A 57,671-nucleotide genomic window follows, 5' to 3' on the forward strand; every position below is an offset into this window, starting at 1 on the left:
TGAAGACGCCGGAGTGGAGGCAGACGAGGGTGAGCCAGGCCGCTTCGTGAGGACGGAAGCCGAACTCGCGCAGCGCGGCGTCGCGGCCGGCCAGGTGCGGGACGTCCGGGGGCTTGAGGGCCATTGTCAGAAGTCCGCGACCTGATCGCACGGCATGGACATCCTCCTCACCTGCCCGCTACCGGACCAGGAACGCTCCCCAAGCCTCCATGACCTCGCGCCGGCGCTCCAGCACGTCGCTGCGGGCGTAGCACTGCTCGACCTGGCTCCCCACCGCGTGGGCCAGGGCCTGTTCGGCCAACTCCCGGTCGATTCCCTCGTCCGAGCACCACGACCGGAACGAACTGCGGAACCCGTGCGGGCTGCAATCGATCTTGAGGTCTTTCAGCAGCCGGCCGAACACGGCCGCCCCGACCATCTTCCCCTGGATGCCGGGAAAGACGAGCCCTTTGCCCCGGCCGCGCAGCCGTTCCGCCCGATCAAGGACCACAAGGGCGGCGCTGGAGAGGGGAACCCGGTGCTCCCTGCGCGACTTCAACCGCGAGGCGGGGACGGTCCAGGTGGCCGACTCCAGGTCGATCTCCCGCCACCTGGCTCCGCGAACCTCACCGCTGCGAGCCGCCGTCAGCGCCAGGAAGCGAAGCGCCAGCCGCGTCCCGATCCATGCCCCGGACGCCTGCACCTTGACCAGCACTCCTTCCCGCTCTCAATTCAGAGAAGTGTCAGAGAACGCAGGGACTTGTGGCACATGACGGTGAGCGACTGTCCCCCAATGTGGTCCTTGTTCGCCAGACGACCCGTTCAAGAGCGTGACCGGTTCGGTATGAGGCTGCTGTGCGGGTGGTGGGCAACCCGAAGTACAACTTGCGGATCGACTTCCGAGGTGGCGCTCCGTCACCGCCCTGGCGAAGACTCGGAACCCTGCCGCGCGCAGAGGAGGCTGTTACGCTACGTGGCTCCATCTCCGAGCCGGAGCCTTCAGGGGCGACAGACCATGAGACAGCCCTCGGAATGCTCCACTCCAAGAGTAGGCCGAGTCAGCCGAAGGACGTTTGACCGCCTCGCCAACGGAACCATGCCACACGAATCTCCTCGCAGATATCGGAGTGGAACCGCGCTTCTCGGCGCCGGCGCTCTCTCGCTCCTTCTGCCCGCCGCTACCGGCCCGAGCGCCGCCCAGAACGTGCGCCCTGACCAACCGCTCTCCACCGCAGAGATCGCGCGCCGTGTCACTGACAGTGTCGTCACCATCCACACCGCAAGCGGTCACGGTTCCGGCGTGATCGTCGATTCGACCGGCATCGTTGTCACCAACCTCCATGTCATCGAGAACGAGACGGATCTGGAAGTCGTCCTGGCGAACGGCGACATCTACGACGACATCGCCGTCGTGGACGTTGATGAGCGGCGAGACCTGGTCGTGCTCAAGCTCAAGGCCTACAACCTCGTGCCGGCGGCCATGGGGGACTCAGACGACATTCGGGTCGGCGACAGCGTCGTCCTTGTGGGTTCACCAGAGGGCTTCGACTCCACCGTCAGCGAAGGCGTCATCAGCGCCATGCGCGACACCGGAGCAGGCTACAGCGTCATCCAGACAAGTGCCCCCGCCTCCCCCGGCAGCAGCGGTGGCGGCATGTTCAATGCCTACGCGGAGCTTATCGGCATCGTCACATCTCAAGCACGCGAGGGCCAGAACCTGAACTTCGCCGTCCCCTTCAACTACGCTCGCGGTCTGCTCTCCACGGAGCCGACGATGACCCTCTCCGACTTGACCGAGCGGTTGAGCACCTCGGCCGACGCGAGTTCCCGGGTTGCGGAGCCGACATCCTCCTCTACTGGTATCAGTTCTGCTGACGCCGATCGGTTCAACGACCTCATGCAGGCGATCTCAGCCGACGAGGACCTACACGAGTTCGTGGAGTTTCGAGACGCCGGCGATGGCCTGTGGCTGTTCTTCTACAAGGACGGAGACCACGTTGCAGAAGTTCCTGGTTATGTGGAGCTCCTGGAAGACGGTTTTGATCGAGCCATGGTAGTGCTTCACACTCAGCAGCTTTCAAGCCCAGGATCTCCTTGGACGTCCAGACAGGTCGTGTCTCTGCTCCAGCTCAGCTTCAACTGGAACTTCGCCAAGCTCGTAGCAGACTCTGATGGTTCGCTGCGAACCATGCTCGAGCTTGAGCTCCGTACGACCGACGAACACTCTCTCATCCTTGGCGCCTACTCCGTCGGTGAGGCGGCTGATGATGTCGCCGGGATGATGAACGCGCCCGAGCCCTCCGGCTCGAGCACCATGGCCTCTGCGCTGACAGAGGCACCTGCTGCACAGACGGCATCGGTGGATCTCCTGGACCACGCAGTGCGCTTCGATCCGCGCGAGTGGTCGGAGATCCCTGCGTTGAACGACGACGTGCTCCTGCAGTTGGAGCACTCGTCGAAGGAAGTCTGGATGTCTCTGATAACCGAACGAGGGGAGATTCCGGTAGAGGCAATGGTGCAACTGTTTCGCCAGAATCTGGTCGTTGCGGGATTGCAGGACGTGGAGGGCATTCGAAGCGGCAAGCGCCTCGTAGGCGGGATTGAACTTGGGTACTCAGAAGTCCTCGCCACAGCCGAGGGGGTACCGGTCATCTACCTTGCCCATTTCTTCAGCAGCGAGCGCGGCACGATTCAGATCGTAGGCTGGACTCCGCGAAACCTCTACACCGAGCATAAGACGACGATCGAGCGCTTCGTCGCTGGTTTTCACCTGCCCTGAGAGTCCCCCAGCCAGTCAAGTTGGTTGGTTGAAAGGGTCGGCCCGGGCGTTGGAGATGCCAGGGCGACGCCTTGGCTCAGTCTCCTCTCGTACCGCCCCGTAGTGTCGTTCGTATGGCTGCTCGGAAGTCACCAGGGGCTGGTCCCCGGCTTCTCGGCCAGTCACCCAGTAAGGCGGAGCCGGCGCTCGATCGGCTGATAGGGATCCATCACGCGGCTCATGTAGATCAGCTTCCCCTGGATGCCGGGGAAGACCAGACCTCGACTCCGGCCACGCAGTCTTACCTGCCCAACGGACCGGCGCTTCACGTAGTCTCAAGAGCACCATGGGTACGCACCTCATCGGGCGCCGGTCTCTTGGAGCGAGTGGGTGTGTCGTTGCCTTGATGGCCATGACCGAGTTCGCGGCCGCCCAACTCTCTGTTCCCGGCCCTTGCGAGCCGGATGCCGAGACTCTCTGCCTGCACGGCGGCCGGTACGAGCTGCAAGCGGATTGGCGGACCGGCGACGGCAACAGCGGCTCGGCGAAGGTGGTGCCGAAGGGGACCAGGGATTCCGGCCTGTTCCGGTTCTTCGACGCCGAGAACTGGGAGGTTCTGATCAAGGTACTGGACGGCTGCGTGGTCAACGGCCATCACTGGGTGTATGGCGCTTCGACGACGGACCTGGGCTACGAGATCCGCGTCAGGGACACGGCGACTGACGATGTCAAGGTGTACCGGAACGAGCCCGGCCGGCCAGCACCCGCGATTACGGACGGCAAGGCGTTCCCTGGCGCCTGCGCGGCAGGTGTGTCGCCGCCGCTCGCTTTCCCCGATTGGAGGTTTCAGGGCACGCCGGGCGAGGAACTGGCGCCTGTTCGGCTGGTCGGCGGATCGGACTCGGGCTGTGTTCCCAACGGCACGTCGCTGTGCCTGGCGGATAGCCGCTTCGAGGTGGCCGTCGACTGGTCGACGGCCGGCGGGGCCGAGGGTCCCGCGAACACAGTGCCGGGCGGGACGAATAACTCGGGGCTCTTCTACTTCTTCGATCCGAACAACTGGGAGATGCTGATCAAGGTGCTGGACGGTTGCGCGATCAACGGCCACCACTGGGTGTACTCGGCGGCCGCCACGGACCTGGGGCTCGACATCACGGTGACGGACGCTGCGACGGGCGCGGCCTGGACGTTTGAGAAGCCGCCGGGGCCGCCGGCGCCGGCGATCACGGAGAGCAAGGCGTTCCCCGACAGTTGCGACGTGAGGCCGCTGCCGGAACTGGTGTCGCCCGGGTCGATTGCCGTCGAGTGGGACGTGTGGGAGGCCGAAATCGCGCACGAGAGTCTCGGCGATGTTCCGTTCGCGGACGACTTCGACGGCGACGGCGACGACGATGTGCTGATCGTGCCCGAAGCCGCACCGGAGGGTGCCGACCCGTCGGACACGAGGACCGGTCTCATCCTCGTCAACAACGGGGACTTCACCTTTGAGGTCGCCGCCGGGGACCGACCCCGCGGAGTGCATCCCTCACATGTCCTCATGGCGGACTTCGACGGAGATGGCAGGAACGACTTCTTCATCGCCGACCACGGCTACGACTTTCCGCCTTTCCCCGGCTGGCACAACCAGTTGCTGCTGTGGACCGCGGGCGGCTACGTGGACGCCACCGACCGGCTGCCGACCGACCCGGACGGCTTCACCCACCGCGCCGCCGTCGGCGACATCGACGGCGATGGCGACGTGGACATCCTGGTGGCCAACGCCTTCTCGCATTCCCTGCACCCGGCGCCGTACTTCCTGATGAACGATGGCAAGGGTCACTTCGTCCGGGATCAGAGGAGGTTGCCGCAGAGTTGGGACGGCGCGCCCTGGGCGGTTCAACTGGCGGATCTCGACGGCGACGGTCACCCGGACCTGGTCGCCGGACCCAGGGGAGACACGGCGGGAGAGTCCTTCGTGCATTGGGGGTCTGTCGAGGGTGTCTACGGGGACGGCAGGGCAACGGCGCTGCGGGAAGCGGCCTTCCTGTCCGCCTTTGGCGGTGGACACGTGGTTTCCACTGCGGTCGGCGACGTAACCGGAGATGGGCGGCCTGACATTCTCCTGGGCGGCTACGACCTTGCTCTTCAGGGGAGGGGCGTGCAACTGCTCGTGAACCATGGTGGGCGCGTCTTCGTCGACGAGACGTCGCGCCGCCTCGGCGCAAGCGCCTGGTCGGCGAGGGAAGCCGCGCATACGGCGTATCGCTTCCTGGACTTCAACCGTGACGGCGCGGTTGACATCGTTCCCCAGTTGTTCTGGAGCGGCGACGGGAGCCCGAACGTGCTGGCTTGGCTGAACGACGGGACGGGACACTACGTGCCCCTGAAGACCACCGAGTTCGACGACGCCGACGCCCTGGCGCTCTTCGAGTTGGGCAGAACGGTCCAGGCCGGCGGCGGGTTCAAGACGATCGTGTTCCACGGCGAGGGTGGCTCGTTCGTACGCGCACAGGCGGGAGTCGTGGTCGAGGGTGCCGTGATACGCCCGGAGGATTGATGGACCAGAGGTGTTGCCTTCCGATCCACATCCGACATGGCTCCTCCGTATCAGCGGCCCTCCGAGCCTTCCCGCAGGGATCAATCTGGACGTGAGCGACCCTCCCGGCGGCCTGAAACAGGCCGGCACATGGGAGCTCACGTCCCAACCCGAATCGCCTGGTACGACCCGGTCACCGCGCTCGTGGGGCGCTTTCCCCGAGCGGCGACCGAGAAACGCATTGCGTTTCAAGGACATTCGGGCGATGTCCTCAGAAGAGGACGATGTAACATTCGGAGAGTCGAAAACGGCACAAAGGGGGTGCTGTCCTTGTCCGTTTCTGGTGCGGATCCTGGAGCGACCCGGAGTTACGCGGCGACCACCGAGCCCACTAGCCCATCCTGCGGGCCGCATGGGTCGAGAGCTGCTGAATGCTTTGAGGGCGCCTGAGCGTTGGGATAGTCCTACGGGGCTCCGGGTTCGATTCCCGGCAGGTGCCCACTCACCCCCGAGAGGCCTGCGGCGCGAGGCCGCGAGCGTGATGCGTCGAGTAGCCGTCGATCGCAGGGCCGGACGTACCGCCGGCGGCCTCCGGAGCCCCTCGCTGGCGGAGCCGGATCAGGACGCGGCGAGCGGCATGGAAGCCGCCCCACTGCTCGAGCGCGGCGGGGTCGGCCGAGAGGAGCGCCGCCCTGACGGCGACCACCGTTTGCCACTCCTCCGGGGTCAGCGGCCGGACCGGAGGGCTGGCCCAGGCGGCGACCCTGCGGGAGAGCTGGTGCTGCTTCGGCACGGTGCGCGTCACGACGGCGACGTGGACCTTGGTTCCGAAGACGCGAAGCCACGGCCAGAGGTGGCGATGGCCGCCGGCCCAACTGCGCAGTTCCGTGTCCGTGTGGCGGCCGGGATCGGCGTAGACGAAGGTAGCCGACCGAAGGTCGGCGGCGATCGGCAGCCTGAGCGGGAAGTAGCGCCGGGTGCGCTTGGCCGCGCCGCCGTAGATGCGGCTGGGGTAGTGGTTGCGGGGGATGCCGCGCGCTTCGAAGTGGGCGACCTTCTCCGCCTCGGTGGCGAGCCAGGGGAGGCGAGGGTGGCGGACGACGTGATCGAGAGAGAGGAGGCGGCGGAAGAGGACCACGTCCTCCTCCGGTTTCCGGCGATGCCGGGTGTCTTCGACGCCGAGAGCGCTGTAGAGAGAACGGCTGTGCACGTGGGTGTATCGCAGCCTGGTGCCGACGCCGGGGACGGGGTGCTCGCGCGCGAAGCCGCGTTCGGTCAGAGCGCGGAGGAAGCGTGAGGTCTTCTTGCGGTGACACCGGTGGTGTCCGGTGAACTGGGTCCGGGTGAAGACGCCGGAGTGGAGGCAGACGAGGGTGAGCCAGGCCGCTTCGTGAGGACGGAAGCCGAACTCGCGGAGGGCGGCGTCGCGGCCGGCCAGGTGCGGGACGTCCGGGAGCTTGAGGGCCATTGTCAGCCGGCCGCGACCTGGTCGGCCTGAATGCAGGTGATGAGGATGCCCATGGCGCGCGTGTTCGTCCGTTACCGGACCAGGAACGCTCCCCATGCCTCCATGACCTCGCGGCGGCGCTCCAGCACGTCGCTGCGGGCGTAGCACTGCTCGACCTGGCTCCCGACCGCGTGGGCCAGGGCCTGTTCCGCCAACTCCCGGTCGATCCCCTCGTCCGAACACCACGACCGGAACGAGCTGCGGAAGCCGTGAGGGCTGCAATCGATCTTGAGGTCTCTCAACAGCCGTCCGAACACCGCCGCCCCGACCATCTTCCCCTGGATGCCGGGAAACACCAGACCTCCACCCCGGCCACGCAACCGGTCCGCCCGATCAAGGACCACAAGGGCGGCGGTGGAGAGGGGAACCCGGTGCTCCTTGCGGGACTTCATGCGCGAGGCAGGAACGGTCCATGTGGCCGACTCCAGATCGATCTCCCGCCACCTGGCTCCCCGAACCTCGCCTCTCCGCGCCGCCGTCAGCGCCAGGAAGCGCATCGCCAGCCGCGTCCCGATCCATGCCCCGGACGCCTGCACCTTGGCCAGCGCCTCGCGCAGGTCCTCTGCCGGCAGGTAGCGATGGTGCTTCCGCTTTCTCCGGCCGGCCGGCAACACCGCCGCAAGTGTGCTCGTCGGGTCGTCGGCCCGATAGCCGGCCGCCACGCTCCAAGCCATAACGCCCGCCATCCTCTGCCTCAGCCGCCGTCCGGTCGGCCGCTGACGGCGCCACAGGGGCACCAGGACCCGCATCAGGTCGGCGGTCTGGATCTCGTCGACCGGCAGGTCCCCAAGACCCGGGAACGCATGCTGCTCCAGCAGCCGCCGGACGTGCTTCGCGTGCTCCTCTCCCCAGTCGGGAGACTGGATCTCGAGGTACAGCGTCGCGGCCTCCCTGAAGGTCGGGGCATCGGTGGCGACGGGCGCCCTGGGATCGCCTCCCAGTCGAGCGGTTCTCGTATGCTCGAAGGCGACCTCCCGAGCCTCTTTCAGCGATCGGAACCTTGTCGAGCCCATGCCGACCTCGATCCGCTTCCCCTTGACGACGCCTCTCCAGACCCATCGGCCCTTGCCGGCGGCGGTGACTCTGACCATGAGCCCGTCACGGTCGTACTTCTTGAAGGGCTTGCCTGTGGGTCTGATGGCGTCAACTTGTCGTTGGGTGAGTGGCATGGCGGGATGGTAGCAGAGACCCCCGTATCGGATTCCCTCACGATGTCCCCCAATCCTGCCTCTACAGCCACACGCTGTCACCCGCTCCCAGTACCTGAGATAACGCTTCGCGAACCCTCACAAGTTACCGTATTCATTGGAGTTTTTTGCCATTTCTCGACTCTCTCCTGCGCTCTTTGGACCTCATGGGATATCGCCCGATCAGAGAGCACTCCACTACGCTCGCTTCGGTCAGGCGTCGGTTGCTGGGAAGGCGTCGGCCGTCGCTCGCTTCGAGTCCGCTGGGACCCCTCCCCCTGAGCCCCGGCACGGGCTGGACGGCGTCGGGATGTCCCTGCGAGGATCTACTCGAGGGAGCGAGCGCGCTCGTGGAGGATCGGGTAAGCCTCGGAGCGGGAGAGGTTGTCGTCGAGGAGGAGAGTGAAGGACTCGCTCCAGGCTGCCTCGGCATCGTCGCTTGTCGTCTCGACGTAGGTCAGCGATGAACCGGTTTCCCAGACGACGACCGCGCCGTTGCCGTTGGGCGAGACGAAGATCGTCGGCTGTCCGGTCCCGATCGTAGGCGCTGCCCGTTCCGACTTCACCTGTAGGCGGGCGAGGTGCTGGACGTAGCCGTTGTCGAGCGGTTGGGCCGCCGCGAGTAGAACGTGACCTTCTGCAGTCGCGGTTTCTTCCAGGAGATCGCCTTCTTGAGATCGGGCACCGACGAGCACGAGGTGAATGCGGGCTGCGCTGGAAACCCCATTGAGTCCACCCTCGGCGCAGAGACTCTCTGCGCGTCGGATCAGCATCTGCTTGGTGTCATGCGCCAGTGGCGTTAGAGCCCGACTACGAATCCGTCGGCCGACGAGTACGAGGTGGATGCGCGCGGCCTCCGCGACGGATGTGAGCGCGTTCTCCTCTTCGTCCTCGATCTTCTGGCAGAGGTTCGAGGAGTTCAGGTGATCCGCAAGACTGTCGGCGAGTTCGGCGAGTTCGACTGCTGGAGTGGAGAGTTCCAGTTGGACGAAGGCTCCGCTGTCGCTGTCGGCGAAACCGATGACAACTGCGTTGGCCTCTGAGGCGGCGTCAACAGTCGGCGCCTTGAGCAGACGTGCCGGCACCTCACTATCGAAGGGTTGGTCGATCAACTCCTGCGACACGTAGTCGTTGAGCCGGTGAACGCGACGCCACGTCGAGGCCAGTTCTCCGTCGATCAGTACCACGGGCGCGTACATGACCTTGTCGCCGTCGGTGGTGTCTTCGGACCAGACGACGTGTAGGACCGTGCGCGTGTTCGGTTGGTCGGAACTTCCTGCTGCTAGTTCAAACCGGTCGTGAGTGACGGCAAGGCGCGGTGCCGACTTGTTGCTGTAGATGTTGCCGGAGACCTCGATCGTGTCGGACCACTCGCTGCCGTTGAAAGAGGCCAGGTTGATCCGGGTAAGGGTCGAGTCACTGTTGCTAGACCACACGACGTAGAGCTGGCCGGTAGAGGCGTCGAAGGACAGGGACGGCGTCCTGTCGCTGTCGTCCGCTTCGCTGCCGGGAACCAGGTAGTGCTCGACAGTTCCGGACCCCCGACGAGCTTCAAGACGGAGGACTTCGGCGTCTGCGGAGGCCTCGGCGCCGTCGGGGAAGAGCTCTCCATAGGTGCCGACGGTGACCAGATAGATGTCTCCGCTCTTCCCGAGGACCGGAGCACTTGACGCGGCGTGTAGGGCGCCGGCGCCGAGCAGCAGGGCGATCAGCCCCACGAGGGCGGCGCGATCTGCCCGTTTGCCCGTTGAGAACCTGGGGAGGATGCTCTTCATCATGCCCTCAGATTCACCACCTGGCGCAGATCCAGGGACATCAGCACGGTTGAGAGCCCGGTGTGCTCAGGATAGAAGCGCCGTTCCAGCTTGCAGAAGAATCCCCTGGCCGCTTCGTTGTCGTGCTCCTGCATCGCCACCTGGCCCAGCAGGTAGAGGCAGTTCTTGACTACGGCTAGGTCTTGGTACTTCTCGGCCAACTCAAGTGCACGGATACCGTGTTGTCTTGCCAACCTCGGACGCTTCAACTCAAGGTAGGCGAAACACAGGTCCTGATGCGGCAGCATCGTGTACTGAATGGCCCCTCCGTGCCGGAAGGTCCGCATGCTCCGATAGAGCAACCGAAGGGCTTCGCGCATTGTGGCGCTGCGCAGTTGCTTGGCTGCGGTCGCTCGGGACAGCAGGCAATAGCCCAGATTCCCTTCGGCGATCGCGGTCCACATTGGCGGAGCTTCTCTCGTGTAGCGGAGGGCCGTGCGATAGCACTCAGCAGCTTCAGCTTCCCGACCCTCGGCCGCCAGGAGGTTGCCCAGGAGATTCTGGGCCATACCAGCTAGTCCCTCACGCTCCACGTAGTCCGCACGATCACGGAACAATCGAGCGTAGAACAGTGCCTTCTTGATCTGCCCCTCCAACTCATGTGCGCGCGCCAAGGTGTAGGCGGCCAGACAGGAGTTGTTGTCGACGGTTGTTCCGAGCAGGATCCGTCGCAGCTCCGGCATGACTTCAGCGCCGTTGCCGAGTTCGGTTTCGGCCGCGCCCCAACCGCACAGCGCCTCATCGGCCAGGTCGGCTTCACCCGCTGCCGTGGCGGCTTGCGCAGCCTGTCGATAGACAACGGCGGCTTCCCGGTACGAGCCCTTCGCAACTAGTTCCCGCCCACGGTCCCGGAGCGTCTCGAAGTCTTCGGTCACCTCGACCGCGCACGGCTCCACACCGGGCGCGGGAACGCCCTCGGGGATGTACGTCGCCTCAGGCGACGACTGGAAGGGAACAACCGTCGCAGTCATTAGGACGTCGAGTCTACACGAAGGAGACGGGGAATGGAGGGGTCCTAAACGTCGAGGCCGACCTGGCGCATCAGGTCCAACGCGTTGCTGCGAGTGACGGTGCCCTCGCGCAGGCGGTAGTCGAACAGGATCTTCCCATCCACCAGGTCGTCTCTGAAGTGGACGTTGCGCAGTGACGGCCCGGGCGAGTCGTCGGCGATCCGCGCCAGGGCGAGATCGTGGGTGGTCACGAGTCCGACCGCGCCGCGATCAACCAGGCTGCGGACCAGGGCCTCGGCGCCGACTCTCCGGTCGTGGGAGTTCGTGCCGTGGAGAATCTCGTCGAGCAGGAACAGCACCGGCGTCTCCTGTTCGGTGAGGTCGAGAACCGACTTGAGCTTCCTGATCTCGGCGTAGAACCTGGAGTGGCCTTCGGCGAGTGAGTCCCTTAGTTGGATGGACGATCCGATGGCCAGCGGTGAGAGGACCAGCGAGCTCGCGCGCACCGGTGCACCGGCAAGCGCCAGGACGACGTTCGTCCCGACCGTCCTGAGAAGCGTGCTCTTGCCGGACATGTTCGAGCCGCTGACGATCAGGCACTGGGCTGGCGACCCCGGTTTCCTGGAGCAGGCTTCCAGTACGACATCGTTCGCCACACAGTCCTTCGGAGGCAGCAGGGGATGCCCGAGTTGTCGAGCGGCTAGCAGCGGGCGCCGCTTCCCGGCCGGCTCGACCAGCGTGGGGAAGATGTGGTTCGGGTGCTCGAACGCATGGGAGGCGAGGCTGGCCAGGGCCTCGACGCTGGAGAGCACGTCGAGCCAGACGGCCACGCGGTGCCCGTGGCGTCGGCGCCAGGCGTCGATGGCGTAGGCGAGTTGGGGCGTCCACAGCAGCAGCAGGCCGAAGGGCACGAACAGGGCGTTCCGCATGGAGTCGAGCAGATCCACGAGACGGCGTAGCCGTGTGGCGTTCCGGGAGGCGGTGTTTCCATCGCCACCCCGCAACCGCTCCTGCAGTTCGACCATGAGGTCGCTTTCGAACGGCTCGCGCTCGATGACCTCCAGCAGGGCCGCAACCAGATTGAGGTCACGGCTCGCTCGCGTCACGCCACCTGTGGCAGCCGCGATAGCACGACGCTTTGCGATCATCCAGAGGACTTCCAGCACCGCCACGGCCAGAAACGGCGACGGCCCCCAGCTCCAGATCATCCAGCCGGTTGCGGTGAGAAGGTTGGCGGCGGCCGCTGCCGTCAGCAGGACGCGCATCAGGAACTCGCGCCCGCCGGCGCCGGGCAGGGCAGGCCTCCCCTCCCCCGCCGCCCAGGTTCGCAGGGCCCCTGGATCGATGTTGGTGCGCGCGAGCCGCCCATGTACTGCCAGACGCTCGCGGAAGTCGAGTCGAGGCGCCAGTTCGCGCACAGCCTCCTGCCGCTTGCGTACAGCGTCGGGTCGCGCGGGCTCCAGCAGCCAGGACGCGAGGAGTTCGTCACCGCCTCGGGTGCGGGCGCGGCTCAACATCTGGAACAGCGAGTCGGGACCGAACAGGTCGAGGTCCGCGGCGTACACGTGCTCGGCGTGTTCGTCGGCAAAGCGCGAGCCGGGCCGTCCGCCGGCCCGCCAGTCGCCGTCGAGCCGGTTGAGAATCTGATGGTAGAAGGCTTGCGCACGCTTCAGCCGTTCGGCCCGTCTCAGAACCCGCTCGTGAAGGACGACGAGAACCAGAAAGAGCAGCGCCGGGACCGCCGCCCAGATCAGGGGGAAGAGCCTTGCCTGGACCGACAGCCAGACCAGCACGGCTGCCGCAAGCACGGTGGCCAGCCGCGACCACGAAACGGCCTTCTCGAACCGCCTCGTTCGCCGCAATAGGGCGCCGCGCCGCTCGGCTCGGCGTTCGCAAGTCGGGCGCGGGTTGTCCACGACCCTGCTGGTCAGGTCAGTGCCGGATAGACGATCGACTTGAGCTGGCCGCGGAAGTTGAACGTGCCCGACATCCAGAACTGGACCATGAAGATGACGATCAGGTCCTCCCTCGGGTCGATCCAGAAGGCGGTGCTCGCGGCGCCGCCCCAGCCGTACTCACCGACCGAGCCGATCGCCTGAGCGACCGCCAGATCCAGGGTGACCGAGACGCCGAGACCGAAGCCCATCCCCTCGTAAGTCGTCTCGCTGAAGGTGCCGACCGCCAGGTCGGTCAGATCGCTGCCGCTCGGCAGGTGGTTCATCGTCATGAGTTCCACCGTCTTGCGGCCGAGGATGCGCGTGTTCTCCAGCGTGCCGCCGCCCAGCATCATCTGGCAGAAGCGGTAGTAGTCGTGCATCGTCGACACGAGTCCGCCGCCACCCGAGAAGAAGCTGACCTCGCTTGTGTAGTGGCTGGTCAGGGGATCGTCGAACAGGACCAGCTTCTTGTTCCGGTCCCGCCGGTAGTTCGCGGCGAAGCGGTCGACCTTGTCCGCGGGCACCGTGAAGCCGGTGTCGACCATGCCCAGGGGCCCGGTGATGTGCTCCTGCAGGTACTCGTCGAACGGCTGGCCGGAGAAGACCTCGACAAGGTAGGCGAGCACATCGGTGGCGACCGAGTAGTTCCAGGCGTCGCCGGGCGAGAACTCGAGCGGCAATTCCGCGAGTTGCTCGATCATCTGCCGCAGGCTGCCGCCGATCGGCGGGCCGCCGACGCCGAGCTTGCGGTACGCGGCATCGACGTTCGTGCGCTCCATGAAGCCGTAGGTCAGCCCCGACTGGTGCGTGAACAGGTCGCGGATCGTCATCGGGCGATCGACCGGTCGGGTGAGGAAGTTCGGGTGGTTCCCGCTCTCGAAGACTCTGAGATCCCGCCACTCGGGGATGAACTTCTGGACCGGGTCGTCTAGCTGGAAGTGGCCCTGTTCGTAGAGCTGCAGCAGGGCGACCGAGGTGATCGGCTTGGTCATCGAGTAGATGCGGAAGATCGTGTCGGTCCGCATGGCGCGGCCGCGCTCGCGGTCCATCAGACCCTGCGCCGAGAGGTAGGCCGGCTTGCCGCCCCGGGCGACCAGGGTGAGGCAGCCCGCAATCTTCTCCGGCTCCAGATAGCGGCGCCGCAGATGATCGTCGATACGCGCCAACTGCGCGGCGTTCAGGCCAACCTCCTCGGGGCGCGCGAGGTCGAGTTCGGGGGGTGCTGAAACCAGGACGGGTCGGGCCGGCATGGAGGATCCTTTGATTGGCTGGTCGGTCGACTGCTTACGGCGCGGCGATCTTTGCAGATGGCGGAACGGGCGTGGCGCATACAATCGCGCAGCCGTGGCCCAAGCCCAAGCCCAGGAGCCGTTGGCCTCGACCTGCCTCGAGGTCAACGGTGTCACGCTCTCGTTCGGCGGCGTACACGCCCTGGACGATGTCGCCCTGGACGTGCGCCACGGCGAGGTGTTCGCGATCATCGGGCCGAACGGCGCGGGAAAGACGTCCCTCCTCAACTCGATCAGCGGTCTCTACCGGCCGCAACAGGGCTCGATTACCTACACGCCAACGCCGGAAGCGGCGCCGGTCTCGCTCGTCGGCCGCGCGCCCCACAAGGTGGCCCAGGTCGGCATCGCCCGATCGTTCCAGAACATCGAGCTCTTCCGCGGCATGACGGTGCTCGAGAATCTGATGCTGGGGCGGCACATCCACATGCGCGGCAACGTCCTCAGTTGTGGCGTCTACTGGGGTCCACAGCGCCGCGAGGAGATCCGGCATCGGGCCGCGGTGGAGGACGTGATCGACTTCCTCGAGATCGAGAACCTGCGCCACCAGGCGGTCGGCACCCTCGCCTACGGTCTGCAGAAACGGGTGGAGCTCGCCCGCGCGCTGGCGCTCGATCCCAAGCTTCTTCTGCTCGACGAACCCATGGCGGGGATGAACGTGGAGGAGAAGGAGGACATGGCCCGCTTCGTCCTCGACGTGAACGAGGAGTGGGGCGTGACGACCGTCCTGATCGAGCACGACATGGGAGTCGTCATGGACCTCTCGGATCGCGTCGCGGTGCTCGACTTCGGCCGATCGATTGCCTGCGGTACGCCGGACGAGGTGCGCGCCGATCCCGCCGTGATTCACGCGTATCTGGGGGACGCCGAATGACCGCGCTGGCGGAACTGCCGGAAGACGCGGACACGATGCCCAAGCTGCTGCTCCGGAATGCCCGGGAGCGCGGCGGCGAAGCGGCGCTCCGTGAGAAGGAGTTCGGCATCTGGCAGAGCTTCACCTGGGCGCAGTACGCCGAGCGGGTCAGGAACTTCGCCCGCGGACTGGTCGAACTCGGACTCGAGCGGGACGACATCGTCGCCGTGCTGGGGGACAACCGGCCCGAGTGGCTGATTGCCCAGCTCGCGTCCCAGGCGGTCGGCGCCCGCTCCCTGGGCGTCTACCAGGACTCCGTGGCGAGCGAAGTGCAGTACCTGGTCGAGTTCGCGGGCGCCCGCTTCGTCATTGCCGAGGACCAGGAGCAGGTCGACAAGCTGCTTGAAGTCTGGGACCAGTTGAGTGGCACTGGGGAAGGGGACGGGCAGGGAATCGCGAAGGTCATCTACTACGACCCCCGCGGGCTCGGTTCCTACCCGCACGACTTCCTGCTCGGCTTCTCCGAAGTGGAGAAGATAGGGGCGTCCGCCACGAGCAGCACGGAGGACGACTTCGAACGCTGGGTCGAAGCGACGACCGGCGACGACGTCGCCCTGCTGTCGACCACCTCCGGAACCACCGGAAAGCCGAAGCTGGCGATGCTCTCGCACCGCAACCTGCTGACCATGGCGCACAGCTTTCAGAGCATCGATCCGATGCGGAGCGACGACGAGTTCGTCTCCTTCCTGCCGCTCGCGTGGATCGGCGAGCAGATGATCGGCGCCGCCTGCGGCATGCTGGTCGGCTTCACCATGAACTTCCCGGAAGAGCCGGAGACGGTGCAGCACGACATCCGTGAGATCGGACCGCAAATGATGTTCTCGCCGCCCCGCATCTGGGAGAACATGGTGTCCGACGTCCAGGTACGGATCGAGGACTCCTCCTGGCTCAAGCGCAAGGTCTACAACTGGGCGCTGGGCGTCGGTTACAGAGCGGCCGACACGCGGCTGGCGGAGGGCGGTCTGCCCAGGTTGCTGGCGATGCAGAACTGGATCGCCAACGCGGTCTGCTTCTTCTGGTTGCGCGACAAGCTCGGGGTGCGGCGAATCCGGCGCGCCTACACGGGCGGCGCGGCGCTCGGGCCCGACATCTTCCGCTTCTTCCACGCCATCGGCGTGAACCTGAAGCAGATCTACGGCCAGACCGAGGTGTCCGGGATTTCGGTGGCGCACCGCGACGACGACATCAAGTTCCAGACGGTCGGCACGCCGGTGCCAGGGGCGGAGGTCAGGCTCGGCGAAGGCGGCGAGATCCTGACCAGGAGTCCGTCCGTCTTCCTCGGCTACTACAACAACGAGGAGGCCACACAAGAGGCGCTTCGCGACGGCTGGCTTTACTCCGGCGACGCCGGCTACATGGACGACGACGGGCACCTGATCGTCATCGATCGCAAGAAGGACGTGATGGAGCTGCACGACGGAACGCAGTTCTCGCCGCAGTTCATCGAGAACAAGCTGAAGTTCAGCCCCTACATCAAGGAGGCGGTCGTGTTCGGCGGCGGCGACTACCCGTTCGTCACCTCCTTGATCACGATCGACTTCGCCAACGCGGGAAAGTGGGCCGAACGCCGGCAGATCCCCTACACCACGTTCACCGACCTCGCCCAGAAGCCGGAGATCTACGAGCTGGTGCTGGAACACACCGCCGGAATCAACGGTGATCTGCCGGAGTCGGCCCGCATCCAGCGCCTGCTGCTGCTGCACAAGGAACTCGACGCGGATGACGAGGAACTGACCCGTACCCGGAAGGTGCGGCGCCGGTTCATCGCCGATCGGTACCGCCTGCTCGTCAATGCGCTCTACGGCGGCGACGAGGCGGTCGAGATCGAGAACGAGATCACCTACCAGGACGGCACGACCGCGGTCCTGCAGACCCGGCTGCGCATCGCTCAGCCCGCCACCGCCTGAGGAGGGGACGATGGGATCCGACGTCTTCCTTCAACTCACCGTTTCCGGCCTCTCGAACGGCATGGTCTACGCCCTGGTGGCGGTCGGCTTCGTCGTGATCTTCAAGGCGAGCGACGTGATCAACTTCGCGCAGGGCGAGTTCCTGCTCTTCGGCGCCTACCTGGCCTTCGCCTTCATTGCCCAGTTCGGGTTGCCCTGGAGTCTGGGCGTGCTGGCGACGCTGCTCACCGCGGCCATGATCGGCCTGATCGTGGAGCGTCTCGTTCTCCGGCCACTGATCGGCGAACCGGTGATCTCGATGATCATGGTCACGATCGGTCTCTCGAGCCTGCTGCGAGCGGTGGTGAACGGTATCTGGGGGGTGCGGCCCAAGGCCTTCCCCAACTTCATCCCCTCGGGAGAAGTCGAGTTCCTGGGCGCGATCGTCGGCATCGACCGTCTGCTCGTGATCGCGATCGCGGCGATCCTGCTGACGGTTCTGACGCTGTTCTTCCGTCACACCCGGGACGGCATCGCGATGCGCGCCATCGCCGACGACCAGCAAGCGGCGCTGTCGATGGGCATCAGCATCAAGCGGGTCCTCGCCGTCGCCTGGGCGATGGCGGCGATCACCGCGGCGGTCGCCGGCATCATGCTGGCGAACACGGTCGGCGTCAGCCACGACATCATCTTCATCGGACTGCGCGTGTTCCCCGTGGTCATCCTCGGCGGTCTCGACTCGGTGCCCGGCGCGATCGTCGGCGGCGGCGTGATCGGGCTGCTGGAGTCGTACACGGCGGGCTACACGACGTCGGGCCTGGAGCTCATCGTCCCGTACATCGTGCTGATCCTGGTCCTGATGATCCGGCCCTACGGCCTGTTCGGCAAGGAGATCATCGAGCGGGTGTAGGGCATGGAGTCCGGAATCTTCTTCAGCGACTACCGCTCGGACATGGCGCTGCGGCGCATGCCCTTGCAGAAGGTGCGCACGGGCCTGCTCCTGGTCGGCCTCGTCGTGTTTCCGTTCCTGGCCACGCCGTACTGGCTCAATCTGGCCAACCAGATCGCGATCGCCACGATCGGCGCGATCGGACTCAACATCCTGGTCGGCTACACCGGCCAGATCTCCCTCGGTCAGGGCGCCTTCATGGCGGTCGGCGCCTATGGGTCCGGTCTCCTGACGGTCCGGCTCGACGTTCCCTTCTACCTGAGCATTCCGGCCGCGGCCGCGATCACCGCCGTTGCCGGCCTGGTGGTCGGCCTGCCTTCCCTGCGGCTCAAGGGCCTCTACCTGGCCGTCGCCACGCTGGCGGCGCAGCAGATCGTCGAGTTCGTCGTCACGCACTGGGACGGCCTCACCGGCGGTACGGAGGCGCTCGTCGTGCCGGCGCCCGAACTGTTCGGCGCCCGGATGAACACCGACGGACGGTTCTACTGGATCCTGGTCGTCGTCGCGCTCGCCGTCGCGCTCTTTGCCGCGAACCTGTTCCGTTCGCGGGTGGGTCGCGCCTGGGTGGCGATCCGGGACCAGGACATCGCGGCTTCGGCGATCGGCGTCAACGTGTTCGGCTACAAGCTGCTCGCGTTCGCCACGTCGTCGTTTCTGGTCGGCCTCTCCGGCGCACTGCTCGCCCACTACCGGTCGATCGTCACCTGGGAGCGGTTCACGATCGAGGTCTCGATCTCCTACCTGGCGATGATCATCATCGGCGGACTGGGGACGATTTCGGGTTCGTTCTTCGGCGCGTCGCTCATCGTGCTCCTGCCGGCGATGATCAATACCCTGGGGCGCTCGCTGCAGGACACGGCGCCCTGGGCGGCCACGGTCCTGCCGTATGTGCAGCAGGGCGTCTTCGGACTCGTGATCATCCTGTTCCTGGTGCTCGAACCGGAAGGGCTCGCCAAACTCTGGCGCAACGTGAAGGACTACTTCCGCGTCTGGCCGTTCTCGTACTAGGCGCCTTTGCGCCGGTATGATTCGTTGCTTACGGACCGGCTGTTCCGGGGCGGCCATGCCCCTTCAGGAGACCACGACATGAACCGTCTCGCTTGCCTTGCTGCTGTAGCTCTGTTGCTTCTCACCGCCTGCGGAGGCGGCGACCCGGTTTCGGAAGCGGATGCTCCGATCACCATCGGTGCGATCTTCGACCTGACCGGCGCGACCTCGGACGTGGGTACCCTGTACGCCGAGGCGATCCGCGACTACTACGACCGCCTGAACGAACTCGGCGGCATCGCCGGCCGCGAGGTCGACCTGCTGTGGAACGACTACGGCTACGACGTGGCGAAGGCCGAGCAGCTCTACTCCGAGTACGTCCAGGCCGGAGCGGTCATGTTCATGGGCTGGGGCACCGGCGACACCGAAGCCCTGCGCGGCCGGATCGCGGCCGACCGCATTCCCTTCGTCTCGGCATCCTTCTCCCACGTACTGGGAGATCCGTCCGAGGCCCCCTTCAACTTCCTCGTCGGCACGACCTACAGCGACCAGCTCTTCATCCTGCTCGACTACCTGATCGAAGAGGCGGAAGCCTCGGGAGGCGAGATGCCGAACGTCGCGCTGATGCACCACCCGAGTCCGTTTGGCCTCTCGCCGTGGCGCCAGGGAGGCGAGGAGTACGCGAAGCAGCGCGGCATCGAGATGGCGCCGCACGAGATGGCGCGGGGCAACACGGACTTCAGCGCCACGCTGACCCGGATCGCCGAATCCGGCGCCAACACGGTCGTGTTCCAGAACACGTCGGGACCGGTTTCCATTGCCGTCAAGAACGCGCGGGACCTGGGCCTGGACCTGCGCTTCGCCTGCCTGAACTACTGCAGCAACGAGGTGCTGCTGGATCTGGCGGGCGACGCCGCGGAAGGTGTTCTGGCTTCGATCATCTACTCGCCGCCGGGCGAGGGGATCGACGGCCTGAACGAAGCGGCCGAGTACCTCGCGTCCAAGGGCGCGTCGATCGACGAGGAGGGTTTGCTCTATGGCCAGGGCTGGGCGGTCGCCAGTCTGGTGACCGAGGCGATCGAACGCGCGGCCGCTGCCGGCGAAGTGACCGGCGATTCCATCTTCGCTGCCTTCGAGACCTTCGACGACTGGGACACCGGCGGTGTGACCGCGCCGGTCACGTTCACGTCCACCGACCATCGCGGCATCAAGGGCATGAGGATCTTCGAGATCAGGGAAGGCAAGTTCCAACCCGTGACCGAGATGCGGATGGCCTCCACCCTGGGGGCGGCCGAGTAGGGCAGGCCCGAACGCCATGCTGTCCCTGAACAACGTCGAGGTCATCTACAACGACGTCATCCTGGTGCTCAAGGGGCTCTCGCTCAAGGTGGAGCAGGGTCAGATCGCGGCGCTGCTGGGCACGAACGGCGCCGGCAAGTCAACCACGCTCAAGGCGATCTCGGGACTGCTTCATCCCGAGGACGGCGAGGTCACGGACGGCAACGTCGAGTTCGAGGGCATCCAGATCGACAAGCTGCCCGCCGAGGACATCGTGCGCCGGGGCATCTTCCAGGTCATGGAGGGGCGTCGGGTCTTCGAGCATCTGACGCCGCAGGAAAACCTCCTGGCCGGCGCCTACACGGCCCGGGACAAGGGCGGCACGGACGAAGCGCTGGAACGGGTGTACGGCTACTTCCCACGTCTCAAGGAGCGGGGCAACTCGATGGCCGGGTTCCTCTCCGGCGGCGAACAGCAGATGCTGGCCATCGGCCGGGCCCTCATGGCGCGGCCGAAACTGATGCTGCTCGACGAACCGTCACTGGGCCTGGCGCCGCTCCTCGTCCAGGAGATCTTCGAGATCATCCAGCGCATCAACCGGGACGAGGGCACGACGATTCTGCTCGTGGAGCAGAACGCCACCCGCGCACTCGAGATCGCCCACTACGGCTACATCATGGAGGGTGGCCGGGTCGTCCTCGAGGGGACTCCGGCGGAGCTCCAGGACAACGCCGACGTCAAGGAGTTCTACCTCGGACTGACCCAGGTCGGCCAGCGTAAGAGCTACCGCGACGTCAAGCACTACCGGCGCCGCAAGCGCTGGCTGTCGTAGCTAGTCCTGCTCGATCGCCTCCTCGATCTCTCGAAGCCTCTCGCGGAGTTCCCGGCGGGCGTCGGCGGCGAAAGGGTTCTCGCGGGCGATGGTCAGGAACAGATCGTCCGAGTCGTCGCGGAGGTTCTCTTCGATCTTCATCATGTGCCGGTAGGCGACCGTGCCGAGGGCCGGGTCCGGGACGTGAATCTCCCTGAGCGCCTTGGCCATCCAGTGGGTGAGGCCCTGGATGTAGGCCATCTCGGAGTCGTGCTCCTCCGCTGACATCTCGAGCACCTGGAGCTCCAGGTCCGACTCCAGGAAGGCTCTCACCGCCTGCACCCGTTCGCTGTCGACCGGGCGCTCGGGAAGGCAGAGCACGACCTTCAGACCGCGAATCCCGCCGCGACCGCTCTGGGGGCCGAACATCGGGTGAGTGCCGATGAACTGGACCTGCCGGGGCAGGCGCTGCTCGAGGATCCGGAGCGGCTTCACCTTGACCGAGGCGACGTCGACGACCAGCGTGGCCGGTGCGAGGCACGGGGCCAGGTCGGCGATCAGCCCGTCGAGATCCTGGACCGGGACCGCCGGAATCACGATGTCGCAGCCGGCGCAGCCTTCGAGGCCCGTCCAGCGCGCGCCCAGCGCGGCGGCTTCGGCGCTCAGGTCGCGGCGATCCCAGACCTGCACGTCGAACCGGGCGCCCAGGTGCCGCGCCAGAAAGCGACCGAAGCTGCCGAGACCGACGATGCCGATCGTCCTTGCCCAGCAGCCTTGCACCGGGCCCACCCTAGCACCGGCACACGTTGCCGGGTTCCCCTACAATCGCGTGCTGCGGGAGGAGGGAACCAGGATGAGAAGGACAACCGGCGCTGTTCTCGGCGCCGTCGTGGCCGTGGCGGTGAGCTATGGTTCACCGCCCGTGACCGACGCCCAGGAGGATCGCGCCAGCCGGGAGCACGTACTCGGCCTGCTCCGGGAGGTGCCGCTGATCGACGGCCACAACGACGTGCCGTGGCAGTACCGCACGCGCGTTTCGAACCACCTCGACGAGATCGACTTCCGGGACACCACCGCGCTCGAGCCGCCGATGCACACCGACCTGCGGCGTCTGCGGCAGGGGGGAGTGGGCGCCCAGTTCTGGTCGGTCTATGTTCCGACCTCCTACACCGGCGCCGGCGCGGCCCGGGTCGTGTTCGAGCAGGTCGACCTGACCAGGCGGCTGATCGAGCGGTATCCGGACGACCTGGAGCTGGCCCTCAGCGCGGACGACATCGAGCGCGTCCACGGCGCCGGCCGGATCGCGTCCCTGCTTGGCGCCGAGGGCGGGCACTCGATCGAGTCGTCCCTGGGAGTCCTGCGGCAGCTCTACGCGGTCGGCGTCCGCTACATGACGCTGACCCACAACAGCAACGTCGCCTGGGCGGACTCCGCGACCGACCAGCCGGCGCACGGCGGGCTGACGGCGTTCGGCCGGCGCGTGATCCGGGAGATGAACCGGCTCGGCATGCTGGTCGACCTCTCCCACGTTTCGCCGCAGACGATGCACCATGCGCTGGACGAGTCCCAAGCGCCGGTCATCTTTTCGCACTCCTCGGCATTCGCGGTCACAGCCAGTCCACGCAACGTGCCCGACGACGTCCTGCGGCGGCTTGCCGAGAACGGCGGCGTGGTCATGGTCACTTTCGTACCGTCCTTCGTCAACGAGAAGGTGCGGGCGTCATTTCAACGGCTGGATGCCGAACGCCGTCGACTGATGACCGCGGGAACCGCGCCGGAGGAGATCCGCACGCGGCTCATGGCCTGGCGAAGTGAGAACCCGGGCGCCCAGGCATCCCTCAGCGACGTGGCCGACCATATCGACCACATCCGTGGCCTGATCGGGACCGCGCACCTGGGAATCGGCTCCGACTACGACGGCATCCCGACCGTGCCGGTCGGCCTCGAGGACGCCTCGACGTTTCCCGATCTGTTCGTGGAACTGGTGCGGCGGGGCTACAGCGACGACGAACTGAAGGACATCGCGGGCCGCAGCTTCCTGCGCGCCATGCGCGCCGCGGAGGCGACGGCCCGACGGGTGCAGGCCACGGAACCGCCGGCCGACGACCTGATCGAAGAACTGGATGGCGAGAATGGTTGATCAGGCGACGTCCCCGGTGGTGGCCCGGCACGCCTCGACCGTCCTCCTGTTGCGGGACAGCGACCGCGGGGTGGAAGTGTTCATGGAACGCCGCCACATCCAGTCCGACTTCGTCGGGGGCGCCTACGTCTTCCCGGGCGGTCGCGTCGACCCCGAAGACCGGGTCGACGAAGCGCTGTGCCACGGCCTCACCGACCGCGAGGCCAGCGCCCGGCTCGCGCTCGAAGAGGGCGGCCTGACCTTCTACGTCGCCGCGATCCGCGAGTGCTTCGAGGAGGCCGGCGTGCTGCTGGCCTACGACCGTGACGGGCAGATTCTCGACTTCTCGGACCCGTCGGTCGAGCAGCACTTCGAACGTCTGCGAGCCGAGCTGAACGCGGGCGAACGGTCCCTGCTCGACATTGCCGCCGCCGAGGGGTTGACCCTTGCCACGGACCGCATCAGCTACTGGGCGCACTGGATCACCCCCGAGGGACAGCCGCGGCGCTACGACACCCGCTTCTTCGTCACGCGGGCGCCGCGTAACCAGACCGCCGCCCACGACGACCACGAACTGACGAGTTCCGCCTGGGTCACCGCCCGGGAAGCGCTCGGCCACGCGCGCCGCAAGGAGTGGATGATCATCTTTCCTACCATCCGCAACCTCCAAAAGCTGGCCCAGTTCGAGACCGCCGGCGCCGCCATCGCCGCCGTCGACGCCCAGGCGGAGTTCCCCGTCATGCAGCCCCGCGTGCTGATGGGCCGGACGCCGGACGAACCGGCGCGAGCCGTGCTGCCCGGCGACGAGGGCTACGAGGAAGCGGCTATGCGCCCCTCCGCGGCGAACGTCAAGGACTGGCAGCGGGCGTTCAGCCGCTAGCGCCGTCATGCCGGGTCTCCCAAAGGGCACGCCCGTCGCGCTCTCCGGGCGGGTGCTGCGCGTCACCCAGGACAACCCGGGCATGTTCACCGGTCCAGGAACAAACACCTACGTCATCGGCGGCGCCGGCGGCCCGGTCTTCGTGCTCGATCCAGGGGAGGAGGACGACGCCCACTTCGACGCCATCCTGCGCGCCCTCGGCGGCCGTGAGGTCGCCGCCGTCCTGATCAGCCACACCCACCGGGACCACTGGCCCCTGGCGCCCCGCGTCGCCGAGCACACGGGTGCCGAGATCCGCGCCTTCAGGGAGAATCCACCGTTCACCGCGGGCCCCCGCCTCAAGGACGGCGATCGCCTGTCCTCGAGCGGCGCGACGCTGGTAGCCCTCCACACCCCGGGCCACGCCAGCGATCACCTCTGCTTCCTGCTGGAGGAAGACCGCGCCGTCTTCACCGCCGACCTGGTCATGGGCTGGTCAACCTCGATCATCGCCCCGCCCGACGGCAATCTGAACCAGTACATGACCTCCCTCGAGCGGCTGATCGAACTCGGCAATGACGGCATCGACATCCTGCACCCGGGCCACGGCGAGTCGATCAAGCCGCCCCTCGACCGCATCCACGAGATCCACCGCCACCGCCAGCAACGCACCGACCAGGCCCTCGACGCCATCGCCGCCGGCGTCGCCACGATCCCCGAGATGGTCGAACGCATCTACACCGATGTCGACCCCAAACTCCACGGCGCCGCCGCCTTCTCGCTACGGGCACACCTGGATGCGCTGGTCGAAGAGGGCAAGGTGAAGGAGACCGAGCCCGGCCGGTATTCCCAGGCGGCGGAAGGACAAGACGTTGGGGACCTGGTCAAGAAGGCAGGCGCGAACTCGGGGCTCGATTCCGATCGGGCCATGGACTTGGCCGTACAGGAGACGAGACGCCAGCGGGGAACAACAGATCCCGGGAAAGGGTGAGCCGCCAGGTCCGCTACGGCGAGTTCTCATCGCAGGGAGTCTGACCGTCGGCAGACGGCTCCTACGCGGCGCAACGCCCCCAGCCTCGGCCAGGACCGAAGGGAAGGGGTCCCAGCGGGCTGTCGGCAAGCGACGGCCGACGCCCTGCCATCAACTGACGCCGAACCGGAGCGCAGCCGACCGAAGCGAGCGCAGACCTTTCCCTTACTCAGAAAGCGGGAGCGTCCGCTGGGACCCCTTCCCTTCGGTCCGTCCAGCCGAGGCGGCAGCAGGCACCGCCCCGCCGCCGCCGCGTGCCACCGCCGCTGCGCTACGCACCGCCGCTGCCTACGCACCACCGTCGCGCGTCAGCGCCGCCACGGCGCCCGCACCGGACGCCCCGCCTGGTAGGCCGCCAGGCGTTCGCGGGCAGCCGGGAGCGCTTCCGAAGCGCCGGCGCGCTCCAAGTTGTCGATCAGCCGCTGCTGCCAGGCGACGGCCTGTTCGAAGTCGCCGGTCGCGGCGTAGGCGAGCGCGACCAGCGCCCCGTGGGCCGGGGTCTGGGCACGCTGGAACAGGTCGGTGGCCAGGGTCAGGGCCATCGCGCCGTCTCGCACCGAGTCGTCCTCGGAGGCGGCCAGGAGTTCCGCCAGCAGCAGGGCGAAGAAACCGCTTCCACCCTGGTCCGGAAGGTCCAGGGTCTGTTCGAGCATCAGGCGGACCCTGGCATCCTCGCCGGCGAGGAGCAGCGCGGTGACCTCGGCGGCGCGGGCCCTGGTGTCCGAGGGGTCGAGTTCGAGCGCACGGCGGGCGGCGAGGGCCGCCTCGGTGAACATGCCGAGCCGGCCCAGCGCCGTACCCAGGTTCAGGTAGGCCTCCTTTGACGTTGGGTTGCCGACGATCGCCCGCTGATAGTGAGGAATCGCTTCCTCGTAGCGTTCCTGCTGGGTGCGGATGTTGCCGAGTTCGAAGTGGGCGGCGCTCAACAGGCCGGGATCGCCGCCCGCTCGGATGAGCTGCTCGAAACGACGAGCCGCCGAGGCCGGCCGACCGAGTTCCTGTTCGATCCGTCCGAGTTGCATCACGATCTCGCGATTGAGTCCGAAGTCGGCCAGGAGCGCTTCGAACTCCCGTAGCGCGAGTTCGCGGCGGCCGCCCAGCCGGTAGTTGCTTGCCCGATGGAAGCGGAGATTCTGGTCGCCCGGCGCCAGTTCGAGAGCCTGGGTCAAGGCCTCGGCGGCTTCGAGATGCTCGCCTGTCTCGCCCAGGCTCCTTGCCAGCTCCACCCAGGCCGGCCCGAAGGACGGTTCGAGCTCGACGGCTCGCCTGAGTCGTTCGGCCGCCGCCTGGAATCGGCCTTCCTGGTTGTAGAGCCGACCTGTGTGGAAGTACAGCGCGGCATCGTCCGGACTCAGGTTCAGTGCCTCCTGGTACCACATGGCGGCCTCGGCGCGGCGCCCCATCTGCTCCAGGGCCGCAGCGAGGGACCTTCTGGCAACAGCGCTCCGGGGATGGTCCTCGACGGCTTCGCGGAACCGCTGCTCTGCGGTTTCGAAGGCGTTTGCCGCCAGGGCGACGCGCCCGAGCAGCAGTTGAGCGCCGATTCCCGTGGCTGACTCCTTGATCTCCGCGGCGATTGGATCGGCGAAGGCGACTGGCGCCTCACCGCGGAGTTCCATCGCCGCGCGCGAGGCGTCGTCGTTACCCAGGGCGCGGTGGGCGAGGGCAATGTGGTAGTGAAGCGCGTTCGCCCGGGGTTGTTCCCGCAACGCGGCCTGGAAGTGTTCGAGTGCCGCGGCCGGGTCATCCGTTTCCGCGGCGAGACGTCCGAGGCCAAAGTGCGCCGCCGCTCTCGCCCCGGGCAGGTTCAGCGCGCGCTCGTAGTGGATTCGTGCCGGCTCGCCTTGTCCCAACTCGAGATGGACCCGGCCGAGGCGGATGGCGGTCGCCGGGTCGTCCGGTTCAAGTGCTCTGGCCTGTTCGTAGGAGGCGGCCGCTTCCTCGAGTTGTCCCAGGTGCTCGGCCGCGCTGCCGAGGAGGTAGCGCCAACGAAAGTTCTGCGGATGCAGTTCCGCGGCGTTCGCCAGACAGGCTCTCGCCGGCGGCAGGAGGTCGTACACGAGGTAGAGCTGACCGGCTTCGCCGAACAGCCGCCCCAGTCGATCGGCGTTTTCCGCGGTTGGCGATCCCGCCGCCAGGGCGTCGTCGAGCAACTGGCGTTGCTCGGCGATCTGCGTGCGGACCGCTTCGTCAACACCGCGAAGATCGACTTCGGGTACCGGCACGAGCCGGCCGGCAATCTCGGTCTGCGCGCCGAAACCCGCCGCCGCGAGCGTCAGCAGAACCCAGGCCCAGGGGCTCGCTCGCCGTGGTTTGGTCCGCCTGGTCATTCTTCGTCTTCTTCCCGTCCATCGGTCCATCGACCCGTGCCTCGGACGAGGTCAGTGTAAGCCGCCGGGGGTGGCGCCGGCCACTCCTCGACCCTTCCGTCCGGCCACTGGACTTCTACGCGCGACACTTCGGCGCCGGCAGGACTCACCGTGATCCGGGGGTCTCCCGACGACGTGTAACTGCCGCTCGAGCCTGCCAGGCGGACGAGCGGCGAAGCCGCGCCGCGGTGGATGCGCACGGTGACGCCCGATGCCGGTCGGTGGCCGTGCGCGGCGTCCAGGCGCGGCGCCAGACCGATCCAGTCGTCGCCGGCAGCCCCCTGGTTGAGCAGCAGTCTTGCGGGTCCGTTGTTGTTCGTGATGATCAGATCGGTGTCACCGTCGTTGTCGATGTCACCGGTCGCAAGGCCGCGGCTTACCAGGGGTGCGGCACCGTCCAGGATGCCCGCCGGCGCCGGATCGAAGCGGCGCCCAGCGGAACCTCCGGTCACGTTCAGAAACGCCTGATTCGGTTGATCCAGGGGGAAGGGGTCGTCCTCCGTGCGCGGTCTGCCGGCCGCGAACGTCACGGCGCCGTTGACCACCGCAAGGTCGAGCCAGCCGTCGTGGTCGAGATCGACGAAGGCGGTGCCGAAGGAAGTCGCGTCCCAACTCGGTCGAGCCAGTGCCGCCGCGTTCGTGCGGTCCCGGAAGGTGGGTGCGCCGGGTTCCGAGTCGTTCCGGTAGAGGGTGTTCGTCTCCCGGTTGAAGTGGGTCAGGAAGAGATCGAAGTCGCCGTCACCGTCGTAGTCGCCGCCGGCGACGCCCATGCTGGCCTCGGCTTCGCCGTCCGCGTTGAGGGCAGCACCGCTGATCAGGCCTTCTTCGACCAGGGCGCCGTCTCCGGCGTTGATCCAAAGGTGGTTGGGCATGAGGTCGTTGGCGACGTAGAAGTCGAGACGGCCGTCGAGGTCCAGATCGGCGGCGAGGACGCCCAGGCCGTTGCCGGGTCGAACCGAAGTCAGGCCGGCGTCTGCCGTCGCGTCCTCGAAACGAGCGGAGCCGTCGTTGCGTAGCAGGAGATCGGGGACGGGCTGGTAGGCGCCGGGCAGGCAGTAGTCGACTTCGCCGCGCTCTGTAAGGCAGGTCTTGTGGGTGACCAGCGAGAAGTTCAGGTAGTTGACGACGAACAGGTCGAGATCGAGGTCGCCGTCATAGTCAGCGGCGGCGGCCGCGATGCTCCAGCGCGCGTCGCCGGTGCCGCTCGGCTCGGTCCGATCGCTGAACGTACCGTCGCCCTCGTTTCGCCAGAGCTGGTTGGCGCCGAGGTTGAGCACGTAGAGATCGATCCAGCCGTCGTTGTCGAGGTCGGAGGCCACAACGCCCATGCCGTAGCCCGTGGCCTCGATACCGCTCTCGGCGGTGACGTCGACCAGGCGGACGGTCGCGCCGTCCTCTCCGGGTTGGAGGTCGTTGCGATAGAGGCGATCGCGGGGCGGCCAGTCGCCGGCCCAGGGAACGGTTGCCCGACCGGGATCCCCGTCCGCGCCCAGCAGGTTGCCCTGGACCAGGTAGAGGTCGAGGTCACCGTCGTTGTCGTAGTCGAAGAGCGCCGCGCCGGCGCCCACGACTTCGGGATAGTAGAGCTGGCCGCTCATGCCGTTCCAGTGTCGGAAGTCGAGGCCGGCGCTCTTTGTTGCGTCGACGAAGACCACGTCGCTCTCTCCTGCCCCGGTGAGGGTGGGCAGAAGCGCTGACGCCACCCACGCGACGACGCCGGTGGGCCCCGTTCTCATCCGTCGCCGCCGAGGCGGAAGGAATCCTCCTCGACGCGTTCGAGACTCTCCACCCGCTCGCTGGCCCGGTACGACGCTCGCGGTTCGACGTCTTCGAAGACCTGCACCGTGCCGCTACCGGCCCATCGGACGCGGATCTCGTCGATCCTCGTTGCGTCTCCCAGACCCACTTCGAGCTGCATGCTGTTGCCACCGAAGGAGCCGCCCGAGCCGACCAGACGATGGATCGTGCGTTTGCCGCCCGGACCGTCGACGGAGAGGGCGACCCGCGAACCGACGCCGAAGCGGTTGGCGCCCGAGCCCGCGTTGCCGGCGCCCGCGAAGCGCAGGGTGATCCAGGCGTTGTCGCTGCCCGGATTCTCGAACAGCGCGTTGCCGAACGTGTCGGTCGGGTAGAAGCCGCCGAGCTGATGGAGGAGGTCCATGTCTCCGTCGCGGTCCAGGTCGCCGAAGGCGACGCCGTGGCCCTTCTGGAGGTGGCCGAAGCCGCCGGCGAAGGTGACCTCCTCGAAGCGCCGGCCGTTGTAGCGGTACATGACGTTCGGCATCAGGCTGGCGAGGTCCGGTTCGCCGGTGCCGAGATAGAAGTCGAGCCATCCGTCGTTGTCCAGATCGCCGTAGTTCGCTCCCATTGGCAGAGCCGGCCGGCGGATGCCCAGTGCGCGCGACACTTCGGTCATCCGCAACCTGCCGTTGCAGCCTGGCTCTGTTCCGCAGTCGTTGCGGTAGAGCAGCGGCTGGCCCACTCCGGGATCCGACCCCATGTAGGAGGCCACGACTTCGGTCGCCTGGTCGCGATAGTCACCGACGAAGAGATCGAGGTCGCCGTCGTTGTCGTAGTCGAAGAACCAGGTGGCGAAGCTCTCCCGCTCCGGCTCGGTGACGCCCGCGGGGATCGCGACGTCCAGGAACAGGCCGCCGTCGTTCACGTAGAGCCGGTTGGCGCCGAAGTTCGAGACGTAGAGGTCGAGGTCGCCGTCGTTGTCCACGTCGCCCCAGGCGACGCCCTTTGCGTAGCGCAGGTTGCTCACCCCCGCAGTGGCCGCCACGTCCTCGAACGTGCCGTCGCCTAGGTTGCGGAACAGTTGCGACGGGTACTCGTGGGCCTCACTCGCTTCGTTGCCGACATAGAGGTCCAGGTCGCCGTCGCCGTCGTAGTCGCCCCAGGCGGCGGCCTGGGTCGGATACGCAGGTTCGGCCAGACCGGCGGCCCTGGTGGTGTCGACGAAGCGCCCGCCGTCGCCGTCGAGTTCGTTGCGCAGGAGCGAGTTGCGGATGCGGCCCTCCTCCAGCAACCAGGCGCCGCGCAGGACGAGCAGGTCGAGGCGGCCGTCACCGTCGTAGTCGGCGTGGATCAGGTTCAGGCCACCGAGCTGAGCGCTGAGGCCCCAGGCTTCGCCCGTGTCCTCGAAACCTCCGCGGCCGTCGCCTCGAAACGCTCGGAGAGGGCCGCATGGGTCCCACGTGGAAGTAACCATGTCGAGAACGCCGTCGCCGTCGAAGTCGTCGACGACGGCGCCGCCCGCAAGATCGAGAGCGTCGATTCCGAGTTCCGGTCCGAGATTGCGCCAGCGCCCGCCCGCGAACCGAGCGGAGACGAAGACGCTCTCGTCGATGCGGAGGTGGTCGGGCACGCCCTCGGGGAAGTCGCCGGTCAGCCGTCTCGTGACGTTGAGCAGCCACCTCGCCCGGTGCCTCCAGGTACCGCCTGGCCGCCCTTCCTGCAGCATGGCCAGGAACAGGTCGCCCGCGGCGCGGGCGTGTTCGGGGCGGGCGTGGACCGCGGAGGGGACAAGCGGCAGGATGCAGCTGTCGGCCGAACGGCGGACGGGGCGGTCCTGAGCCCGGTCCGCGACCGGGTCGTCCGCCGTCGCCATGGCGCCTGTGTGATGGACGCAGTTCAGATCCTCAGCCCGCTGGAGATGCGCCAGGGCCAGGTTCCATTCGGGGACGGTCGGTCGGACGTCGGGTGAAGCAGCGATCGCCCTCGTCGCCGCGGACAGGTACTGGATCGCTCCCTCGGTGTCACCGAGCCGAAGCAGCTCGCTACCGAGCTGGGCCAGGGTCTCGGGGTTGGAACCGGTCGAGGACAACTCGGCTCGAAGCTCGTCGGCGAGCCTGGTGCCGAAGTACGGGTTCGAGCCGTCCTGCAGCTGCTGACAGGAGTGTGAGAAGTCGTCGGCGGCCGCGGCAGCGGCGACTGGCGCTACGAGCAGGACCATACTGGCGAGCCCGCGGGCCGGCATGGGTGGAGCCTACTACGATCCGGGCGTGCGCCTGCGCGCCGCTATTCGGCGGGCGGCTTCGGTATCGGCGGCTTGGGGTCGCCGTCGTCGGTACCCTGCGACGATTCGGAGTCGCCCGGAGATGCGTCGCCCGTGTCTGCGTCGTCAACAGGGGGAGGTGTCGGCGGCAACGCCGAAGCGGACGCGACTGCATAGTCGGACCTGCCGAAACGGGTCATGAAGACGGCGCCGAGGCCGATCGTCCAGGCCAGATAACAGATCAGCACGCCCGGGACACGGAACATGGCGCGGAAGAACCAGGGCAGACCCAGGAAGCCGAGAAGGTCGGCCACGAGCGCAATCGCCTGGATCGTCAGGACGCCAAGCGCCAGAGCGCCGAAGCTGCCGGCAGCTACCTGGCCGGCGCCCTGGAACCGCCGCCTGCACCAGTCGCCTGCCGCCGCCGCGGAGCCCGTGTAGCCGAACACGAAGGCCGCCGTCAGACCGATCAACGCAGCGGGCCAGAGGAGGATGGCGAAGGGAATGCCGATGACCGTCACGGTGAGCAACAAGCTGACCAGGATCAGGACGGGCAGGAAGAAGACCTCTACACCCAGGCCCACCGCGAACATGACCCACAGGTCGGACGAGGCCGCCGCTCGCACCCGGCTGACTCCCTTCGGCGCGACCAGGAGGACCAGGCCGCTGAGCGCGATCAGCAGGACGGTGAAGATGATCGACTGGACGAACTCGAACACCTTGCCGAGGCGGAAGAACGGCGGCCGGTCGCCGACGCGTGGGAACCAGTAGCCGTCCCAACCATCGAACCAGTCGTCACCGAAACTCCAGTCGAAGTCGTCCCAGGCCACCTCGGAGACTTCGCCGAGCACGGACGCCCCGTCTTCCCGACGTACCCTGCCGCCGACCGTCAGGATGTCGCCCCAGACCTCCGCTTCGGGGCCAAGCTCCACATTGCCGCCGAAAGCGACCACTTCGCCGGTCACGCGGCCGTTGATCTTCGCCTCGCCGCCGACCGCCACCGCGTCGCCGCGAACCTGACCATCGACCTTGACGTCGCCCCCGACCGACACGATGTCGTTGACCACTTCGCCCTCGCCGACCCGCACGGTGCTGCCGAACGCGACCCGGTTGTCGAGGTCGACGACCACTTCGACTCCCCCGTCCCCGTTCAGGTCGCGCTCGAGATCGTCCAACCGTTCGATCGTCTCCTCGATGGCACCCCGGGCGTCTTCGCCGGCTTCCTCGAGTGCCTCGTCCAGACGTTCCCGGGCTTCCTCCAGTGTCGCGCTCGCCTCTTCCTGGGCTTCCGGAGCGTCCTCTTGTTGACCAAACGCCCAGCCCGTACAGCACAGTCCACCCACCAGCAGCAAGGCGACGGGTCGTGCTCCACGAACCCGACGGCGCCCGCCCGGTCTCGAAGAGAACCGGTGCAGAAAAAAGACCGCCGCCAGGCTGAGCAGCGTCGCGACGGCGACGACCGCGGTGACCTGCGGGGTGCGCAGAATCAAGTCCAGAGCCTCGCCGACCTGCACTGCTCCGCTCAGGAAGGGGAGGCTCTCGGCGAGGACGCCGGCAGTCCAGGTCAGCATCCAGACCGCGGTGAAAAGCGTTGCCTCCAGCGCGCTCAGCATGGTCAGCCAGGTCGACGGGACGAGCAGCGTCACGCCGCCGAGCAGGAGCATCGCCATGGCGGCGATGGCGCCAACCGACGCCTGAGCCCAGACAGGCATGCGGAACGGGAGCAGATGCGTCACCGGTGCCGCCACCTCAACCGGGCGATGCGTCGCCGCCACCTCCCGCATCACCCGTTCGACGAACCCTTCCCCCGGGGCGGGATCGTCGAGCGATTGGAAGAGGGTCCGGAGGTCGATTCGGTTCCGCATGTTCATTCCTCGCGGCAGGTGCGATTGTATGACGGCGGCTTGATTGCGGCGTTCACCATGTCCTTCGCCCTACGATGCGAAGATCGCCGCGGTTTCAAACCACGCCACCCGCGCGCAGGCGCTGTTCGATCTCGCGGCGGGCCCGGCGAAGGTTCGTCTTCACGGTTCCGAGCGGCATGCCGGTGACTTCCGCGATGTCCCGGTAGGGCAGTTCCTCCTTGAAACGGAGCAGCACGACCAGCCGGTACTCGGGTCTAAGGGCTGCTATGGCTGCCTCGAGGGCCTCGGCCAGTTCATGCCGCTTCACCAGGGTGTCGGCCGCCTCCGCCCGCTCATCCTCGATCCGGTCGAGGACGGACCATGCGTCGGGGTCGCCGCTCTCGATCGGAACGGTGGGTAGCTTCTTTCGCCGCAAGTGGTCGATTGCCGCGTTGCTTGCGATCTTGAACAGCCAGCTCGCGAAGCGCCGCCGGGGGTCGTAGCGGGCAAGGGCCATCCAGGCTTTGACGAAGACCTCCTGGGTGACGTCCTCGGCGATGCCGTGGTCCCGGACCATGCGCACGACCAGGCTGAAGACGGGGCGCTGGTAACGCTCGACCAGGGTCTGAAAGGCGCGCTCGGAGCCTGCGACAGCCTCCGCGATGAGTCCAGCTTCATCTTTCTGACGATGCGTCAAGATGACAGTGTGGCATGCATCGCGGCTGCTCCGTATCATTGCCGCGTGGAACACGGAGGCGATCACCTGGATACGGAGAACTACGGTCGACTTGCGGCCGCGGTTCAGTCCGTGCGGATCGCGGGCCGGGTCACGCGGCGCCTTCAGCAATCGCTCCAGGGGTCCTTCGTGACCAAGGAGGACCGGTCGCCGGTGACGGTCGCCGACTACGCGGCCCAGGCTCTGGTCAGCCTGACGCTGCCGCCTGGCGAGGCCATCGTCGGCGAGGAGACCGCGGAGGCTCTGGGCGCTCCCGGAGGGAGGGAGATCCTGGACCAGGTCGCCCACGCCGTCCGGTCCGAGTTGCCCGATGTCACCGCCGCCGACGTGCGAGCCGCGATCGACCGCTGCTCGGATGCGGGCGGTGCCAGCGGGAGGTTCTGGGTCCTCGATCCGATCGACGGCACCAAGGGGTTCCTGCGCGGCGACCAGTACGCGATCGCCCTGGGCCTGATGGAGGACGGCGCGGTCGTCGGCGGTGTGCTCGGTTGCCCGAACCTGCCTTCGGACACCGGCCGCGGTTGCCTGTTCGTCGCCGCCCGTGGCCGGGGCGCCTGGGAACTACCGTTCGACGAGGATCGGGGGACGGCGCGGCGGATCGGGGTTTCCGCGGTGGCCGCGTCGGGTGACGCTGCCTTCTGCGAGTCGGCCGAAGCGATGCACTCGGACCGTGATCGGCACGCCAGGATTGCCCTGCGGCTTGGGGTGACGGCCCCTCCCGTGCGCATGGACAGTCAGTGCAAGTACGGGGCGATCGCCCGTGGCGATGCTTCGATCTACCTCCGGTTACCGTCGTCCAGGACCTATCGGGAGAAGATCTGGGACCATGCGGCGGGCTTCATCGTGGTCTCCGAAGCCGGCGGCGCGGTGACGGACGCCTACGGGCGCAACCTCGACTTCAGTCGGGGGCGGACTCTCGACGGGAACCGTGGCGTGGTGGCGACCAACGGCCGCCTTCACGGCGTGGTCCTGGATGCGGCGGCCGCCGTGCTGCCGCAGAGCCCGGCAGCGTCGCCGCCGAATCCGGAAGGTTGAGACGGGATCCTATCTCTTGGTTGTGAGCGAGACTCTGCTTGTCTGCGGCGGCGCCGGCTTTATCGGCAGCAACTTCACCGCCGGCGCCCTGGCCGACGGTTCGTGTCGGGACAGCCGCGTAGTCGTGTTCGACAAGCTGACCTATGCCGGCAGTCTCCTCAACCTCGAGGCCGTGGAGGACGATCCGCGCTACCGGTTCGTCCATGGCGACATCGCCGATCGCGAGGCCGTCGGGCGAGTCTTCACCGAGCACCGTCCCACCGCGGTCATCAACTTCGCGGCCGAGAGTCACGTGGACCGCTCGATCGACCGTCCCGGCGACTTCATCCGCACGAACATCGTCGGCACGTTCGAACTTCTCGAAGCAGCCCGGATCGCCCTGAGCGGCGGTTCCGCAGAGGAGAGGGCCGCGTTCCGGTTCATCCATGTGTCGACTGACGAGGTGTTCGGCAGCCTCGGCGACGAAGGACGGTTCCACGAACAGACACCCTACGATCCGAGTTCGCCGTACTCCGCGTCCAAGGCCGCCGCCGATCACCTCGTGCGCGCCTACTGGCGCACGTACGGTCTGCCCGCGATCGTGACCAACTGCTCGAACAACTACGGTCCATATCAGTATCCGGAGAAGCTGATTCCGGTGATGATCCTGAACGCGATCGAGGGACTCCCGCTGCCGATCTACGGCGAGGGCAGGAACGTCCGGGACTGGTTGCACGTCGACGATCACGGTGCCGGTCTGCTCTCAGTGCTGAGGCGTGGCGAACCGGGCCAGAGCTACAACCTGGGGGGCGACGAGGAACGAACGAACCTCGAAGTCGTGGAGGCTGTCTGTGCGGCGGTGGAGGCGGAGGTCCCGGCGGAACGAAACGCCGCGCTTGCCGCTAAGGGGATCGGCAGCTATCGGGAACTGATGACCTTCGTCGAAGATCGACCGGGTCACGATCATCGCTACGCGATCGATGCCTCGAAGGTGCGGCGCGAACTGGATTGGAGGCCGCGGCACGATTTCGAGACCGGGCTGCGCGAGACGGTGCGATGGTATCTGGAGCACCGCGAGTGGTGCGAAGCGGTGGCCCTTGGGGCGTCCAGGACCCGGATGGGGACACAGGCCCGCCTGACGGCTGCGACATGAGTCCGCTAAGAGGAATCCTGCTCGCGGGCGGCGCTGGCACACGGCTCCATCCGGTGACGCGCGCGGTCAGCAAGCAGTTGCTGCCGGTGTACGACCAGCCGATGGTCCACTATCCGCTGTCCAGCCTGATGGTGGCGGGTGTGCGAGAGGTTCTGATCATCACGACGCCGCAGGACCAGGCAGCCTTCAGGCGCCTGCTGGGCGACGGCAGCGAGCTCGGCCTCGAGCTTTCCTATGCGGTGCAGGAAGCGCCGGAGGGCATCGCCCAGGCGTTCCTGATCGGCGCCGAGCACCTGGGCGGAGCGAGGGCGGCGCTCGCGCTTGGCGACAACATCTTCCACGGCCACGGCCTGGCCCGGGTGCTCCAGCGGGCCGCGAACCGAAACGCCTCCTCGCCGGGTGCAGTGATCTTCGGCTACCGCGTCCGGGATCCCGAGCGGTACGGAGTGGTCGAGTTCGATGACGAGCGGCGGGTGATCGGGTTGGAGGAAAAGCCTGCGGCGCCGAAGTCGCCCTACGCGGTTCCAGGTCTGTACTTCTACGATGAGCGGGTGGTCGACCTGGCGCGGACGCTTGAACCCTCGGCGCGCGGCGAACTGGAGATCACCGACCTGAACCGCCTTTACCTGGCTGAGGGCACGCTCCAGGTCGAGCTCCTCGGTCGCGGCGTCGCCTGGCTCGACACGGGGACGCACGAGGCGTTGCTTCAGGCGAGCAACTTCATCCAGGCGCTCGAGGAACGTCAGGGACTGAAGGTCGCCTGCCTGGAGGAGGTGGCCTATCGCATGGGGTACATCGACGCGGACGAGCTGGCGCGGCTGGCGGAAACGACGAACGACACCTATGGTCGTTACCTGAGCCTCGTCCTGGAGGAGGGACGTTGAGCGCGCCGCCCAGGGTCCACCGGACCGGGTTGCCCCATGTGCTGATCGTCGAACCCGCTGTTCACCGGGACGGCCGCGGTTTCTTCCTTGAGAGCCATAACTCGTCCACGTTCGGGGTGTCCGGCGTGGAGAGGCCCTGGGTTCAGGACAATCACTCGCGGTCTGGCCGCGCGACGCTGCGTGGCCTCCACCTTCAGTGTCGCCGGCAGCAGACGAAGCTCGTTCGCGTCACCCGGGGCGAAGTCTTCGACGTCGCCGTGGATGTGCGGCGCGGCTCTCCGTCGTTCCTGGGCTGGACCGGCTGCGTCCTGTCGGAGGACAACTTCCGCCAGCTCTACATCCCGCGCGGTTTCGCCCACGGCTTCTGCGTGATCAGCGAGAGCGCCGAGGTGCAGTACAAGTGCGACGACTACTACGACCGGGACGACGAACTCTCGATTGCCTGGGACGACCCCCAGATCGGGATCGACTGGCCGGTCGAGGAGCCGCTGCTCTCGGACCGCGACCGGGCGGCGCCGACCATCGCGGGATGTTTCGAGCAGCTGCCGACGTTCTCGTATTGAGTCGCTGTGAGTTCTAACGGCGCGGCGGAGATCGACTGCGGTCCAACTTCATGAGTGCAGCAGCGGAACGACTGGAGCCGCCGCCGGATCAGGACGGTCTGATAGCCGCCGACCACGAGCAGCTCGAGGCGCACGAGATCGGTGTTGAGGAGGCCAGGCGGCAGTTGGCGCTGCTGCGCGATCCGCCGCCCCCGACGAAGCTCGTGCGTCCGGCCCTGGTCGGCGACGGCATCCTCCCACTGCCTCGAGGCGCCGAGGGCGCTCGGCTGGCCAAGGAGGGGCGATCCGCCGCGCGGGCGGGCCGGCTGATCCGGTTCGTGCCGGCGTCGGGGGCCGCATCGCGGCTGTTCGCGGAGCTTCGACGAGCCCAGGCCGGCGGTTTTGCCGCGACCGACCCGGTTCTGGTCCGTTTCGAGAAGACCCGGCGCCAGCTTCCGTTCGACTGCGGTCCTTCCGAACTGCTGGAGCGGTACGGCGATGCACCCAAGGCCCTGATCCCGTTCCACCGCTACGCCGATGGCGAGCAGCGGACCGCGCTGGAGGAGCACCTGGTGGAGGCGGCCGCGCTGGTGGGCGGCAGCGGCTCCGCGGCGGCGCACTTCTCGGTTGCCGTCCATCACCGGGCGGCCTTCGAGGCGCTCCTCGGCGACCGGCTCTCCGTACTCGAACGGCGGCTGGGGTGCCGATTCGACGTCTCGCTCTCCCACCAGTCGCCGGCGACGGACAGCGTCGCGGTCGATGCGGATGGCGAGCCGTTCCGGGTGGCCAATGTTCCCGAAGCTTCATTGCTGGTCCGGCCCGGTGGGCACGGCGCACTGCTCGGCAACCTCCAGTCCCTGGCCGATCGGGGTTTCGAGTTGATCGGGGTGAAGAACATCGACAACGTCCAGCCCGAGCAGGCCCAGGGCGCGGCGGTTCGCGCCATGCGGATCCTGGCTGGGATGGCACTGGAACTGGCGCGACGTTCACACCGGCCAGCCAGGGTCTGCGGCGTCGTTCCCGCGACCGGTACTGCCGGCGGAGGCCCCTTCTGGGTTCAGGAAACATATGGCGAGGTGCGACTTCAGATCGTCGAGACCTCCCAGATCGACCTCGAGGACGGCGAACAGGCGGCGATCCTGGCTCGGTCCACGCACTTCAACCCGGTGTTCCTGGTCTGCGCGGCGCGCCGGCCCGCCGGTAGGGCGTACCGATTGGAGGACTACGTCGACCATGACACCAGCTTCGTGGTCCGCAAGAGTCATGGCGGCCGGGAGCTGACCGCTCTGGAACGTCCCGGTCTGTGGAACGGATCGATGGCCGGCTGGGAAACGCAGTTCGTGGAGTTGCCGGGCGAGGTGTACACACCGGTCAAGAGCGTGTTCGATCTCGCCGGAGCCGAGCACCAGTCCGCGGAAGGGGAACTTCGATGAGTGGAGCTGAGAGTCAGGTCACACAGCCGGATGGGAGCGGTGCCGCCGGTGGGAGGCCGGCGAAGGCCTCGAAGTTGCGGATTCTGGTGAGGGTGGCGGTCGTCGTCCTGGTCGTCGCCGCCCTGCTGCTGTTCGGCCGCCGGATCGCCGGCTACCTGCCCGGGTTCAGCGCCTGGGTCGACGGGCTCGGCGTGTGGGGACCGATCGTGTTCGTGCTGGGCTACGCCGTGGCGACCGTCGCCTTCATTCCGGGATCGTTGCTCACAGTCGCCGGCGGCGCGATCTTCGGTCTGGCCGAAGGCACCGCGCTGGTGTTCGTCGGAGCGTGCCTGGGGGCGACCGGAGCCTTCATCGCGTCCAGGTACTTCTTCCGCGGAGCGATCGAGAAACGGGTGGCGGCGGAACCGCGCTTCGCCGCGATCGACCGGGCGGTGGGCCGCGAGGGCTTCAAGATCGTCCTGCTGCTGCGGCTGACGCCGATCGTTCCCTTCGTGCTGCTGAACTACGCCCTGGGGTTGACCAGGGTGAAGCTGGGGCACTACGCGGGCGCCTTCATCGGCATGCTCCCGGCGACCCTGCTGTACGTGTACTACGGCAAGGTGATCGGTGATCTGGCCGAAATCGCTGCCGGCGTCGGCGACGAGCGGGGTTGGGGAACCCACGTGGTCACGGGAGTCGGACTGGTCGCCACCGTCGCAGTGATCGTGCTCGTCACCCGCATCGCGCGCCGCGCGCTCCAGGAGGAGGTGGGAGAGTGACCAGACCGGAGATGCTCGCGGGAAACCGGTACGACCAGGCGTTGACCGCCCTGGTGGCGCCCGCCGACTGGACGAACCCGGAACCCGACGGTCGCTATCACGTGGTCGTGATCGGGGCGGGAACCGCCGGGCTCGTGACCGCGATCGCGAGCGCCGGCCTGGGCGCCCGGGTGGCTCTGATCGAGCGCCGGTTCATGGGTGGCGACTGCCTGAACTTCGGCTGCGTCCCGTCGAAGGGCGTGATCGCCGCGGCGAGGCGATGGCAGGCCGGCCACGCCGATACCGGGTTCGGGGCGCCGGGGCCCGATCGCGCGGGCGACTTCGGCGCCGCGATGGATCGCATGCGGCGGATCCGGGCGGCGATCAGCCAGGACGACGCGGCCGAGCGCTTTCGTGACGCTGGGGTCGATGTCTACCTGGGCGAGGGCAGATTCCTGTCCGATCGCGCGGTGTCAGTGACCGGCCCCGCCGGCGACCGGGAGCTCCGTTTCCGGCGGGCCGTGATCGCCACTGGCGCGCGTCCCCAGGCGCCGCCGATTCCCGGACTCGACCGCTCCGACTACCTGACCAACGAGACGGTCTTCTCGCTGACCGAGCGGCCCGAGCGCCTGGCCGTCATCGGCGCCGGCCCGATCGGCTGCGAGCTGTCGCAGTCCTTCGCGCGACTCGGCAGTCGGGTGACGACGTTCGACCTTCTGCCCGGCATCCTGCCGCGCGAGGACCCGGACGCGGCTGCTCTGGTCGAGCGATCCCTTCGGCGGGACGGGGTCGAGTTTGCCCTTGGTGTGCGGATCGAGGAGGTCTCCTCGTCTGCCACGGGTGTCCGCCTGATCTACAGGGACAGCGAGGGCGAGCGCCGGGAGACGACGAGCGACGAGCTGCTGGTCGCCGTCGGGCGGCTTCCGAACGTCGAGAACCTGGGCCTCGAGGAGATCGGCGTCCACAGTGGCGCGGGAGGCATTGTGGTCGACGCGAAGCTGCGGACGACGAATCCACGGATCTACGCCGCCGGCGATGTGACACCCGCGCCCAAGTTCACTCACCTGGCGGATGCCCACGCCGGTGTCGTTGTCCAGAACGCCCTGTTCTTCCCGAGCGCCCGTGCCGACCGGCTGGTCGTGCCGCGGTGTACGTACACGTCGCCGGAAGTGGCGCACGTCGGCCTGGATCGCCAGGAGGCGGCGCAGCGCGGGATCGACGTCGACGTGATCGACGTGCAGCTCGAGGAGAACCATCGGGCCCTGCTCGACGGCGAGGAGGATGGGTTCCTGCGGGTCCTGCTTCAGCGAGGCAGCGATCGCGTGATTGGCGCCACGGTGGTGGCGACCGGGGCCGGCGATCTGATCGCACCGCTCGCGCTGGCGGTGACGCATCGGCTGGGACTCTCGAAGTTCACCTCGACGATCCTGCCGTATCCGACCCAGGCGGAGGTGCTCAAGAGGGCCGCGAACCAATGGCGCAGGACGAGGCTCAGTCCTGCCGTCCAACGCGTGTTCGACCGCTGGTTCCGCCTGACCGCCTGACCGCCTGACCGGCTGGGGAGCTGGGCGAGTTGGCGAGCCGCCTAGAGGTGGCGCCGTCGCGCTCTGCGCTGTCTTCGCCTCCGCCTGCGCCGCTTCGTGGTCCCGGTTGAGGCCGGGGACGGAGCCGGCTCGCCGACCTGCTGCCAGAATCCGAGCGTCTTGCCGCCGCTGCCGGTGGCAGCCGAGAGCAGGCCGAAGAGTTCCAGGGCGGGACGGAACGCATCGCGACGGACCAGGTTGTGAACGGCTCCGGGGCTGTGGCTTGGTTCGCACAGCCGCTGGAATGTCTCCAGGGCACGGGTGATCCGGACGCGCCGCCTGGCGGAGAGCGCGAAGCGGGTGCCGAAGTCGTCCACCACGTCATCCACGAGTCGTTGCAGGCGCCGGCGCTGAACCGCTTTCCCGCCGGCCTCGAGCCGTTCCCTGCCAACGACGATCCGTGGTAGGAGCGAGGTGGAAAGCAGCACCGCGAGCGGCACGTCCGGGTCGTTGTTGACGCGTTCGTCCAGTTGCTCCGCGAGTCGGGAGAAGCCGGCCGTCTGGGCCGTCGAGCCCCGCACTTCCTCGACTTCGGGCAGGACGACCGGCAGCAACCCCGAACGCCGCATCCAGTCGAAAGCCGCCGCGCTCCGGCCGCTGGCGAGGAGTTGGATCAACTCCTCGATCAGGCGGTGCGGCGAGGCCTTGGCGATCTCCCGGCGGTGCTCGAGGGCGGCGGCGAGAGTGGCGGCCTCGAGGTCGAACCCCAGGCGAGCGGCGAACTCGCACGCCCGCAGCATGCGCACCGGGTCCTCCCGATAGCGGAGGTTGGGATCGCCGATCACGCGGATCAGGCCGCGGTCGAGGTCCTCGAGGCCCTCGACATAGTCGACGACGGCGCGGTCGGAAGCCCGGTAGAGCAGGGCGTTGACGGTGAAGTCGCGGCGGAAGGCGTCCTGGCGTGGTGTGCCGTAGGTGTTGTCGCTGGTCACCAGGAGTTCACCCGGTGAACGACGTTGATGGTCGGGATCGGGCGCGCCGCGAAACGTCGACACTTCGACCACTTCGTCACTGAACAGGACGTGGACGAGACGGAAGCGGCGTCCGATGATCCGCGAGTTGCGGAACAGGCGGCGTACCTCCTCCGGCCGGGCGTCGGTGACGATGTCGTAGTCCTTCGGCCGCCGGTCCAGAAGCAGGTCCCGCACACTGCCGCCGACCAGACAGGCGTTTCTGCCGGCCTGGTGGAGCCGGCGGAGGACCTTTTGGGCGCCGGCAGAGAGTCGACGTGAGACGATCGGGTGCTTGGAGCGCGGCAGAACGGTGGCCGGGGCCGGCGCTTCCATCGGGTCAGGGTATCGCGATAGCCGATGTGGCGCGCGCCCGGCTGGCTGCTAGGCTGCGCCGCCGTGGGCGCCCTGGACGGACTTCGGGTTCTCGACCTGTCGCGGCTTGCGCCCGGGCCCTACTGCTCGATGCTGCTCGCGGACATGGGGGCGGACGTGCTGCGGGTCGACAATGCGATGGGCGGTCCGGTGAGGTCCGGCGACATGCTGTCCCGGAACAAGCGCAGCATCGCGCTCAACCTGAAGACACCGGGAGGCCAGCGCATCCTCCAGCAACTCGCCGCGGATGCTGATGTCTTTCTGGAAGGCAACCGGCCGGGCGTGTGTGCCCGGTTGGGATGTGACTACGCGACGCTCGCTGCGCTCAACGAGCGCTTGGTGTACTGCTCACTCACCGGCTACGGCCAGACCGGGCCGATGGCCCAGGCCGCCGGCCACGACGTGAACTACATCGCGCTCGCAGGTGTTCTGTCGCAGATCGGCAACGGCCGGGAACCGCCTCTTCCGCCTCTCAACCTGGTTGCCGACTTCGGTGGCGGAGGTCTGATGGCGGCCTTCGGCATCCTCTGCGCCCTGTTCGAGCGGGAGCGGTCCGGCTGCGGCCAGTACCTCGACGCCGCGATGATCGACGGGGCGGCGTCCCTGATGGCCGTGCACTTCGCGCAGAAGGGGGCTCGCTCGACGCCTGGCAAAGGCCTTCTCGGCGGTGGCGCCGCCTTCTACCGCTGCTACGAGTGCAAGTGCGGAGGCTACGTCTCGGTGGGCGCGATCGAACCGCAGTTCTTTGCCGCGCTGTGTGAGGGAACGGGTGTCGATGTCGCGCACGAGCAGATGGACACCGAACGCTGGCCGACTCACATCGATGCATTCCGGAGGGCCTTCCTGACCCGCACCCGGGACGAGTGGACCGAGGTCTTCAGCCGGCTCGACGCCTGTGTCGCACCGGTGCTCGACCTGGACGAGGCGCCGCGCCATGCGCACAACGCTGAGCGCGGCACGTTCCCGATTGGCCCGGATGGAGAGATCCACATCGCGCCCGCCCCGCGACTGGAGCGAACACCCGGTGACCTCCGCCGGCGCGAACCGCGGATGGGGGAACACACCGGAGAAGTCCTTCGAGGTCTCGGTTACGGCTCCGAGGAGATCGAGGGGCTCGAACAGAATGGAGCGATCCTGAGAGCATGAACGACACACCGACGCACAACGAACCGCCTCCAGGCGGAGCGGGAAGAGTCTTCGAGGATTTCGAGGTCGGCCAGATCTTCCGCCATGCCCTGGGCCGGACGGTCACCGAGGGCGACAACGTCTGGTTGACGATGATCACCCTGAATCCGAACCCGATTCACTTCGACCGCGAGTACGCGGGTCAGACGGAATGGGGGCGGCCCCTCGTCAACTCCTGCTTCACCCTGTCCCTGGTCACCGCGCTGACCGTCGGCGATCTGTCCCAGAACGCGGTCAACCTGGGTTGGGACCGGGTCCGTCTGCCGTATCCGGTATTCGAAGGCGACACGCTGTACGCCCAGAGTGAGGTGTTGTCCGTTCGCGAGTCGAAGTCGCGCCCGCACCAGGGCATCGTCGGCTTCCGTACGGTCGGCTACAACCAGGATGGCAGGCCGGTCATCACGTTCGACCGGACGATCCTTGTCTACCGCCGCGGCCACGTGCCGGCGAAGCCGGTGCGGCCGGAACTGCGCGCGTAGGCGCAAGCTCCTACTAGCGGTCGGCGAGCGCCTGGTACTCGCGCACGGTTGCGCCGGTGTAAACCTGGCGCGGCCGGTTGATCCGGTTCTCCGGGTCGCCGCGCATCTCCTTCCAGTGCGCCAGCCAGCCAGGCAACCGGCCCAGGGCGAACATGACGGTGAACATGTCGGTCGGCAGGCCCATCGCGCGGTAGATGATGCCGCTGTAGAAGTCGACGTTCGGGTACAGCTTCCGTGCCACGAAGTAGTCGTCCTGGAGCGCGACCTCTTCGAGGTTCCTCGCAATCGCGAGAAGGGGATCGTCGACGCCGAGTTGTGCCAGCACCTGGTCCGCGGCGCCCTTCAGGATGCTGGCGCGCGGATCGAAGTTCTTGTACACGCGGTGCCCGAAGCCCATCAGGCGGAAGGGGTCGTTCCTGTCCTTTGCGCGGTCGACGAAGCTGCTGAAGTCGTCGCCACTGTCGCGGATCGCTTCCAGCATCTCGATCACCTGCTGGTTGGCGCCGCCGTGGAGCGGCCCGGACAGGGCGTCGATGCCGGCGGAAATGGCGGCGAACAGGCTGGCGCCGGAGCTGCCGACCATGCGGACCGTCGATGTCGAGCAGTTCTGCTCGTGGTCCGCGTGCAGGATGAGCAGCATGTTCAACGCTCGAGACAGCACATCCGGCGGCTCGTAGGACTCGCACGGAACGGAGAACATCATGTTCAGGAAATTCTCCGCGTAACCGAGGTCGTTCTGCGGGTACACGAAGGGCTGGCCGATCGACTTCTTGTACGAGAAGGCGACGATCGTCGGCAGCTTGGCGATCAGGCGGACCACATGGAGGTCGACGTCCTCATCCTCCGAGTAGAAGGTGGCGAGCGACGAAATCATCGAGGACAGGATCGCCATCGGGTGCGCCGTCGGCGGGTAGGCCTCGAAGAACTTCTTCATGTCTTCGTGGATCAGGGTGTGCCGGCGCAGCTTGGAGCGGAAGTCGTCGAGCTCCTCCTGGTTGGGCAGCTCGCCGTAGATCAGGAGGTAGCAGACCTCGACGAAGGACGCTTCCTCCGCGAGCTGCTCGATGGGGTAGCCGCGGTAGCGCAGGATCCCCTGTTCACCGTCGATGAACGTGATCGCGCTGCGGCAGGATCCGGTGTTGCCATAGCCCGGATCCAGTGTGATCGCGCCGGTCAGGCTCCGGAGCGCGTGGCTCTGGATCGCCACCTCGCCCTCGGAGCCGACGATTACTGGGAACTCGACCTCCTGGTCGTCCAACGTCAGCTTCGCCACACTCATAACGTCTGTCTCACTTCGTGTGTTACCCGCGGTTGGCCTTGTGCCGGGCCGCATTCGGCGCGGAGTGTAGCAGCCCGTTGGGACGTTCCCGGGCCGCGCCGGGCAGCGTTTACACGCCTCGCGTTGCGGCTCCCCAGAGGGTCTTGTGCAACTGCGTCGAAACTCTTGCCGGAAGCCGGTCTTCGAGCACCCAGGATGCGAGCTCGGCGGGTTCCAGAGCATCCCAGACGGGTGACAGGTGGACGGTGCAGCGGCGGTCGATCCGGTGCTTGCGGATCGTGTCGCGCGCCCACTCGTAGTCTCCCCGGTCGGCGAGCACGAGCTTCACCTCGTCGGTCGGACGCAGCGCGTCGATGTTCGGCCAGTGGTTGTTCGACGCCTCGCCACTGGCGGGACACTTCAGGTCGACGATCCGCCGGACGCGGGGATCGACTCCCGAGATGTCCAGCCCGCCGCCGGTCTCGAGCAGAACCACCAGTCCTCGGTCGCAGAGCGCGCTCATCAACGGATGAACGCCGGGTTGGAGAAGGGGTTCGCCGCCGGTGACTTCGGTCAGCGGACAGTCGAATGCCAGCACTTCGGAGATGACGTCCTCGACCCGCATCCAGGAGCCTTCGTAGAAGCTGTACTCGGTATCGCACCAACTGCAACGCATCTGGCAGCCGGTCAGGCGCACGAGTACGCAAGGGCGGCCGGCGAAGGTCGATTCGCCCTGAATCGAGTAGAAGATCTCGTTGACCTTGAGCCGCTCCCTTGCGGGCAGTGCGGCGACCGGGTCGACGTGCCGCAGTCGATCAGGCGTCGTCGTCAAGGAGCTGGCGCAGCACGTACTGCAGGATGCCCGCGTGGCGGTAGTACTCGGCCTCCTGCGGGGTGTCGAGGCGCACCAGGGCCCGGAAGGTGGTCGCTCCGTTCTCGCCGGTCGCTCGCACCGTGACCTCCAGCCCGGGCTCGAAGTCCGCTGCGAGACCCGCGGCCAACCCCTCGACGTCGTACTCCTCGCGGCCGGTCAGCCCGAGTTCCTCGGCGCCTTCGCCGTCCCGGAACTCCAGTGGCACGATCCCCATGCCGACCAGGTTGCTGCGGTGGATCCGTTCGTAGCTCCTGGCGATGACAGCGCGTACGCCGAGCAGTCGTGGTCCCTTGGCCGCCCAGTCACGCGAGGATCCGGTCCCGTACTCCAGGCCGGCCAGAATGATCTGCGGCACACCGCGTTCGCGGTAGGCGGTGGCGGCGTCGAAGATCGTCGTGTGCTCGTCTTCGGGGAGGAGCGCGGTGTACCCGCCTTCCGTGCCGGGCACGAGGTGGTTGCGGAGGCGGACGTTGGCGAACGTACCGCGCATCATGACCTCATGGTTGCCGCGCCGGGCGCCGTAGGAGTTGAACTGGGCGCGCTCGACTCCCAGGTCGCGCAGGTAAGCGGCGGCCGGACTGTCGGGACTGATCGGGCCGGCGGGGGAGATGTGGTCGGTCGTCACCGTGTCGCCGAGCAGGGCCAGCACCCGGGCGCCGCGAATGTCCTCGACCGGCTCCGGCTGCCGCGGCATGTCGACGAAGAAGGGAGGCTGCTTGACGTAGGTCGAATCGGCCTGCCAGTCGAACGTCTGGCCGGAGGGAACGTCGAGCGCCTGCCAGGTCTCGCTGCCGGCAAAGACGTCGGCGTACTGGCGCGTGAACATTTCGGGCCGCAGCGAACTCTCGAGCGCCGCCTGGATGTCCGCCTGGGCGGGCCAGATATCGCGGAGGTACACCGGGCCGTTCGAGCCGCTGGCGAGGGGTTCGTTGTACAGGTCGACGTCGATGCGGCCGGCCAGGGCGTAGGCCACGACCAGGGGTGGCGAGGCGAGGTAGTTGGCCCGGACCTCGCTCGAGATCCGGCCTTCGAAGTTGCGGTTGCCGGAGAGGACGGAAACGGCGACGAGCTCGTCCTCGGCGATGGCGGCCGAGATGGCCGGCGGCAGCGGACCGCTGTTGCCGATGCAGGTCGTGCAGCCGTAGCCGACGGTGTGGAAACCCAATTCCTCCAGGTGGGGTGTGAGGCCGGCTTCCGCGAGGTAGTCGGTCACCACCTTGGAGCCCGGGGCCAGACTCGTCTTGACCCAGGGCCGGGTTCGCAGTCCGGCGCCGACGGCGTTCTTCGCCAGCAGGCCGGCAGCCAGCATGACGGAGGGGTTCGACGTGTTCGTGCAACTCGTGATGGCCGCGATGACCACGGAGCCGTCCGTCACCCCGGCTTGTTCACCGTCGTCCGCGGCTGCCGGTCGGGCCGCTCCGCCCTTTCCGTCGCCGTCGAGCACGGGTAGTCCGCTCGAGCGGGTGGACAGTTGCGGCAACTGGCTCAGGAAGGACTCCTTGACCTCGGACAGCCGGACCCGGTCCTGTGGCCTGCGCGGTCCCGCCAGCGAGGGCTCGACCGTGCCCAGGTCGAGTTCCAGCGTGTCGCTGTACTCGGCTTCCGGCGTATCCGGTCCGTGGAACAGACCCTGTTCGCGGCAGTAAGCCTCGACGAGTTCCACCTGAGCTTCGCTTCTGCCGGTGAAGCGGAGATAGTCGACCGCGGCCCGGTCGATCGGGAAGATGCCGCAGGTAGCGCCGTACTCGGGCGCCATGTTCGCGATCGTCGCCCGGTCGGCCAGCCGCAGTTCACGGAGCCCGGGCCCGAAGAACTCGACGAACTTGCCGACGACGCCGTGGTTGCGGAGCATCTCGGTGACCCGCAGGACGAGGTCCGTCGCGGTCGTGCCTTCCGGCAGCCGTCGGAGCAGGCGGAAGCCGACGACTTGGGGGACGAGCATCGCGATCGGCTGTCCGAGCATCGCCGCCTCCGCCTCGATGCCTCCCACGCCCCAGCCCAGGACCCCGAGTCCGTTGATCATCGTCGTGTGGGAGTCGGTACCGACCAGGGTGTCGGGATAAGCAAAGGGCGGTTCGGCGGCGCCATTCTGGGAGGTCATCACCCCGCGGGCGAGGTACTCCAGGTTGACCTGGTGGACGATGCCGGTCGCCGGCGGCACGACGCGGAAGTTCTCGAACGCGGTCTGGCCCCAGCGCAGGAAGAGATAACGCTCCTCGTTGCGCTCGAACTCGCGCTCGGCGTTGATCAGGAGTGCGGCCGCGGAGCCGTACTCGTCGACCTGCACCGAGTGGTCGATCACGAGTTCGGCGGGCTGCAGGGGATTGATCTTCGCCGCATCGCTGCCCATCCGCGCGATCGCGTCGCGCATGGCGGCGAGGTCGGCCACCGCGGGCACGCCGGTGAAGTCCTGCAGCAGCACGCGGCCGGGCATGAAGGCGATCTCGACATGCGGTTCGGCCGCGGGCTCCCAGCGTCCGACGGCCTCGATGTCGTCGGCCGGCACGATGCGCCCGTCCTCTCGCCGCAGGAGATTCTCCAGGAGGATCTTGAGCGCGTATGGAAGGCGTGTCACCGGCAGGCCAGCGGCTTCCAGTGTCGGCAGGTGGGCGATCCGGAAGGTGCGTCCTCCCACGCTCATGGTTCGTTTGGCGCCGAAGCTGTTCGTCATGTCCACAAGATAACCCAAAGCGGCGCGGGCGTCAGTGTCCGGCCGCATCCATCAGGTGCCGGCGTGTAGAGTCGCGCCATGTCCGGACTGGATGATCTCGAGACGCCAAGTCTCCTGATCGCCATGCCCCAGGTTCTGGACCCGTTCTTCTTCCGGGCGGTCGTCCTGCTGGCGGCCCACGAGGAGGGCGGCGAGGGGGGAAGTCTCGGTTTCGTCGTCAATCGACCGAGCCAGCTCAAGATCAACGAGGTGCTCCAGGAACTCGATATCGAGTGGCTTGGCGGCTCCGAGGCGACGGCGTTCGTCGGTGGCCCGGTGCAACCGGAAGTAGGCACCGTGCTGCTGTCCCTGGATGGCTTGACCGGCCTGGAGGCGGATGGAATCACCCGGATCGCGCCGGGCGTGGGCGCCACGCAGAACATCCTCGCGCTGCGGACACTGGCGCGCAGCGCTCCGGACCGCATGCGGCTCCTGCTCGGTCACGCCGGCTGGGCGCCGGGTCAGTTGATGCAGGAGGTCAGTCGCAGCGACTGGTTGACGGCGCCGGTAGAGGAGTCGATCGTGTTCTCGCCCGATCCGGGCGACGCCTGGTCGACGGCGCTCGCCTCCCTTGGAATCGATCCGGGGACTCTGCCGAGCTGGACGTCCGGCGACGGCGCGTCAAACTGACTCCCTAGCGGCCGGTGGAGCCGAAGCCGCCGTCGTTGCGCTCTCCGGCAACCGGATGCGCGCCGAGCGTGTCGTCGTCACGGAACGCGATCTCGGGCACCGCGGCGACCACCATCTGGGCCAGCCTTTCGCCGCGCTCAACCATGATCATGCTCCGGCCCAGATTGACGAGCAGCAGTTTGAGCTCACCGCGGTAGTCGCTGTCGATCGTACCGGGTGCGTTGAGCACGGTCAGGCCGCGCCGGTAGGCGAGTCCACTGCGGGGCCGGATCTGGGCCTCGTAGCCGGCCGGGAGGCCGAGGATGAGACCGGTGGGAATCAGTGCGCGGGCGCCGGGTTCGATCCGGACCGGGGCATCCGTGGCGGCGCGCAGATCGTAGCCTGCGCTTCCCGCCGAGGCGCGCTCGGGCGGTCCGGCGGAGTGCGGCAGCCGGCGGATGCCGACGGTGACGGTCAACGGTTGCGTTCTCCTGGCGCGGCGCCGTCCTGGATCTGTCCCTCCCCGAGCACGCCGGGTGGGAACGGTTTGCCGATCCAGGCGCTGGTCAGACGCGGCGGCGGACGGCCCTCCGCGACGTTGCCAGGCCGGAGCTGGATCAACTCGCTGGTGAAGTACCAGTTCTCGACGTCCTCCTGGCCGTTGAAGATCCTCATGGAGGGGCCGGGCGTAGCACTGTAGACGCCCAGGATCGGTCCGACGGTCGGGCCTTCGCCCTCCTCCTCGTTCGGAGGCGGCACGGCGGTGAGCCCCCCGCCACCGGCGCCGCCTGCCGCGCCCGCATTGGCTGGCCCGGCGCCTCCGGTCCGGCGGTTCCCCTCGCCGGCGTTGCTTGGAGCTCCCTGCATCAGCAGGCCCCAGCGCCCCTCCTCGTCCATCGGATTCGGCCACAACTGCCGGATGACCCGCGGTTCGACCTCGATGAGTTCCTCGAGCGCCGTCGGCAGGCGGCCCTGGCGAACCCGGAATAGGCGGATCGCCTCGGCGTACTGGAGCCCCCGAAAGATCAGCTCCTCTTCCTTCTGCCGCTTGGCCCAACTGCTCCAGTACGGCAGCGCCGCGGCGACCGCGATGTTCATCACCGTGATCAGAACGGCGAGCACGACGAGGTTGTAGCCGGCCTCGGAGGATCGGTCCGCGGGACAGGCGCCGCGGTTTGCCGGGTCACCAATCGGCATAGGCGGTGCCCTCCAGCGAGTTCTCCTCCGAGCCGGAGTGAACGTCCTCGATACCGGGATCGCCGAAGGGTGAGAGATCGGTCTCGGCCCAGGGGTCCTCGTCGGAGAGCGCGGGGAACTCGGCGAAGACCTCAACCCAGGTTTCACTGGTGCGGGTGATCGGATCGAGCGGAATCGCGCGCAGGTACTCCTCCTCGACGAGCGTCTGGAGGCTCGGCGGGTAGTGCCCCTTGTCGGCGTAGTGCTGTTCGATGGCGTCGCGCATGACCCGGAGGTTCTGCTTCAGCGCCGCCTCCTGCGCCCGTCTGGGCGCGTTCTTCAGCAGGGGAACCGCGACGGCGGCAAGGATGCCGATGATCGCCATGACGATGATCAGCTCCAGCAGGGACATGCCGCGCTGGCCCATGATTCTCCGATTCATGTCACCACTCCCGGTATGGAACACGGTTCAGACCGACGCCTTCCGAGAGGGAGTAGACGTCGTAGACGTTCTCTCCACCCCAGTTCCTGTCGTCCGGTTCATCCTGGTAGCTCCTGAGTCCCCAGTCCGCCTCGCCGGTCATCGGGTCGACCGGAATTCGGCGCATGAAGCGGATCTCGCCGTCGGCCTGGCCGATCAACTGAACCGGCTCGATCAGGAGCTCGAGTTCACTCGGATAGCCGTCGGTCCCGATCTCGATCGGAATCAGGCCGACGTCGCTGTAGCGCTTGTGTTCGTCGATCGCGTTGCGCAGCGTGCGCAGGTGCGCCCGGAGTTCGGCCTCCTTGATCCGCTTGTTCGTGTAGACGGCGGTCGGCAGGGCGACGGCCGCCAGCGTCAACATCACGGTGCACACGGTGACCAGTTCCACCAGGGTGTACCCGGCCCTTCGCCATGCGCCGTTCGGCATCCTCGCCCTCACGCGACCGTCTCCGGCCCCCGGTCGGGCGGCCCGTCGTCCTGGATCTGGATTTCCAGGGGGGAAACGGTCGGCGATGGCAGCGCTTCGAGTTCGGGGCCTTTTGGCTTCGCCCGCTCGACCGCGATCGTTGCCTGACCGGGTCCTACGGCCCGGACTTCTAGAGCCAGCAGGTGGCCCCGGCCGGCCACTCCCGCCCGATCGCCCAGCCGGCTCAGGCCGACGATGACCGTGCCTGGTGTCGAGTCGTCCGTCATCAGGGAAACCTCGCTCTGATCGCCGAGGAAGGACCCGGCTCTGACGGCGGTCACCTCGATTCGCTCGGGGTCGTACTGGAGCCGTAGCGGCAGGTGGGAGAGCGGAGTTCGGGCACTGATGTCCAGGCGCGCCTCGAAGCTGTCGCCGACCCTCGCGCGCAGCGCCTGGGGCGCGAAGGAGAGCTGGATCTCGGCGTTGGCGCCCGGAGGCGAGGGCTGGAGGCTAGCGAGGACGATCGCGGGGGGGAGGTCGGGCAGACCGGCGTTCTTGAACGAACCGTTCGGCGGCGGGACGAGTTCGACGCCCAGGGGAGGCTGATCTTCGCCCTCTCCACCGCCTTCGGGTTCCGCGTCGCGCAGGCCCGGCGGGAGCCGCTCCTCCAGTTGCTGCCGCGTGTCGTCGCTTTCCTGCGCCGGCTCGTCGAACGGACCGTCGATCCCCGAGTCGATCCGCGGACTCGAACCTCTGAACACGACGTTCTGCTCCGTGCCCACCCAGATCGGCGCCAGGTCCTGCTCGGTGATGTCCGCCCGGCGGATGATGTGCGGTGTCAGCGTGAGCACGATGTCCGTGCGCCGGTTGTCGCTCCGCCTCCTTGAGAACAGCCGCCCCAGCACCGGGATCTCCGACAGTCCAGCGATTCCGTCCTGTCGATTCGACTCGTTCGTGCGGATGAGCCCGGCGAGGAAGTTCGTCTCGCCGTCGCGCAGTCGGATGCTGGTCGTGATGTTGCGGCTGCCGATGATCGGCTGGTCGCCGATCTGGCCGCTCAGATCGCTGACCTCGATGTCGAGGTCCAGGGAGATCTCCTCGTTGTGGTGGACGCGGGGTGTGATGTCCACCTGGATGCCCACGTTCTGGTACTGGTACGACGTGATGGGCACGACGTTGCTGCCCGCGGTGTTCGCCGTGTTGAAGCTGGTCACCGGGATCGGGACCCGGTCGCCGATCGAGAACGAACTCTCTTCTCCTTCGGTGATCCGGACCTGGGGCTTGGCCAGCGTCTGCGCGTCGGTCGAGTTCTTCACGAAGTCGAACAGGAAGCCGGGAACGGTCAGCACCCAGTTGTTCTGGTTCAGCGATTCGACATCCGACATCCTGAGCGGCACGTCCTCGCCGCCGATGTCGAGGCTGATGCCGAGGGTGTTCGTGTCGAGCGATAGGCCCAGGTCCTGAAGCTTGGTCGTGTTGATCTCCAGCAACTCGACGTCGATGACCACTTCGGCCTTGGCCTTGTCGGCCTGCTCGATGATGCGCTCAGCGACCTTGACCTTCTCGACGCTGTCGAGCATGACGATCGCGTTCAGCCGCTCGTTCGCGGCGATGAACCGGGTGGCCAGCAGGCTGCGAAGGACGGTCATCACGTCCTTCACGTCGGCGTTCGACAGGAAGAAGGTCTGGATGATCCGGTCTTCGTACTGCTGGCGGTTCGCCGGCGTGTTCTGCAGGATCATGATCGTCTGCTCGTCGAGCACCTTGTAGAAGTGGCCAAGGCTCTGCATCAGGATCTCGAGGCCTTCAAGCGCGGTCACCTCGCGCAGCTCGATGGGGCTTGCGATCTGCGCGTCCCGCAGGCGGGGATCGAACACGACGTTGAAGCCGAACGCCTGCCCCATCGCGCGGTAGATCTCCATGAAGGTCGCGTTCGGGAAGTCGAAGGTGATCGGTTCGTCGGAACGCGGACTCAAGACCGGCGGCATCGGTTCGGCGCCGCGGCCCTCTTCCTTGAGCTGGGAGATGGTTCGCGGGCCACGGCCGCTGCTCTCGATCCGGGTCCGGATCTTCTCCAGTTCGGTGAGGGCGTACTGGTTCGTCGGGTCGAGCTGCACGGCGCGCTGCATCTCCAGCAGGGCGTCGCGGTCACGGCCGGCCTCCTGAAGCTTCCTTCCCTCCTCGAAGTGAGCATGAGCGGCCTGGGTCTTGGCGCGCAGCAGACCGGCCCGGTAGCGGAGATCCGAAGGATCGGTGGCGACCAGCTCCATGTAGCGGAGGACGGCGGCGTCCCAGTCGCCCGCGAGTTCGGCGTGTTGGGCTTCGCGGAAGCTCCGGTAGCCGCTGCAGGAGGCAAAGACCACCAGAGCCAGGAGAGCCAGCGCCAGGGAGCGCAGCCGTTGTCCGTTTCGTTGTGCCATGTCCTCTGATCCTCAGCCGTTCGGCCGACCACCTATCGCCAGTCGCACCGCGGGTTCGTCGGGGAAGCCGACGAACAGCAGGTCGACCGACTCGTAGCCGATCCGTTGTACTTGAAACAGGTCCTTGACCAGGTCGCCCGTCAGCGCGTTGTAGATCGCCGAGCCGTCCGAGAACACGGCGACTGGATCGTCGTCGCGTCCCAAGGTCCCGAGGTAGACGATGTCGACGGCGGGAGGCCGAGGGCCGATCGGTGTCGGCGCCGGCGCCTGCGGCCTCGGTCTCTCCGGGACGACGGGCTGAACGGCGATCGGCTTCGGCTCCGGAACCGTCGCTTCGGGAACGGTTCGCTCCGGCGCCGGTCGGCTGGCGAATGACCAGGGGTCGCGGGCTGCCGTGACCTCCGGCGGCGTTTCGTCCAGGGTGTGCGCGGCCAGTTCCACCACCTCGATCGTGGTGGATTGCAGATCCGCGTGGGTCGTGCGGATAAAGCCGGGTCCACCGCCGAAGGAAGGCAGGTAGCGCCAGGCGGCGATCAGCGCGACGACCGCGAGCAGAACCAGCAGCAGGGGCCGCGGTCGGTTCGATCGGGCTTCGGCGGCGCTCATGCTCCCGCCTCCTGACCCGAAGGTCTCGCCTCGCCGACGGAGAAGAGGGTCGAGAGGCGCAGGTCGATCCGCAGGTTGGGAGTCGCTTCGCTCAGGCTGATCGACTCGAGGGCGACGAACGTGTCCGTCATCTCGAGTTCGTTGATCAGCCGCCGCAACTGGGTGTAGTTCCCCTCGACGGTGAACACCAGCGACTTCTCGACCAGCCCATACTGCTCCAGTTGCTCCTCGGGGTAGGAAGTGGAGCCTGGGTGGAGCCCGGAGCGGTCGGCGAGTTCCTTGACTTCGCGAAGGAGATCGGTCAGCCGTTCCCGCTCGGTGGCGAAGCCTTCGCGGTAGAGGCCTTCGACCCGGTCGCGGGTCGCCTCGACCGTCGCCACCTGCCCCTCGCGGCGGGCCACCTCCTGGGTCGCGCGGGTACGCAGGTTGCGCACGTCGGCGATCTCGTCCTCGAGCGCCTGGAAGCGGCCCGCGTAGACTCCGCGGTACGTCGAGAGCAGGCCCGCGTTGATCACGCACAGGCCCACTCCGACCCAGAACCAGATGCGCAGGCGCCATATCCGCCGCCGGCTCATGGCTGGCCCTCCATCGGCGCTGCCTGCTCTCCCGCGGCCGCGGTGTCCGCGGTGCCCTCCGTCTCGCCCGGGACGGATCCCGGCGTGTACGCGACGGCGATCGAGAAGTCGACGGGACCGGTGTCTTCGCGGCTTTGGTGCCGGAGCTTCGGGTCGTCGAACGACAGGTGCGCGAACAGGGCGTCCATCAGGGAAAAGAGCGCCTCGTCATCCTGAGCTTCACCGCTGATGTCGAGCATCACGCGCGTGGCGGCGTCGGGGCCCGGCACGGCCTGCCGCCTGCGGCTTCTCTCGCTCGGCTGCGGTGCGAGACTGCGCAGGCGTGTGTTCCATGGCAGCACCTGCTCGATGTCGGTGAAGAGCTGCCCCCACGGGAACCGCCGATCCGCGATGCGCTCGTTCAGGAACGCGACCTCGCGATTCTGGGACGGCACGTCGAGGCGTGCGAGTTGCGAGCCCAACCGGTCGAGTTCGGCGCCGTCGGCGGCAAGCTGCTGCCGGAGTTCGGCGAGTTCGGTGCGAGCGTCGGCCGAGCCGGTGAGGTAACCCCAGTACAGCACCGCGTTGAGGGCCAGAAGCGCCATCCCGAGCGTCCAGAGAAGCGCCGTCAGGCGCCGCCACGGACGGCGGTTGACGAACGGGCGGGCGGCCAGATTGACCCCAGTCTTCATGTCCTCACCGTCAGCGAGGCGCCGAGCATCGGCAGCGCCTGCTCTACGTCGATGTCGAGGGTTTCGGCGCCGGAGCCGAAGACTCCGTTGCCGTCGAGAATCCGGGCGGGCAGTTCCAGCCCGTCTTCGAGGCGCTCGCGCCAGATGCCGCGGGTCTCCTCCGGGGCCAGCATCAGGGCGTATCCGGGCAGACTGCCCTCGTCGCCGAAGATCTCCCGCTCCTCGACGAAGCTCCTGGTCAGTCGCAGGTCGCGTACCGCCAGGCTTGAAGCGACGGAAGCCGGGAGGTTCGGGTCGATGCTCTTGTAGCGGAACAGGGCCGGGCCTTCCTCCGCGCGTGCGAGCAGGGAGTAGCCGTCACGGTGCGCGACGAGGAGTAGAAAGGGGTCCGAGTCGCCGTGAATCCGGGCGATGCCGTTGGCAGCGCTCAGGCTCTCGTTCGTGACCGCGCCGATATGGATCCCGGCGCCCCTGAACGAACCTTCGATCTGGGCCAGAACGTGCTCGATGCCGAACCCGATCAGGAAGCGGGCAGAACCGTTGCCCGCGGCGCCAGCCCGCCTGCCGCGCACACGGAGTTCCTCGACCCGGAACGGCACCTGCTTTCGGAGCTTGAACCGCAGCGCCTCTTCCCGCCGTTGCGGCTTCGTGGGAACCTCTTCGAGTTCGGCGAAGGTCAGCCGGAGCCAGCGGTCCGGGAGAACCAGGGCGGCAGTGGTCACCGGGTTCCCGATCGCCGTATCGGCGGCCTGCTGCAGCTCCGAGACGACCTCATGGAACTGGGCTGGCTCCCGTAGCGGCCCCCCCAGGGCACCGTCCTGGAAGGTGTCGGCGGGGAGTTGCCGCCGCCTGACGGCCACGAGTTCCGGCATGGATCCGTCCTGGCGCACGAAGTGGGCCAGGACGAGCTCGCGCTCGTCGAGCAGGAACACCGACGCCGGCCCCCGAGGGTCGTCGAGGCCGACGAGGCGTTCAATCCACAAAGGTAACTTTGTTGATCTCACGGAGGGTCGTTACTCCTTGCCGGACCTTCGAGAGTGCGCTTTCGCGCAGGAACCGCATGCCTTCCGCACCCGCGGCGCGGCGGATCTCTGAGGCGGGACGGCGGTCAAGGATCATCTCGCGGATGGAGTCGGAGAGGTCGAGCAGTTCGGACACGGCCATCCGGCCGAAGAACCCCGTGCCGTTGCACTCCATGCAGCCGCGGCCTTCGAAGAGTTGCCAGCCGGCGATGTCGGACCGGTTGAGACCGCTCTCTTCGAGGAGTGCGTCGTCGGCCCGGACCGGTTCGCGGCAGTGGTTGCAGATGCGCCGGACGAGACGCTGGGCGAGAATGCAGTTGAGCGCCGCCACGAAGTTGTACAGGTCGACATTCATGTTGAGGAACCGGCCGAGAACGTCGACCACGTTGTTCGCGTGGACGGTCGTGAACACCAGGTGACCGGTCAACGCCGACTGGATCGCGATCTGGGCCGTCTCCTCGTCGCGGATTTCCCCGACCATGATCTTGTCCGGGTCGTGCCTCAGGATCGACCGGAGCCCGCGGGCAAAGGTCAGCCCCTTCTTCTCGTTGACCGGAATCTGGGTGATCCCGTCGAGTTGGTACTCGACCGGATCCTCGATCGTGATGATCTTGTCCTCGCTCGACTGGATCTCGGAGAGGCATGCGTAGAGTGTGGTCGTCTTTCCGGACCCGGTCGGCCCGGTGACCAGCACCATGCCGTAGGGCTCGCGGATGAACTTGCGGAGCTTCGTGATCGTCTCGTCGTCCAGGCCGAGGACGTCGAGCCGCAGTGTCTTGAACTCCTGGTTCATCGACTCCTTGTCCAGGAT

The 57,671-nt window shown here is 67.4% G+C and carries 48 protein-coding genes (1 of these 48 running past the window's edge); 21 read left to right on the plus strand and 27 right to left on the minus strand.

All coding sequences use genetic code 11. The annotated features are described in order from the left end of the window. Positions 1 to 178 precede the first annotated feature (178 nt). Positions 179 to 694: a site-specific integrase gene (locus tag OXG83_12175; GenBank protein MCY3965788.1), complete on the minus strand. Its 516-nt coding sequence runs from the start codon at positions 692 to 694 to the stop codon at positions 179 to 181. 489 nt (positions 695 to 1,183) lie between these two features. Here OXG83_12175 and OXG83_12180 point away from each other — a divergent pair, with 489 nt between their 5' ends. Then, positions 1,184 to 2,758, plus strand: coding sequence for a trypsin-like peptidase domain-containing protein (locus tag OXG83_12180; protein MCY3965789.1), 1,575 nt, complete (start codon positions 1,184 to 1,186; stop codon positions 2,756 to 2,758). Positions 2,759 to 3,149: 391 nt separating this feature from the next. Beyond that, positions 3,150 to 5,273, plus strand: a complete 2,124-nt coding sequence (locus OXG83_12185; GenBank protein ID MCY3965790.1) for a VCBS repeat-containing protein — start codon at positions 3,150 to 3,152, stop codon at positions 5,271 to 5,273. Between the two features lie 481 nt (positions 5,274 to 5,754). Here OXG83_12185 and OXG83_12190 read toward each other — a convergent pair whose 3' ends face one another. From OXG83_12190 to OXG83_12215, 6 genes are all read right to left on the minus strand, one after another. Further along, on the minus strand, positions 5,755 to 6,720 hold the full coding sequence (locus OXG83_12190; protein ID MCY3965791.1) for a hypothetical protein: 966 nt from the start codon (positions 6,718 to 6,720) through the stop codon (positions 5,755 to 5,757). Between the two features lie 71 nt (positions 6,721 to 6,791). Further along, positions 6,792 to 7,928 carry a tyrosine-type recombinase/integrase gene (locus OXG83_12195; GenBank protein ID MCY3965792.1) on the minus strand — a complete coding sequence of 379 codons (1,137 nt, stop codon included), beginning with the start codon at positions 7,926 to 7,928 and terminating at the stop codon, positions 6,792 to 6,794. Positions 7,929 to 8,272: 344 nt separating this feature from the next. After that, on the minus strand, positions 8,273 to 9,721 hold the full coding sequence (locus tag OXG83_12200) for a hypothetical protein (protein ID MCY3965793.1): 1,449 nt from the start codon (positions 9,719 to 9,721) through the stop codon (positions 8,273 to 8,275). Beyond that, the gene (locus OXG83_12205) at positions 9,721 to 10,635 is read right to left on the minus strand and encodes a hypothetical protein (GenBank protein MCY3965794.1); all 915 of its coding nucleotides are present in this window, start codon (positions 10,633 to 10,635) and stop codon (positions 9,721 to 9,723) included. The genes OXG83_12200 and OXG83_12205 overlap by 1 nt, the downstream gene beginning before the upstream one ends. Positions 10,636 to 10,775: 140 nt before the next feature. After that, entirely contained in the window at positions 10,776 to 12,572 is a 1,797-nt protein-coding gene (locus tag OXG83_12210) for a DNA mismatch repair protein MutS (protein ID MCY3965795.1), read from the minus strand. 65 nt (positions 12,573 to 12,637) lie between these two features. Next, the gene (locus OXG83_12215) at positions 12,638 to 13,897 is read right to left on the minus strand and encodes a serine hydrolase (protein ID MCY3965796.1); all 1,260 of its coding nucleotides are present in this window, start codon (positions 13,895 to 13,897) and stop codon (positions 12,638 to 12,640) included. Positions 13,898 to 13,991: 94 nt separating this feature from the next. On the opposite strand from OXG83_12215, the gene OXG83_12220 reads away from it, so the two are divergent. The 6 genes from OXG83_12220 (at position 13,992) to OXG83_12245 (ending at position 20,778) form a co-directional block, all read left to right on the plus strand. Beyond that, entirely contained in the window at positions 13,992 to 14,807 is an 816-nt protein-coding gene (locus OXG83_12220; protein MCY3965797.1) for an ABC transporter ATP-binding protein, read from the plus strand. Further along, entirely contained in the window at positions 14,804 to 16,753 is a 1,950-nt protein-coding gene (locus OXG83_12225; protein ID MCY3965798.1) for an AMP-binding protein, read from the plus strand. Before OXG83_12220 ends, OXG83_12225 begins: the two co-directional genes overlap by 4 nt. A gap of 10 nt (positions 16,754 to 16,763) precedes the next feature. Continuing rightward, positions 16,764 to 17,642: a branched-chain amino acid ABC transporter permease gene (locus OXG83_12230; GenBank protein MCY3965799.1), complete on the plus strand. Its 879-nt coding sequence runs from the start codon at positions 16,764 to 16,766 to the stop codon at positions 17,640 to 17,642. A 3-nt stretch (positions 17,643 to 17,645) separates the two neighbouring features. Then, entirely contained in the window at positions 17,646 to 18,689 is a 1,044-nt protein-coding gene (locus tag OXG83_12235) for a branched-chain amino acid ABC transporter permease (GenBank protein ID MCY3965800.1), read from the plus strand. A gap of 78 nt (positions 18,690 to 18,767) precedes the next feature. Then, positions 18,768 to 19,967, plus strand: coding sequence for an ABC transporter substrate-binding protein (locus OXG83_12240; GenBank protein ID MCY3965801.1), 1,200 nt, complete (start codon positions 18,768 to 18,770; stop codon positions 19,965 to 19,967). A gap of 16 nt (positions 19,968 to 19,983) precedes the next feature. Then, positions 19,984 to 20,778, plus strand: coding sequence for an ABC transporter ATP-binding protein (locus tag OXG83_12245; GenBank protein ID MCY3965802.1), 795 nt, complete (start codon positions 19,984 to 19,986; stop codon positions 20,776 to 20,778). On the opposite strand, the gene OXG83_12250 is transcribed toward OXG83_12245, so the two are convergent. Then, positions 20,779 to 21,537, minus strand: a complete 759-nt coding sequence (locus OXG83_12250; protein MCY3965803.1) for a prephenate dehydrogenase — start codon at positions 21,535 to 21,537, stop codon at positions 20,779 to 20,781. A 73-nt stretch (positions 21,538 to 21,610) separates the two neighbouring features. Between OXG83_12250 and OXG83_12255 the strand changes: the two genes are divergently transcribed. From OXG83_12255 to OXG83_12265, 3 genes are read left to right on the plus strand one after another with little or no spacing between them, the layout of a single operon-like run. Further along, a complete protein-coding gene (locus OXG83_12255; GenBank protein MCY3965804.1) occupies positions 21,611 to 22,897 on the plus strand; it encodes a dipeptidase in 1,287 nt (428 codons plus the stop codon). Continuing rightward, complete coding sequence (locus tag OXG83_12260; protein ID MCY3965805.1) at positions 22,881 to 23,756, plus strand: NUDIX hydrolase; 876 nt, start codon at positions 22,881 to 22,883, stop codon at positions 23,754 to 23,756. The genes OXG83_12255 and OXG83_12260 overlap by 17 nt, the downstream gene beginning before the upstream one ends. 7 nt (positions 23,757 to 23,763) lie before the next feature. Beyond that, positions 23,764 to 24,726, plus strand: a complete 963-nt coding sequence (locus OXG83_12265) for an MBL fold metallo-hydrolase (protein MCY3965806.1) — start codon at positions 23,764 to 23,766, stop codon at positions 24,724 to 24,726. Between the two features lie 347 nt (positions 24,727 to 25,073). Here OXG83_12265 and OXG83_12270 read toward each other — a convergent pair whose 3' ends face one another. The 5 genes from OXG83_12270 to OXG83_12290 form a co-directional block, all read right to left on the minus strand. Beyond that, positions 25,074 to 27,095, minus strand: a complete 2,022-nt coding sequence (locus OXG83_12270; GenBank protein MCY3965807.1) for a tetratricopeptide repeat protein — start codon at positions 27,093 to 27,095, stop codon at positions 25,074 to 25,076. Beyond that, entirely contained in the window at positions 27,092 to 28,870 is a 1,779-nt protein-coding gene (locus OXG83_12275; GenBank protein ID MCY3965808.1) for a VCBS repeat-containing protein, read from the minus strand. Before OXG83_12275 ends, OXG83_12270 begins: the two co-directional genes overlap by 4 nt. Continuing rightward, positions 28,867 to 31,116: a CRTAC1 family protein gene (locus OXG83_12280; protein ID MCY3965809.1), complete on the minus strand. Its 2,250-nt coding sequence runs from the start codon at positions 31,114 to 31,116 to the stop codon at positions 28,867 to 28,869. The genes OXG83_12275 and OXG83_12280 overlap by 4 nt, the downstream gene beginning before the upstream one ends. A gap of 41 nt (positions 31,117 to 31,157) precedes the next feature. Then, positions 31,158 to 32,999: a hypothetical protein gene (locus tag OXG83_12285; protein ID MCY3965810.1), complete on the minus strand. Its 1,842-nt coding sequence runs from the start codon at positions 32,997 to 32,999 to the stop codon at positions 31,158 to 31,160. A 94-nt stretch (positions 33,000 to 33,093) separates the two neighbouring features. After that, positions 33,094 to 33,675: a sigma-70 family RNA polymerase sigma factor gene (locus OXG83_12290; GenBank protein MCY3965811.1), complete on the minus strand. Its 582-nt coding sequence runs from the start codon at positions 33,673 to 33,675 to the stop codon at positions 33,094 to 33,096. 45 nt (positions 33,676 to 33,720) lie between these two features. On the opposite strand from OXG83_12290, the gene OXG83_12295 reads away from it, so the two are divergent. The 7 genes from OXG83_12295 to OXG83_12325 are packed head-to-tail and all read left to right on the plus strand — an operon-like array spanning position 33,721 to position 41,021. Further along, positions 33,721 to 34,749, plus strand: a complete 1,029-nt coding sequence (locus OXG83_12295) for a 3'(2'),5'-bisphosphate nucleotidase (protein ID MCY3965812.1) — start codon at positions 33,721 to 33,723, stop codon at positions 34,747 to 34,749. Positions 34,750 to 34,771: 22 nt separating this feature from the next. Then, positions 34,772 to 35,881, plus strand: a complete 1,110-nt coding sequence (gene rfbB / locus OXG83_12300; GenBank protein ID MCY3965813.1) for a dTDP-glucose 4,6-dehydratase — start codon at positions 34,772 to 34,774, stop codon at positions 35,879 to 35,881. Further along, on the plus strand, positions 35,878 to 36,765 hold the full coding sequence (rfbA, locus tag OXG83_12305; GenBank protein MCY3965814.1) for a glucose-1-phosphate thymidylyltransferase RfbA: 888 nt from the start codon (positions 35,878 to 35,880) through the stop codon (positions 36,763 to 36,765). The genes rfbB and rfbA overlap by 4 nt, the downstream gene beginning before the upstream one ends. Further along, positions 36,762 to 37,328, plus strand: coding sequence for a dTDP-4-dehydrorhamnose 3,5-epimerase (rfbC, locus tag OXG83_12310; protein ID MCY3965815.1), 567 nt, complete (start codon positions 36,762 to 36,764; stop codon positions 37,326 to 37,328). The genes rfbA and rfbC overlap by 4 nt, the downstream gene beginning before the upstream one ends. 50 nt (positions 37,329 to 37,378) lie before the next feature. Continuing rightward, a complete protein-coding gene (locus tag OXG83_12315) occupies positions 37,379 to 38,740 on the plus strand; it encodes a DUF4301 family protein (GenBank protein MCY3965816.1) in 1,362 nt (453 codons plus the stop codon). Next, positions 38,737 to 39,498 carry a TVP38/TMEM64 family protein gene (locus tag OXG83_12320; GenBank protein MCY3965817.1) on the plus strand — a complete coding sequence of 254 codons (762 nt, stop codon included), beginning with the start codon at positions 38,737 to 38,739 and terminating at the stop codon, positions 39,496 to 39,498. The genes OXG83_12315 and OXG83_12320 overlap by 4 nt, the downstream gene beginning before the upstream one ends. Positions 39,499 to 39,509: 11 nt before the next feature. Then, complete coding sequence (locus OXG83_12325; protein ID MCY3965818.1) at positions 39,510 to 41,021, plus strand: mercuric reductase; 1,512 nt, start codon at positions 39,510 to 39,512, stop codon at positions 41,019 to 41,021. Between the two features lie 41 nt (positions 41,022 to 41,062). On the opposite strand, the gene pcnB is transcribed toward OXG83_12325, so the two are convergent. After that, complete coding sequence (gene pcnB / locus OXG83_12330; protein MCY3965819.1) at positions 41,063 to 42,346, minus strand: polynucleotide adenylyltransferase PcnB; 1,284 nt, start codon at positions 42,344 to 42,346, stop codon at positions 41,063 to 41,065. Between the two features lie 24 nt (positions 42,347 to 42,370). On the opposite strand from pcnB, the gene OXG83_12335 reads away from it, so the two are divergent. Both OXG83_12335 and OXG83_12340 read left to right on the plus strand, forming a co-directional pair. Then, the gene (locus OXG83_12335) at positions 42,371 to 43,531 is read left to right on the plus strand and encodes a CaiB/BaiF CoA-transferase family protein (protein MCY3965820.1); all 1,161 of its coding nucleotides are present in this window, start codon (positions 42,371 to 42,373) and stop codon (positions 43,529 to 43,531) included. Then, entirely contained in the window at positions 43,528 to 44,049 is a 522-nt protein-coding gene (locus tag OXG83_12340; GenBank protein ID MCY3965821.1) for a MaoC family dehydratase, read from the plus strand. The genes OXG83_12335 and OXG83_12340 overlap by 4 nt, the downstream gene beginning before the upstream one ends. Positions 44,050 to 44,062: 13 nt before the next feature. Here OXG83_12340 and OXG83_12345 read toward each other — a convergent pair whose 3' ends face one another. From OXG83_12345 to acnA, 3 genes are all read right to left on the minus strand, one after another. Beyond that, entirely contained in the window at positions 44,063 to 45,328 is a 1,266-nt protein-coding gene (locus OXG83_12345; protein ID MCY3965822.1) for a citrate synthase, read from the minus strand. 109 nt (positions 45,329 to 45,437) lie between these two features. Next, a complete protein-coding gene (locus OXG83_12350) occupies positions 45,438 to 46,139 on the minus strand; it encodes a radical SAM protein (GenBank protein ID MCY3965823.1) in 702 nt (233 codons plus the stop codon). Further along, on the minus strand, positions 46,123 to 48,852 hold the full coding sequence (gene acnA / locus OXG83_12355) for an aconitate hydratase AcnA (GenBank protein MCY3965824.1): 2,730 nt from the start codon (positions 48,850 to 48,852) through the stop codon (positions 46,123 to 46,125). The genes OXG83_12350 and acnA overlap by 17 nt, the downstream gene beginning before the upstream one ends. A 78-nt stretch (positions 48,853 to 48,930) precedes the next feature. Between acnA and OXG83_12360 the strand changes: the two genes are divergently transcribed. Then, on the plus strand, positions 48,931 to 49,521 hold the full coding sequence (locus OXG83_12360; protein ID MCY3965825.1) for a YqgE/AlgH family protein: 591 nt from the start codon (positions 48,931 to 48,933) through the stop codon (positions 49,519 to 49,521). A 4-nt stretch (positions 49,522 to 49,525) separates the two neighbouring features. Here OXG83_12360 and dut read toward each other — a convergent pair whose 3' ends face one another. The 10 genes in view from dut to OXG83_12410 are tightly spaced (at most 12 nt apart) and all read right to left on the minus strand, a layout consistent with a single transcriptional unit that may run on beyond the window. Then, positions 49,526 to 49,978, minus strand: a complete 453-nt coding sequence (dut, locus tag OXG83_12365) for a dUTP diphosphatase (GenBank protein MCY3965826.1) — start codon at positions 49,976 to 49,978, stop codon at positions 49,526 to 49,528. Then, positions 49,975 to 50,697, minus strand: a complete 723-nt coding sequence (locus OXG83_12370; protein MCY3965827.1) for a hypothetical protein — start codon at positions 50,695 to 50,697, stop codon at positions 49,975 to 49,977. The genes dut and OXG83_12370 overlap by 4 nt, the downstream gene beginning before the upstream one ends. After that, positions 50,684 to 51,118: a type II secretion system protein gene (locus tag OXG83_12375; protein ID MCY3965828.1), complete on the minus strand. Its 435-nt coding sequence runs from the start codon at positions 51,116 to 51,118 to the stop codon at positions 50,684 to 50,686. Before OXG83_12375 ends, OXG83_12370 begins: the two co-directional genes overlap by 14 nt. Position 51,119: 1 nt before the next feature. Then, positions 51,120 to 51,587 carry a type II secretion system protein gene (locus tag OXG83_12380; protein ID MCY3965829.1) on the minus strand — a complete coding sequence of 156 codons (468 nt, stop codon included), beginning with the start codon at positions 51,585 to 51,587 and terminating at the stop codon, positions 51,120 to 51,122. A gap of 8 nt (positions 51,588 to 51,595) precedes the next feature. Then, complete coding sequence (locus tag OXG83_12385; protein MCY3965830.1) at positions 51,596 to 53,986, minus strand: hypothetical protein; 2,391 nt, start codon at positions 53,984 to 53,986, stop codon at positions 51,596 to 51,598. 12 nt (positions 53,987 to 53,998) lie between these two features. Continuing rightward, entirely contained in the window at positions 53,999 to 54,592 is a 594-nt protein-coding gene (locus OXG83_12390; GenBank protein ID MCY3965831.1) for a hypothetical protein, read from the minus strand. Next, positions 54,589 to 55,167, minus strand: a complete 579-nt coding sequence (locus OXG83_12395) for a hypothetical protein (protein MCY3965832.1) — start codon at positions 55,165 to 55,167, stop codon at positions 54,589 to 54,591. The genes OXG83_12390 and OXG83_12395 overlap by 4 nt, the downstream gene beginning before the upstream one ends. Beyond that, positions 55,164 to 55,838, minus strand: coding sequence for a hypothetical protein (locus OXG83_12400; protein MCY3965833.1), 675 nt, complete (start codon positions 55,836 to 55,838; stop codon positions 55,164 to 55,166). The genes OXG83_12395 and OXG83_12400 overlap by 4 nt, the downstream gene beginning before the upstream one ends. Further along, the gene (locus tag OXG83_12405; GenBank protein ID MCY3965834.1) at positions 55,835 to 56,842 is read right to left on the minus strand and encodes a hypothetical protein; all 1,008 of its coding nucleotides are present in this window, start codon (positions 56,840 to 56,842) and stop codon (positions 55,835 to 55,837) included. The genes OXG83_12400 and OXG83_12405 overlap by 4 nt, the downstream gene beginning before the upstream one ends. Then, positions 56,811 to 57,671, minus strand: partial view of a GspE/PulE family protein gene (locus OXG83_12410; GenBank protein MCY3965835.1) — the 3' portion only. 825 nt of this gene lie beyond the right edge of the window; 861 of the gene's 1,686 nt are visible here — the last part of the coding sequence; its start codon lies off the right edge, out of view; it ends in the stop codon at positions 56,811 to 56,813. Before OXG83_12410 ends, OXG83_12405 begins: the two co-directional genes overlap by 32 nt.

This window comes from Acidobacteriota bacterium, from assembly GCA_026707545.1.
Taxonomy (GTDB): Bacteria; Acidobacteriota; Thermoanaerobaculia; order Multivoradales; family Multivoraceae; genus Multivorans.

What these genes read in the sequence shown, in the direction of transcription:
- OXG83_12335 (MCY3965820.1), top strand. Translation starts at nt 42,371, where the DNA reads ATGTGGCGCGCGCCCGGCTGGCTGCTAGGCTGCGCCGCCGTGGGCGCC.
- OXG83_12385 (MCY3965830.1), bottom strand. Translation starts at nt 53,986, where the DNA reads ATGGCACAACGAAACGGACAACGGCTGCGCTCCCTGGCGCTGGCTCTC.
- OXG83_12395 (MCY3965832.1), bottom strand. Translation starts at nt 55,167, where the DNA reads ATGAGCCGGCGGCGGATATGGCGCCTGCGCATCTGGTTCTGGGTCGGA.
- OXG83_12320 (MCY3965817.1), top strand. Translation starts at nt 38,737, where the DNA reads ATGAGTGGAGCTGAGAGTCAGGTCACACAGCCGGATGGGAGCGGTGCC.
- acnA (MCY3965824.1), bottom strand. Translation starts at nt 48,852, where the DNA reads ATGACGAACAGCTTCGGCGCCAAACGAACCATGAGCGTGGGAGGACGC.
- OXG83_12270 (MCY3965807.1), bottom strand. Translation starts at nt 27,095, where the DNA reads ATGACCAGGCGGACCAAACCACGGCGAGCGAGCCCCTGGGCCTGGGTT.
- OXG83_12255 (MCY3965804.1), top strand. Translation starts at nt 21,611, where the DNA reads ATGAGAAGGACAACCGGCGCTGTTCTCGGCGCCGTCGTGGCCGTGGCG.
- OXG83_12240 (MCY3965801.1), top strand. Translation starts at nt 18,768, where the DNA reads ATGAACCGTCTCGCTTGCCTTGCTGCTGTAGCTCTGTTGCTTCTCACC.
- OXG83_12265 (MCY3965806.1), top strand. Translation starts at nt 23,764, where the DNA reads ATGCCGGGTCTCCCAAAGGGCACGCCCGTCGCGCTCTCCGGGCGGGTG.
- OXG83_12225 (MCY3965798.1), top strand. Translation starts at nt 14,804, where the DNA reads ATGACCGCGCTGGCGGAACTGCCGGAAGACGCGGACACGATGCCCAAG.
- OXG83_12280 (MCY3965809.1), bottom strand. Translation starts at nt 31,116, where the DNA reads ATGCCGGCCCGCGGGCTCGCCAGTATGGTCCTGCTCGTAGCGCCAGTC.
- OXG83_12275 (MCY3965808.1), bottom strand. Translation starts at nt 28,870, where the DNA reads ATGAGAACGGGGCCCACCGGCGTCGTCGCGTGGGTGGCGTCAGCGCTT.
- rfbA (MCY3965814.1), top strand. Translation starts at nt 35,878, where the DNA reads ATGAGTCCGCTAAGAGGAATCCTGCTCGCGGGCGGCGCTGGCACACGG.
- OXG83_12390 (MCY3965831.1), bottom strand. Translation starts at nt 54,592, where the DNA reads ATGAGCGCCGCCGAAGCCCGATCGAACCGACCGCGGCCCCTGCTGCTG.
- OXG83_12215 (MCY3965796.1), bottom strand. Translation starts at nt 13,897, where the DNA reads ATGCCGGCCCGACCCGTCCTGGTTTCAGCACCCCCCGAACTCGACCTC.
- OXG83_12370 (MCY3965827.1), bottom strand. Translation starts at nt 50,697, where the DNA reads ATGCCGATTGGTGACCCGGCAAACCGCGGCGCCTGTCCCGCGGACCGA.
- OXG83_12325 (MCY3965818.1), top strand. Translation starts at nt 39,510, where the DNA reads ATGCTCGCGGGAAACCGGTACGACCAGGCGTTGACCGCCCTGGTGGCG.
- pcnB (MCY3965819.1), bottom strand. Translation starts at nt 42,346, where the DNA reads ATGGAAGCGCCGGCCCCGGCCACCGTTCTGCCGCGCTCCAAGCACCCG.
- OXG83_12285 (MCY3965810.1), bottom strand. Translation starts at nt 32,999, where the DNA reads ATGCGGAACCGAATCGACCTCCGGACCCTCTTCCAATCGCTCGACGAT.
- OXG83_12230 (MCY3965799.1), top strand. Translation starts at nt 16,764, where the DNA reads ATGGGATCCGACGTCTTCCTTCAACTCACCGTTTCCGGCCTCTCGAAC.
- OXG83_12195 (MCY3965792.1), bottom strand. Translation starts at nt 7,928, where the DNA reads ATGCCACTCACCCAACGACAAGTTGACGCCATCAGACCCACAGGCAAG.
- OXG83_12235 (MCY3965800.1), top strand. Translation starts at nt 17,646, where the DNA reads ATGGAGTCCGGAATCTTCTTCAGCGACTACCGCTCGGACATGGCGCTG.
- OXG83_12375 (MCY3965828.1), bottom strand. Translation starts at nt 51,118, where the DNA reads ATGAATCGGAGAATCATGGGCCAGCGCGGCATGTCCCTGCTGGAGCTG.
- OXG83_12345 (MCY3965822.1), bottom strand. Translation starts at nt 45,328, where the DNA reads ATGAGTGTGGCGAAGCTGACGTTGGACGACCAGGAGGTCGAGTTCCCA.
- OXG83_12245 (MCY3965802.1), top strand. Translation starts at nt 19,984, where the DNA reads ATGCTGTCCCTGAACAACGTCGAGGTCATCTACAACGACGTCATCCTG.
- OXG83_12380 (MCY3965829.1), bottom strand. Translation starts at nt 51,587, where the DNA reads ATGCCGAACGGCGCATGGCGAAGGGCCGGGTACACCCTGGTGGAACTG.
- OXG83_12190 (MCY3965791.1), bottom strand. Translation starts at nt 6,720, where the DNA reads ATGGCCCTCAAGCTCCCGGACGTCCCGCACCTGGCCGGCCGCGACGCC.
- OXG83_12260 (MCY3965805.1), top strand. Translation starts at nt 22,881, where the DNA reads ATGGCGAGAATGGTTGATCAGGCGACGTCCCCGGTGGTGGCCCGGCAC.
- OXG83_12340 (MCY3965821.1), top strand. Translation starts at nt 43,528, where the DNA reads ATGAACGACACACCGACGCACAACGAACCGCCTCCAGGCGGAGCGGGA.
- OXG83_12200 (MCY3965793.1), bottom strand. Translation starts at nt 9,721, where the DNA reads ATGAAGAGCATCCTCCCCAGGTTCTCAACGGGCAAACGGGCAGATCGC.
- OXG83_12360 (MCY3965825.1), top strand. Translation starts at nt 48,931, where the DNA reads ATGTCCGGACTGGATGATCTCGAGACGCCAAGTCTCCTGATCGCCATG.
- OXG83_12315 (MCY3965816.1), top strand. Translation starts at nt 37,379, where the DNA reads ATGAGTGCAGCAGCGGAACGACTGGAGCCGCCGCCGGATCAGGACGGT.
- OXG83_12400 (MCY3965833.1), bottom strand. Translation starts at nt 55,838, where the DNA reads ATGAAGACTGGGGTCAATCTGGCCGCCCGCCCGTTCGTCAACCGCCGT.
- OXG83_12185 (MCY3965790.1), top strand. Translation starts at nt 3,150, where the DNA reads ATGACCGAGTTCGCGGCCGCCCAACTCTCTGTTCCCGGCCCTTGCGAG.